Origin of the sequence: Mesorhizobium calcicola (genome assembly GCF_042682105.1) — a bacterium.
GTDB classification, from domain to species: domain Bacteria; phylum Pseudomonadota; class Alphaproteobacteria; order Rhizobiales; family Rhizobiaceae; genus Mesorhizobium; species Mesorhizobium calcicola.
In genome coordinates, this window is record NZ_JBHUGY010000015.1 from 55,721 (window position 1) to 111,828 (window position 56,108).

Annotated in this window: 54 protein-coding genes, 4 tRNA genes and 3 pseudogenes (2 of these 61 running past the window's edge); 42 read left to right on the forward strand and 19 right to left on the reverse strand. The window is 62.2% G+C overall.

Annotated features, from left to right (window positions below):
* The 3 genes from ACFSQT_RS07800 to ACFSQT_RS07810 form a co-directional block, all read right to left on the reverse strand.
* On the reverse strand, window positions 1-743 hold the beginning of the coding sequence (locus tag ACFSQT_RS07800; RefSeq protein ID WP_379017950.1) for a DEAD/DEAH box helicase. Its footprint begins 838 nt before the window's first position; the window shows 743 of its 1,581 coding nt (coding positions 1-743); it begins with the start codon at window positions 741-743; the stop codon falls past the left edge of the window.
* A gap of 192 nt (window positions 744-935) precedes the next feature.
* Entirely contained in the window at window positions 936-1,709 is a 774-nt protein-coding gene (locus ACFSQT_RS07805; RefSeq protein WP_379017951.1) for an NAD kinase, read from the reverse strand.
* A gap of 449 nt (window positions 1,710-2,158) precedes the next feature.
* A complete protein-coding gene (locus ACFSQT_RS07810; RefSeq protein ID WP_379017952.1) occupies window positions 2,159-2,395 on the reverse strand; it encodes a hypothetical protein in 237 nt (78 codons plus the stop codon).
* Window positions 2,396-2,442: 47 nt separating this feature from the next.
* Between ACFSQT_RS07810 and ACFSQT_RS07815 the strand changes: the two genes are divergently transcribed.
* The 7 genes from ACFSQT_RS07815 (at window position 2,443) to ACFSQT_RS07845 (ending at window position 9,782) form a co-directional block, all read left to right on the forward strand.
* Window positions 2,443-3,408 carry an NAD-dependent epimerase/dehydratase family protein gene (locus ACFSQT_RS07815; protein ID WP_379017953.1) on the forward strand — a complete coding sequence of 322 codons (966 nt, stop codon included), beginning with the start codon at window positions 2,443-2,445 and terminating at the stop codon, window positions 3,406-3,408.
* 155 nt (window positions 3,409-3,563) lie between these two features.
* Window positions 3,564-4,655, forward strand: coding sequence for an ABC transporter ATP-binding protein (locus ACFSQT_RS07820; protein WP_379017954.1), 1,092 nt, complete (start codon window positions 3,564-3,566; stop codon window positions 4,653-4,655).
* 4 nt (window positions 4,656-4,659) lie between these two features.
* Entirely contained in the window at window positions 4,660-5,580 is a 921-nt protein-coding gene (locus ACFSQT_RS07825) for an ABC transporter permease (protein ID WP_379017955.1), read from the forward strand.
* Complete coding sequence (locus ACFSQT_RS07830; RefSeq protein WP_379017956.1) at window positions 5,573-6,373, forward strand: ABC transporter permease; 801 nt, start codon at window positions 5,573-5,575, stop codon at window positions 6,371-6,373. Before ACFSQT_RS07825 ends, ACFSQT_RS07830 begins: the two co-directional genes overlap by 8 nt.
* Before the next feature lie 40 nt (window positions 6,374-6,413).
* Window positions 6,414-7,448, forward strand: coding sequence for an extracellular solute-binding protein (locus tag ACFSQT_RS07835; RefSeq protein WP_379017957.1), 1,035 nt, complete (start codon window positions 6,414-6,416; stop codon window positions 7,446-7,448).
* 89 nt (window positions 7,449-7,537) lie between these two features.
* The gene (locus tag ACFSQT_RS07840) at window positions 7,538-8,965 is read left to right on the forward strand and encodes an amidase (protein WP_379017958.1); all 1,428 of its coding nucleotides are present in this window, start codon (window positions 7,538-7,540) and stop codon (window positions 8,963-8,965) included.
* An 82-nt stretch (window positions 8,966-9,047) separates the two neighbouring features.
* The gene (locus ACFSQT_RS07845; RefSeq protein ID WP_379017959.1) at window positions 9,048-9,782 is read left to right on the forward strand and encodes a TetR/AcrR family transcriptional regulator; all 735 of its coding nucleotides are present in this window, start codon (window positions 9,048-9,050) and stop codon (window positions 9,780-9,782) included.
* A gap of 3 nt (window positions 9,783-9,785) precedes the next feature.
* On the opposite strand, the gene ACFSQT_RS07850 is transcribed toward ACFSQT_RS07845, so the two are convergent.
* From ACFSQT_RS07850 to ACFSQT_RS07870, 5 genes and pseudogenes are all read right to left on the reverse strand, one after another.
* A complete protein-coding gene (locus tag ACFSQT_RS07850) occupies window positions 9,786-10,547 on the reverse strand; it encodes an MBL fold metallo-hydrolase (RefSeq protein ID WP_379017960.1) in 762 nt (253 codons plus the stop codon).
* Window positions 10,548-10,564: 17 nt separating this feature from the next.
* Window positions 10,565-11,629 (reverse strand): ABC transporter ATP-binding protein, encoded by a 1,065-nt coding sequence (locus ACFSQT_RS07855; RefSeq protein ID WP_379017961.1) that lies wholly within the window; start codon window positions 11,627-11,629, stop codon window positions 10,565-10,567.
* A complete protein-coding gene (locus ACFSQT_RS07860) occupies window positions 11,626-12,408 on the reverse strand; it encodes an ABC transporter permease (protein WP_379017962.1) in 783 nt (260 codons plus the stop codon). The genes ACFSQT_RS07855 and ACFSQT_RS07860 overlap by 4 nt, the downstream gene beginning before the upstream one ends.
* 1 nt (window position 12,409) lies before the next feature.
* Window positions 12,410-13,276, reverse strand: a pseudogene (locus ACFSQT_RS07865) (ABC transporter permease).
* 13 nt (window positions 13,277-13,289) lie between these two features.
* Entirely contained in the window at window positions 13,290-14,381 is a 1,092-nt protein-coding gene (locus tag ACFSQT_RS07870) for a polyamine ABC transporter substrate-binding protein (protein ID WP_379017963.1), read from the reverse strand.
* Window positions 14,382-14,472: 91 nt separating this feature from the next.
* On the opposite strand from ACFSQT_RS07870, the gene ACFSQT_RS07875 reads away from it, so the two are divergent.
* Complete coding sequence (locus tag ACFSQT_RS07875) at window positions 14,473-15,087, forward strand: TetR/AcrR family transcriptional regulator (protein WP_379017964.1); 615 nt, start codon at window positions 14,473-14,475, stop codon at window positions 15,085-15,087.
* 586 nt (window positions 15,088-15,673) lie between these two features.
* Here the strand turns inward: ACFSQT_RS07875 and ACFSQT_RS07880 are convergent.
* Window positions 15,674-16,753, reverse strand: coding sequence for an acyltransferase family protein (locus ACFSQT_RS07880; RefSeq protein WP_379017965.1), 1,080 nt, complete (start codon window positions 16,751-16,753; stop codon window positions 15,674-15,676).
* Between the two features lie 80 nt (window positions 16,754-16,833).
* Between ACFSQT_RS07880 and ACFSQT_RS07885 the strand changes: the two genes are divergently transcribed.
* Both ACFSQT_RS07885 and ACFSQT_RS07890 read left to right on the forward strand, forming a co-directional pair.
* Entirely contained in the window at window positions 16,834-17,028 is a 195-nt protein-coding gene (locus ACFSQT_RS07885) for a glycosyl hydrolase 108 family protein (RefSeq protein WP_379017966.1), read from the forward strand.
* A gap of 53 nt (window positions 17,029-17,081) precedes the next feature.
* Entirely contained in the window at window positions 17,082-17,375 is a 294-nt protein-coding gene (locus tag ACFSQT_RS07890) for a hypothetical protein (RefSeq protein WP_379017967.1), read from the forward strand.
* 894 nt (window positions 17,376-18,269) lie between these two features.
* Here ACFSQT_RS07890 and ACFSQT_RS07895 read toward each other — a convergent pair.
* The 3 genes from ACFSQT_RS07895 to ACFSQT_RS07905 form a co-directional block, all read right to left on the reverse strand.
* Complete coding sequence (locus tag ACFSQT_RS07895) at window positions 18,270-18,593, reverse strand: helix-turn-helix domain-containing protein (RefSeq protein WP_379018016.1); 324 nt, start codon at window positions 18,591-18,593, stop codon at window positions 18,270-18,272.
* A gap of 437 nt (window positions 18,594-19,030) precedes the next feature.
* On the reverse strand, window positions 19,031-19,231 hold the full coding sequence (locus ACFSQT_RS07900) for a DUF1515 family protein (RefSeq protein ID WP_379018017.1): 201 nt from the start codon (window positions 19,229-19,231) through the stop codon (window positions 19,031-19,033).
* A gap of 155 nt (window positions 19,232-19,386) precedes the next feature.
* A tRNA-Thr gene (locus ACFSQT_RS07905) sits at window positions 19,387-19,462 on the reverse strand.
* 181 nt (window positions 19,463-19,643) lie between these two features.
* On the opposite strand from ACFSQT_RS07905, the gene ACFSQT_RS07910 reads away from it, so the two are divergent.
* From ACFSQT_RS07910 to ACFSQT_RS07920, 3 genes are all read left to right on the forward strand, one after another.
* The gene (locus tag ACFSQT_RS07910) at window positions 19,644-19,811 is read left to right on the forward strand and encodes a hypothetical protein (RefSeq protein WP_379017968.1); all 168 of its coding nucleotides are present in this window, start codon (window positions 19,644-19,646) and stop codon (window positions 19,809-19,811) included.
* Window positions 19,812-19,960: 149 nt separating this feature from the next.
* On the forward strand, window positions 19,961-20,146 hold the full coding sequence (locus ACFSQT_RS07915) for a hypothetical protein (RefSeq protein WP_379017969.1): 186 nt from the start codon (window positions 19,961-19,963) through the stop codon (window positions 20,144-20,146).
* A gap of 253 nt (window positions 20,147-20,399) precedes the next feature.
* Entirely contained in the window at window positions 20,400-20,702 is a 303-nt protein-coding gene (locus ACFSQT_RS07920; protein WP_379017970.1) for a BA14K family protein, read from the forward strand.
* Between the two features lie 117 nt (window positions 20,703-20,819).
* On the opposite strand, the gene bhcR is transcribed toward ACFSQT_RS07920, so the two are convergent.
* Window positions 20,820-21,641, reverse strand: a complete 822-nt coding sequence (gene bhcR / locus ACFSQT_RS07925; RefSeq protein ID WP_379017971.1) for an HTH-type transcriptional regulator BhcR — start codon at window positions 21,639-21,641, stop codon at window positions 20,820-20,822.
* A 212-nt stretch (window positions 21,642-21,853) separates the two neighbouring features.
* Between bhcR and gcl the strand changes: the two genes are divergently transcribed.
* From gcl to ACFSQT_RS07940, 3 genes are all read left to right on the forward strand, one after another.
* A complete protein-coding gene (gene gcl, locus ACFSQT_RS07930; RefSeq protein ID WP_379017972.1) occupies window positions 21,854-23,635 on the forward strand; it encodes a glyoxylate carboligase in 1,782 nt (593 codons plus the stop codon).
* Window positions 23,636-23,659: 24 nt separating this feature from the next.
* Window positions 23,660-24,457: a 2-oxo-tetronate isomerase gene (gene otnI, locus ACFSQT_RS07935; RefSeq protein WP_379017973.1), complete on the forward strand. Its 798-nt coding sequence runs from the start codon at window positions 23,660-23,662 to the stop codon at window positions 24,455-24,457.
* A gap of 90 nt (window positions 24,458-24,547) precedes the next feature.
* Window positions 24,548-25,453 carry a 2-hydroxy-3-oxopropionate reductase gene (locus ACFSQT_RS07940; protein WP_379018018.1) on the forward strand — a complete coding sequence of 302 codons (906 nt, stop codon included), beginning with the start codon at window positions 24,548-24,550 and terminating at the stop codon, window positions 25,451-25,453.
* Window positions 25,454-25,533: 80 nt separating this feature from the next.
* Here the strand turns inward: ACFSQT_RS07940 and ACFSQT_RS07945 are convergent, their stop codons facing one another.
* Window positions 25,534-26,385: a TrmH family RNA methyltransferase gene (locus ACFSQT_RS07945; RefSeq protein ID WP_379017974.1), complete on the reverse strand. Its 852-nt coding sequence runs from the start codon at window positions 26,383-26,385 to the stop codon at window positions 25,534-25,536.
* A gap of 202 nt (window positions 26,386-26,587) precedes the next feature.
* Between ACFSQT_RS07945 and ACFSQT_RS07950 the strand changes: the two genes are divergently transcribed.
* Window positions 26,588-26,672 (forward strand) — tRNA-Tyr (locus ACFSQT_RS07950).
* 90 nt (window positions 26,673-26,762) lie between these two features.
* Window positions 26,763-26,836, forward strand: a tRNA-Gly gene (locus ACFSQT_RS07955).
* 79 nt (window positions 26,837-26,915) lie between these two features.
* On the opposite strand, the gene ACFSQT_RS07960 is transcribed toward ACFSQT_RS07955, so the two are convergent.
* Window positions 26,916-27,404 carry a YidB family protein gene (locus ACFSQT_RS07960; RefSeq protein ID WP_379017975.1) on the reverse strand — a complete coding sequence of 163 codons (489 nt, stop codon included), beginning with the start codon at window positions 27,402-27,404 and terminating at the stop codon, window positions 26,916-26,918.
* Between the two features lie 130 nt (window positions 27,405-27,534).
* On the opposite strand from ACFSQT_RS07960, the gene ACFSQT_RS07965 reads away from it, so the two are divergent.
* Window positions 27,535-27,789, forward strand: a complete 255-nt coding sequence (locus ACFSQT_RS07965) for a GlsB/YeaQ/YmgE family stress response membrane protein (protein ID WP_379017976.1) — start codon at window positions 27,535-27,537, stop codon at window positions 27,787-27,789.
* A gap of 5 nt (window positions 27,790-27,794) precedes the next feature.
* Here the strand turns inward: ACFSQT_RS07965 and ACFSQT_RS07970 are convergent, their stop codons facing one another.
* Window positions 27,795-28,682 carry a DMT family transporter gene (locus tag ACFSQT_RS07970; protein WP_379017977.1) on the reverse strand — a complete coding sequence of 296 codons (888 nt, stop codon included), beginning with the start codon at window positions 28,680-28,682 and terminating at the stop codon, window positions 27,795-27,797.
* Window positions 28,683-28,975: 293 nt separating this feature from the next.
* Between ACFSQT_RS07970 and tuf (ACFSQT_RS07975) the strand changes: the two genes are divergently transcribed.
* The 14 genes and pseudogenes from tuf (ACFSQT_RS07975) (at window position 28,976) to ACFSQT_RS08040 (ending at window position 46,293) form a co-directional block, all read left to right on the forward strand.
* The gene (gene tuf / locus ACFSQT_RS07975; RefSeq protein ID WP_013531404.1) at window positions 28,976-30,151 is read left to right on the forward strand and encodes an elongation factor Tu; all 1,176 of its coding nucleotides are present in this window, start codon (window positions 28,976-28,978) and stop codon (window positions 30,149-30,151) included.
* A 159-nt stretch (window positions 30,152-30,310) separates the two neighbouring features.
* The gene (locus ACFSQT_RS07980) at window positions 30,311-31,978 is read left to right on the forward strand and encodes a COG3904 family protein (protein WP_379018019.1); all 1,668 of its coding nucleotides are present in this window, start codon (window positions 30,311-30,313) and stop codon (window positions 31,976-31,978) included.
* A gap of 112 nt (window positions 31,979-32,090) precedes the next feature.
* Window positions 32,091-32,573, forward strand: coding sequence for a group II truncated hemoglobin (locus ACFSQT_RS07985; protein ID WP_379017978.1), 483 nt, complete (start codon window positions 32,091-32,093; stop codon window positions 32,571-32,573).
* Window positions 32,574-32,666: 93 nt separating this feature from the next.
* Window positions 32,667-32,819, forward strand: a pseudogene (locus tag ACFSQT_RS07990) (putative glycolipid-binding domain-containing protein); the annotation flags it as partial.
* A gap of 81 nt (window positions 32,820-32,900) precedes the next feature.
* Window positions 32,901-32,976 (forward strand) — tRNA-Trp (locus ACFSQT_RS07995).
* A 363-nt stretch (window positions 32,977-33,339) separates the two neighbouring features.
* A complete protein-coding gene (gene secE, locus ACFSQT_RS08000; RefSeq protein ID WP_013531408.1) occupies window positions 33,340-33,543 on the forward strand; it encodes a preprotein translocase subunit SecE in 204 nt (67 codons plus the stop codon).
* A gap of 27 nt (window positions 33,544-33,570) precedes the next feature.
* Entirely contained in the window at window positions 33,571-34,098 is a 528-nt protein-coding gene (nusG, locus tag ACFSQT_RS08005; protein ID WP_013531409.1) for a transcription termination/antitermination protein NusG, read from the forward strand.
* Between the two features lie 174 nt (window positions 34,099-34,272).
* On the forward strand, window positions 34,273-34,701 hold the full coding sequence (rplK, locus tag ACFSQT_RS08010) for a 50S ribosomal protein L11 (protein ID WP_006333334.1): 429 nt from the start codon (window positions 34,273-34,275) through the stop codon (window positions 34,699-34,701).
* A 4-nt stretch (window positions 34,702-34,705) separates the two neighbouring features.
* Window positions 34,706-35,404, forward strand: a complete 699-nt coding sequence (gene rplA, locus ACFSQT_RS08015) for a 50S ribosomal protein L1 (protein ID WP_379017979.1) — start codon at window positions 34,706-34,708, stop codon at window positions 35,402-35,404.
* 413 nt (window positions 35,405-35,817) lie between these two features.
* Window positions 35,818-36,336 carry a 50S ribosomal protein L10 gene (rplJ, locus tag ACFSQT_RS08020; RefSeq protein ID WP_095089664.1) on the forward strand — a complete coding sequence of 173 codons (519 nt, stop codon included), beginning with the start codon at window positions 35,818-35,820 and terminating at the stop codon, window positions 36,334-36,336.
* 54 nt (window positions 36,337-36,390) lie between these two features.
* Window positions 36,391-36,768 (forward strand): 50S ribosomal protein L7/L12, encoded by a 378-nt coding sequence (gene rplL / locus ACFSQT_RS08025; RefSeq protein ID WP_023762907.1) that lies wholly within the window; start codon window positions 36,391-36,393, stop codon window positions 36,766-36,768.
* Window positions 36,769-37,018: 250 nt separating this feature from the next.
* Window positions 37,019-41,156, forward strand: a pseudogene (gene rpoB, locus ACFSQT_RS08030) (DNA-directed RNA polymerase subunit beta).
* Between the two features lie 131 nt (window positions 41,157-41,287).
* A complete protein-coding gene (gene rpoC, locus ACFSQT_RS08035; RefSeq protein ID WP_379017980.1) occupies window positions 41,288-45,484 on the forward strand; it encodes a DNA-directed RNA polymerase subunit beta' in 4,197 nt (1,398 codons plus the stop codon).
* A 143-nt stretch (window positions 45,485-45,627) separates the two neighbouring features.
* Entirely contained in the window at window positions 45,628-46,293 is a 666-nt protein-coding gene (locus tag ACFSQT_RS08040) for an O-methyltransferase (protein ID WP_379017981.1), read from the forward strand.
* Window positions 46,294-46,299: 6 nt separating this feature from the next.
* Here the strand turns inward: ACFSQT_RS08040 and ACFSQT_RS08045 are convergent, their stop codons facing one another.
* The 3 genes from ACFSQT_RS08045 to ACFSQT_RS08055 form a co-directional block, all read right to left on the reverse strand.
* Entirely contained in the window at window positions 46,300-47,226 is a 927-nt protein-coding gene (locus ACFSQT_RS08045) for a Gfo/Idh/MocA family protein (RefSeq protein ID WP_379017982.1), read from the reverse strand.
* A gap of 90 nt (window positions 47,227-47,316) precedes the next feature.
* Window positions 47,317-48,429 (reverse strand): PLP-dependent cysteine synthase family protein, encoded by a 1,113-nt coding sequence (locus ACFSQT_RS08050; RefSeq protein ID WP_379017983.1) that lies wholly within the window; start codon window positions 48,427-48,429, stop codon window positions 47,317-47,319.
* 48 nt (window positions 48,430-48,477) lie between these two features.
* The gene (locus ACFSQT_RS08055; RefSeq protein ID WP_379017984.1) at window positions 48,478-48,759 is read right to left on the reverse strand and encodes a transcriptional regulator; all 282 of its coding nucleotides are present in this window, start codon (window positions 48,757-48,759) and stop codon (window positions 48,478-48,480) included.
* 476 nt (window positions 48,760-49,235) lie between these two features.
* Here ACFSQT_RS08055 and rpsL point away from each other — a divergent pair, with 476 nt between their 5' ends.
* The 9 genes from rpsL to rplB form a co-directional block, all read left to right on the forward strand.
* Window positions 49,236-49,607, forward strand: coding sequence for a 30S ribosomal protein S12 (gene rpsL / locus ACFSQT_RS08060; RefSeq protein WP_006333356.1), 372 nt, complete (start codon window positions 49,236-49,238; stop codon window positions 49,605-49,607).
* Window positions 49,608-49,682: 75 nt separating this feature from the next.
* Window positions 49,683-50,153: a 30S ribosomal protein S7 gene (gene rpsG, locus ACFSQT_RS08065; protein WP_008875664.1), complete on the forward strand. Its 471-nt coding sequence runs from the start codon at window positions 49,683-49,685 to the stop codon at window positions 50,151-50,153.
* A 29-nt stretch (window positions 50,154-50,182) separates the two neighbouring features.
* Window positions 50,183-52,273, forward strand: a complete 2,091-nt coding sequence (gene fusA, locus ACFSQT_RS08070; RefSeq protein WP_379017985.1) for an elongation factor G — start codon at window positions 50,183-50,185, stop codon at window positions 52,271-52,273.
* A 66-nt stretch (window positions 52,274-52,339) separates the two neighbouring features.
* Entirely contained in the window at window positions 52,340-53,515 is a 1,176-nt protein-coding gene (gene tuf / locus ACFSQT_RS08075; protein ID WP_095090666.1) for an elongation factor Tu, read from the forward strand.
* 63 nt (window positions 53,516-53,578) lie between these two features.
* Window positions 53,579-53,887, forward strand: coding sequence for a 30S ribosomal protein S10 (gene rpsJ / locus ACFSQT_RS08080; protein WP_010909272.1), 309 nt, complete (start codon window positions 53,579-53,581; stop codon window positions 53,885-53,887).
* 61 nt (window positions 53,888-53,948) lie between these two features.
* Complete coding sequence (gene rplC, locus ACFSQT_RS08085) at window positions 53,949-54,662, forward strand: 50S ribosomal protein L3 (protein ID WP_379017986.1); 714 nt, start codon at window positions 53,949-53,951, stop codon at window positions 54,660-54,662.
* Entirely contained in the window at window positions 54,662-55,282 is a 621-nt protein-coding gene (gene rplD, locus ACFSQT_RS08090; RefSeq protein ID WP_006333366.1) for a 50S ribosomal protein L4, read from the forward strand. The genes rplC and rplD overlap by 1 nt, the downstream gene beginning before the upstream one ends.
* Window positions 55,279-55,572 (forward strand): 50S ribosomal protein L23, encoded by a 294-nt coding sequence (locus tag ACFSQT_RS08095; RefSeq protein ID WP_010909275.1) that lies wholly within the window; start codon window positions 55,279-55,281, stop codon window positions 55,570-55,572. Before rplD ends, ACFSQT_RS08095 begins: the two co-directional genes overlap by 4 nt.
* A 22-nt stretch (window positions 55,573-55,594) precedes the next feature.
* Window positions 55,595-56,108, forward strand: the 5' portion of a protein-coding gene (gene rplB, locus ACFSQT_RS08100; protein WP_095089679.1) for a 50S ribosomal protein L2. It continues 320 nt past the right edge of the window; the window shows 514 of its 834 coding nt (coding positions 1-514); the start codon lies at window positions 55,595-55,597; its stop codon lies off the right edge, out of view.

The following is a 56,108-nucleotide window of genomic DNA, read 5'->3' on the forward strand; positions in this document are numbered from 1 at the left end:
TTGCGAAGGGTTTCGCGCTTGTCCCAGGGCTTGGGGCCGGATTTTACCAGGCGCTGGATGATGTTGGTCGCCGCTGACGCGGCTTTCGAGACCTCGACGCGCACCGGCGCGTGCAGGAACTTTTCGGTGAGCTTGGTGATCTCCGGCGGCATCGTCGCCGAGAAGAACAGCGTCTGCCTGGTGAACGGGATCATCTCGCAGATGCGCTCGATGTCGGGGATGAAGCCCATGTCGAGCATACGGTCCGCTTCGTCGATGACGAGGATCTCGACGCCGTTGAGCAACAGCTTGCCGCGCTCGCGGTGGTCGAGCAGGCGGCCAGGCGTCGCGATCAGCACGTCGGCGCCGCGCTCCAGCTTCTTGTCCTGTTCGTCGAACGAAACACCGCCGATCAAAAGCGCGATGTTGAGCTTGTGATTCTTGCCGTATTTGACGAAGTTTTCCTCGACCTGCGCAGCGAGTTCGCGCGTCGGCTCGAGAATGAGGGTGCGCGGCATGCGGGCGCGGGCGCGGCCCTTTTCCAGCCTTGTGAGCATTGGCAGCACGAAGGATGCCGTCTTGCCGGTGCCGGTCTGGGCAATACCCAGCACGTCCTTGCCGAGAAGCGCGTGCGGGATGGCGCCGGCCTGGATCGGCGTCGGCTGGGTGTAGCCGGCATCGGTGACTGCGGAAAGGACCTTCGGCGACAGGCCGAGGTCTGAAAAGGTCAACGCTTCTGGAGCGATCGTGGTGTCTGAGGACAAGTGTTGTTGTCTTTGGCTGGTTCGGGGAAGCGCAACGGCATCTGTCGCGGCAAGCGCCACGCGCCTGCAAGATTGGTATTGCGATTAGGCGCAAGCCCACGATTTGTCAACAGAAACGGGCGGCAATGGCACGATTGTGAAGTTGTAAGCTTAATCGGGATGCTTAATCGAGGTGTCGGTCGCTGTGCCGGCTCAGTAACGGAACTGCTCCGCGAGAATGCGTTCGTTCCAGGAATGATTGGGATCGAACAGCAACGTTGCTGTCGCGGTCGGCGATTCCCTGACCGTGATCGAGGTCACTGCCTTGACTTCAGTATGGTCGGCGGCGGCATTCACCGGCCGCTTTTCCGGCTCGAGGATGTCGAAGCGCACGGTCGCCTTGTTGGAGAGCAGCGCGCCGCGCCAGCGGCGCGGGCGGAACGGGCTGACCGGGGTCAGCGCCAAGAGTGGGGCGTCGAGCGGCAGGATCGGTCCATGCGCGGAAAGATTGTAGGCGGTGGACCCGGCCGGCGTCGCGATCATCACGCCGTCGCAGCTCAGTTCCTCGAGCCGTACCTGCTCGTCGACGGTGATGCGGATCTTGGCCGTCTGATAAGATTGGCGCCAAAGCGCCACCTCGTTGATCGCCAGCGCCGAAACCGTTTCGCCACCCGAGGTCACGGCCAGCATCTCCAGCGGGCGGATCGTCTCGGCGACCGCGGCCGCGAGACGCTCGGTGAGGCCACCGGAACGATACTCGTTCATCAGGAAACCGATGGTGCCACGGTTCATGCCGTAGACCTTCTTGCCCGTGCCCATCGTGTCGCGCAGGGTCTGCAGCAGGAAGCCGTCACCGCCAAGGGCGACGACGATCCCGGCTTCCTCGATGGAGGACTGGCCATAGCGCGCCGACAGGCTTTCCAGCGCCGTCTTGGCGTCAGCGGTGTCGGACGAGACGAAGGCGATGCGGCTGGCGGCTTGGCTCATGGTTCCCCGATGACGACCGGTTGGCGGCGGCAGGTTACCGGGCCGCGCCAGCGTCGGGTAGCATGGGCGGGGCACGTCTGCAAAGAGAGCCGTTGTTCCGGACGGCGAGGCGATCGCAAAAACGGTGGCATGCGGATCTGGCGTTCGCACATCATGTCAAAGGCGATGCGAATGTGATGGTTAAGACCAACCTTAAAGTCTCGTAAAGCCGGATCGTTCATGTTAGCCGGCAGTGGATGGGTGGCGTGGGGCCTAGCCAATCGAGGCCGACATATTGCCGGTAACACGCCTGATCATTGTCTTTCTGATGCTGGGAAGTTTCGCTCTTGTCTTCGCCGAACTGGTGCGCCAGTCCGAAGAGACGAGTTTCCGGCCTCAGCCCACGGCGTCGCGCTGCGGTGATGCAGCCGGAACGCCATGCCCGCAAAGGGCGCTGTAATTCCCGATGATCAGCTGATCGTCTGCCCGATGGCCGACAGTGTCGGCGCGCCCGGCTTCGGTACGCGAGATCGCCGGCAGTTTTCTCCTTGAAAGCAGGGGCCGGTCGGCCGCCGCGCGTCCGTTGCGTGCGCCAAACCTTGCTCGTTGCGCTTGCGGCCCTTCGCGGCGTAGATGAGAGCATCGATTTGCGGAAAGGCTTTTGGGTCGGTGGCAGTGGCCACGTATCCGCTGTTCTTGGGAAACAAGCCCTGCGGCTCGTTGACTGGCCGGGTGTCTGGAGGGGGAATTTTCCATGTCGCGCAGCGTGTTGGTTTCCGGTGGCTGCGGTTTCCTGGGCTCGCACCTGATCGACTGCCTGCTGCGGCGAAGCGATCTGGAAAAGCTGGTCGTCGTCGACAATCTATGGACCGGGACGCGAGACAACATTGCGCATGTCACCGACCCGCGTTTCAGCCTGCGGATTGCCGACGCCGAAAGCTTTTCATCCAGTCAGCGCTTCGATGAGATCGTCCATCTCGCGTCGCCCGCTTCGCCGATATGGTACATGCGCGAGCCGGTGCGCACCATCAAGGCCAACATAGGCGGCGCGCTCAATCTTCTGATGCTGCTCAAGCCCGGCGGTCGTTTCTGCTTTGCCTCGACCTCGGAAGTCTACGGCGATCCCCTGATTTCCCCGCAACCCGAGAGCTACAGGGGGTCGGTGGACTGCACCGGTCCCAGGGCCTCTTATGATGAAAGCAAGCGCTGCACCGAGGCATTGCTGTTCGAGCAGCAGCGCGTCAGTGGGCTTGATGTTCGTGTCGTCAGGATTTTCAACACATATGGTCCGCGAACCCGCATGGACGACGGCCGTGCCATTTCGAACTTTGTCATCCAGGCCCTGACGACAGGGGTCCTGACGGTTTACGGCGACGGCTCCCAATCGCGCAGCTGGGGTTATGTCGACGACATCGTCGAGGGACTGGAACGTTTCTTCTGGCGCGACAGCATCTCGCACCGTGGTCCGCTGAACATCGGCAACGATCACGAGGTTTCGGTTCAGCACATCGCTGAATTCGTCAGCTCGCTTGTCCCCGGCAGCCGCATCGAGCACCACCCTCCGGCTCCCCAGGATCCAACCAACCGATGTCCGGACCTGACTTTGGCGAGGCATGTCCTTCCTGGCTGGCAAGCGAAAACCGGCTATCAGGAAGGTATTGAGCGCACCTTCGAGTGGTTTCGCCAACGGATCGCCGGGAGCAAGCGGTCGACGGCGTGACGCAAAAATCGGCCGCATCGCCACGGGTCGAAACCACGGCCGTGTTGGCAAAAAGATATTGACTGTATGTTTAGTCATGGTTATCCCTGATGGTGAGGACAAAGTTGGCCAGCCGGCTTCTGCAGGTGAATGGCCACGGAGGAGAGGGGAATATCTTGACAGCCATACGGCCCGCCGTTGAGGCGAAAGGTGTCACCAGGATCTTTCGGGGGACCGGTCAGGATCCGGTTAGAGCGCTCGACAACGTCTCCGTCGCGATCCGCGAAAATGAATTCTTCACGCTGCTCGGCCCATCCGGCTGTGGAAAGACGACGCTGCTGCGGCTGATCGCCGGCTTCGACTATCCGACTGACGGCGAGATCCTGCTTTATGGCGAGGACATCGCGCCGTTGCCGCCCTTCAAGCGGCCGGTCAACACCGTCTTCCAGTCCTATGCGCTGTTCCCGCACATGACGGTGGCCGACAACATCGGCTTTGGCCTGAAGATGCTGGGCAAGCCGAAGGCCGAGATCGAGGCGCGTGTCGACGCGATGCTGAAGCTGGTCCACATGCAGGAGCTCAAAAATCGGCGCACCAGCCAGATCTCCGGCGGCCAGCAGCAGCGCGTGGCGCTGGCCCGTGCACTGGCGCCGCAGCCGAAGGTGCTGCTGCTCGATGAGCCCTTGTCGGCGCTCGACTACAAACTGCGCAAGGAAATGCAGATCGAACTGAAGCGGCTGCAGCACGAGACCGGCATCACCTTTATCTTCGTCACCCACGACCAGGAAGAGGCGCTGACGATGTCGGACCGCATCGCGGTGATGTCGTCGGGAAACATCCTGCAGGTCGGTTCGCCCTGGGACGTCTATGACCATCCGGCGGAGCGCTTCGTCGCCGATTTCATCGGCGAGACGAACTTCCTGACCGGCATGGTCGAAAGTGCGGGCAATGGCCAGGCGCGGATCGCCTTGCGCTCGGGTGCGAAGATCTGCGCGACCGCCGCCGCGGGCTTCCGCGCGGGCAGCAACGCAACCCTGATGGTCCGGCCTGAGCATGCCAAGCTCGTCAAGGGCCGCGGCGACCTGAGCGGCATGATCGAGAACATCGTCTATTTCGGCACCGATACGCACATCCATGTCCGGCTGGACGAAGGCGAGGTCTTCATGGTGCGCCAGCAGAACTCGCGCAGCGCCAGCTGCGGCTTCGAAAACGGCGACAAGGTCGGCATTTCGATCGGCGACGATGCTGCCCAAGTGCTGAACGACTAGGGCCATGGCGACCGCGAAGGAGATCGCCGACAAGGCCGAACGTGACGACATCAGATGGCGCTGGCTGCTTTCCACCCCGGCACTGCTGATCGTCTTCCTCGCGGCCCTTGGGCCGCTGCTGATCGTGGTCGTCTATGCCTTCCTGACGCCAGGCAATTACGGCGATGTGAAATGGCAGTTCTCGACCGATGCCTGGGTGAGCGTGCTGTTCGAGCGAGACGTCTTCGACGACACGCTGTCGTTCGCCACTGCATATCTGTCGATCTTCTGGCGCTCGGTGTCGCTGTCGCTGGCAACCACCGTGCTGACCCTGATCTTGGGCTTTCCCACCGCCTATTTCATTGCCACCCGGCCGGATCACCGGCGCGACATCTGGCTGTTCCTGATCACCATCCCGTTCTGGACGAACCTCCTGATCCGCACCTTCGCCATGCAGGAGGTGCTGCGCAATGACGGCATCATCAATTCGGTGCTGCAGATGCTTGGGATCACCGACCATCCGGTCCAGCTCATGTACACCAATTTCGCCGTCCTGGCCGGCATGGTCTACGTCTTCCTGCCGCTGATGGTGCTGCCACTATACGCCAGCATGGAGAAGATCGATTTCCGCCTTGTCGAGGCGGGATACGACCTCTACGCGACGCGGTTCGAGGTGCTGAGGCGCGTCATCATCCCGCTGGTCACGCCGGGCATCGTCGCCGGCTCGATCCTCGTCTTCATCCCGTCACTTGGCGCCTATGTGACGCCGCGGGTGCTCGGCGGCGGCACCAATCTGATGATCGGCAACCTGATCGAGCTGCAATTCGGCCAGGGCAGGAACTGGCCGCTCGGTGCGGCGCTGTCGATCACCTTGATGGCGATCGTCATGGTGGCGCTGCTGTTCTATGTCCGCAACACGACAAGGTCGGATGGCGCCCATGGCTAACCGCTTCGACGTCCGGCGGCAGAATGGTTTCGTCAGCGTGGCGATGCTGTGTTTCTTCCTGCTCTACCTGCCGATCGCCACGCTCGTGGTCTACGCCTTCAACGACAATGATTCCGTTGTGATCTGGAAAGGCTTCTCGCTGCGCTGGTTCCACATCGCCTGGAACAATGGGCTGGTCATCGAAGCGTCGGTCCGCTCGTTCCGAATCGCCGCCATCGCCGCCGTGCTGGCGACGATCACCGCCACGATGGCGGCGCTAGCGACGACCAGGACCAAACCGTATCCGGGATTGACGCTCAAATACGCCTTCATCAACCAGCCGCTGATGGTGCCGGAGATCGTCACCGCGGTGGCGCTGCTGATCGTGTTCTCGCGCATCAAGATCTGGACCGGTTATTCCGGGCTTGGCTACCTCGTTGCCGCGCACACCGCCTTCTGCATCCCGTTCGCCTATCTGCCGATCCGGGCGCGACTTGAAAGCATGGACCTGGCGCTCGAGACGGCGGCGGCCGATCTCTATGCAACGAAGTGGAAGACCTTCCGGCACGTGACCTTGCCGCTGCTCTGGCCGGGCATTCTCGCCGGGTTGATGCTCGCCTTCGTCGTCTCGCTAGACGACGTCGTCATCACCGAATTCGTCAAATCGGGCGGCCAGGACACGCTGCCCACCTACATGCTCGGCCAGCTCCGGCGTACAGTGACGCCGGAAGTCAATGCGATCTCGACCGCCTTCCTCGTGCTGTCGATCGGCATCGTCACGGCCTTCTTTTTCATCAGCAGGAAACGGACCTGAGGCGGCGACGCCGGCGGTCCCAACAATGGGAGAATGGAGCATGAACTGGAAACTGACCGCGACGGCGATCGGATTGTCGCTGCTGGCCGTGACGGGCGTGGCCCGAGCCGAGGGTGAGCTCAACATCTACAATTGGGGCAATTACACCAGCCCCGACCTGATCAAGAAGTTCGAGGAGACCTACAAGGTCAAGGTCACCGTCACCGACTTCGATTCCAACGACACGGCACTCGCCAAGATCCGCCAGGGCGGCGCCGGTTTCGACATCGTCGTGCCTTCGGCGAGCGTCGTCCCGATCTGGATCAGCGAAGGGCTGCTGCTTGAATCGCGCCCGGACCAGATGGAGAATTTCAAGAATGTCGATCCCAAATGGGTCGATGTCCCCTTTGATCCGGGTCGCAAATACACCGTTCCGTGGCAGTGGGGTACGACAGGCCTATCGGTCAACAAGTCGGTCTATTCGGGCGACGTGAACACGTCCGCGATCTTCCTCGATCCGCCGCCCGAGCTGGTCGGGAAGATCAATGTCGTCCCAGAAATGGGTGACATCATGTTCCTCGCCATCGCCTACGAAGGCGGCCAGTACTGCACCGGCGACAAGGTGGTGTTGAAGAAGGTGCGCGACAAGCTGGTCGAGGCCAAGGCGAAATGGCTGTCCTTCGACTACGGCGCCGTCGACGGCCTGGGCAAGGGCGACATCGCCGCCGGCGTCAACTGGAATGGCATTTCGCTCCGTCAGCGATTGCAGAACGACAAGATCGTCTATGGCTACCCCAAGGAAGGCTATCCGATCTGGATGGACAATGTCGCCGTCCTCAAGGACGCCAGGAACGTCGACAACGCCAAGCTCTTCCAGAACTTCATCATGGACCCGAAGAACGCGGCCATGATCTCGGCCTTCGCGCGGTATTCGAACGGCATCAAGGGCTCGGAAGCCTTCATGCCCGACGACATGAAGAACGCGCCGGAAGTGAACGTTCCGGCCGAATTCGTTGCCAAGGGACAGTTCATGCCGGCCTGTCCGCCGGACGTGCAGGCGCTCTACACGAAAATCTGGACCGACCTCCAGAAATAGCCTGAGCCCGGCTCTTCCGCGCCGTGACACGCGGCGCGGCCACCTCCCGTCCATGCCAAGCGCGATCCGGCGATCGCAGGAGACTTCCCATGACCGATCTCGACCTTTGCTACATGCCGGCCAGCGAGGCGCTGCGGCTGTTCAAGGCGAAGAAACTTTCACCCGTCGAATTGATGCAGGCCACCATCCGCCGCGCCGAAGCCACTAGGTCGACGATCAACTGCCTGACCTTCACGCATTTCGACGAGGCGATGGATCGGGCCAGAAAGGCCGAGGCGAAATACGCGAGCGGCGCCAGGACTGGCGCGCTCGAGGGCCTGCCGATCGGCATCAAGGATGAAAGCTACATCAAGGACAAGCCGACGTCGCACGGCTCGCTGCTGTCGAAGGACGCCATTGGCGGCCACACTTCGACGATGAACGAGCGCATCATCAAGGCCGGCGGCATCGTCCATGCGCGCACAGCGACGCCCGAATTCAGCTGCGCCGGCTTTACCTGGTCGAGGCGCTGGGGCGTCACGCGCAATCCATGGAATCCGGACTTCACGCCGGGGGGGTCGTCCGGCGGTGCGGCGGCGGCGCTTGCCTCGGGCACATCGTCGATTGCCAGCGGTTCGGACATTGCCGGGTCGATCCGCATTCCTGCCTCGGCCTGCGGTGTTGTCGGCTTCAAGCCGCCTTATGGCCGCAACCCGGACGAGCCGCCGTTCAATCTCGACTTCTATTGCCACACCGGACCGCTGGCACGAAACGTCCGGGACGCGATCCTGCTGCAGAATGTCATGGCGGGACCGAGCCCGCTCGATATCGCCACGCTGCGCCCGAAATTGCGCCTGCCGCTTGACTACAAGCCGATCAAGGGCTGGAAGATCGCCTTCTCGATGGACCTCGGTTCTTTCGAAGTGGATGCGGAGGTGCGCAGGAACACGCTTGCCGCCTGCGACGTGTTCCGGTCGCTTGGCGCCACCGTCGAGGAAGTCGACCTCGGCTGGGGCGACGAAGTGCTCAAGGCCGGCATGGCTTATCTGGAGCACCTCTTCGGCGCCTCGCTGTCGCAACTGCTCAAGCAGCACGGCAACGACATGACCAGTTATGCACGGCAATTCGCCGAGGATGGGCAAAAATCCAAGGCCACGGACTTTGTCGCAACCCTGGAGGTGGCGGCCAGGATGTACCAGACGCTCGGCCCGCTGCTGGAGACATATGATGCGCTGATCTGCCCGACGAACGCGCTTCCCGCGGTGCCGGCGGAGTTCGATCACACCAGGGACTCCGTCGAGATCAACGGAAAGCAGGTGAACCCGTCGCTTGGCTGGGTGATGACGACGCCGTTCAACATGCTGAGCCGCTGCCCGGTTCTATCCATGCCGTCGGGGCGGGCGGCGAGCGGCGTGCCGACTGGCATCCAGATTGTCGGACGCACCTATTGCGACGCCGATGTCTTCCGGGCAGCGCTGGCCTATGAAACGGCCCAGGGCCAATGGTACAGAAACACCGAAACGCGACCGTCGCTTTGACCGGTCACGCGGCCTCTGCTGGCTGGTGCTTGCTCTCTCGCTTCGAGTATGGTGAGCCGGCGCGCAGGGCTGGAAATCGCCGTTGCAAGGTTTGAAAAAGGGCTGGACAGGAATGGCGCAACGCAAGGCTGCCGTGGCACAGAGGGCACCCACGGCAATGGCCGCCCAAGGTGGCGACAAGCGGCTCGAGCCGGCTCCCCGGGATCGCCGGCGCGAGCGCGGCGAAGCCAGCATTCAGCGTATCATCGACGCCACGATCGATCTGATCGCCGACGAAGGCTTGGCGAGCGTCACCATGCAGCGCATAGCCGAGCATGTCGGCTCCTCCAACGCATTGGTGGTCTTCCACTTCCGTAGCAAGGAGAACCTGTTTCGCGCCGTGCTGCAGTATCTCAGCGATCAGTACGATGAATTGTGGGCGACGCTGGTGCGCGCGCCCGGCCTGTCGCCGGTCGAGCGGCTGATGGGCGCGGTCGAATGCGCGCAGAGATTCGCGCGGCAGCATCCGAAATGGGTTTCAGTGTTTGTCGTGTTCTCCAGCGACCGCAAGAGCATGCAGATCTACAACGAGATCGGCCTGCCCAGCGATCTCAGCTACAATGCCGAGGCCCGCGACCTGCTCATCGAAATCAAGCGCGCCGGCGGCTACACCGATGTCGACCCGGAGACACTGGCTGAAAGCCTCAACTATCTCGTCCATGGCGCGTGGATCTGGGATCACCTCAACCCGCCGGCGGGCAATTCCGATGTGCTGAGAAAGACGATGCTGATGCTGCTGCACCAGTCGTTTCCTCGGCATTTCGAATTGGCGCGCTGACCTTCAAGGGCTCGGCCGCAGGTGGCAGCCGGCCTGCCGCTTCCGCGCCAGATATTCGTCGACTAGCTGGCGGTAGCGCACCTTGCCGAAGCTCGGGAAATGACCGCCATGCACGACCGCGACATCGAGCTCGCGCATGCCGAGCAGCGTCGCCATATAGTCGGAAATATCGGAGTGATAGACGTCGTCGATCAGCGGGCCGTCATAGATGATGTCGCCGGAAAGCAGGATACCGGTCTTCTTCTCGTGGAGCGCGATGCCGCCGGGCGAATGGCCAGGCGTGTGGATCACCTCGAAGGCAAGGTCGCCGAGATCGACGACATCGCCATGCGCGAGCAGACGGTCGGCCGGGGCAGGCAGGACGCGGTAGTTCACCGTGTCCCAGCCTTGCGGCATACCGTCGAACATCTCGTCGGTCGCATAAGTGCCGGCGACCGTCCATTCGTTGCGCGGATCGGCGAGGATTTCCGCCTCGGCCGCGTGCACGCAGCGGTCGGGAAATTCGTGGTGACAACCGATGTGATCGAAATGCGTGTGGCTGGCGACGCAAATGAGCTTTCGCTCCGTCACCAGCGGCACGTGACGCCTGAGGCTGAAATGGCCGAGGCCGGTGTCGAACAGGAGATCGCGGTCGCGGCCGCGCACATGCCACATGTTGCAGCGGAAAAACGGCTTGATCCACGGCTCGTGGATCAGCGTCACGCCGTCGGCCATGCGGATGGTCTCGTACCAGTCTGGTGCGTCGATGGCCGGAAGCGTGCCCATTTCAATCCGTCAAAAGTTCAGTCCGTCAGAAGGATGATCTGGTCGGTATCGCACGAAACTCCAACCGTGTCGCCCGGCTGGATGGTCGCTGAGGCCGGCAGCCTGGCGATGTACTGAAGGGAGGGGTCTTCGACGGAAATGGCCAGCACGCGCTTGAAGCTGCCCTGGAAGACGACGTCGCTGACCTCGGCCGTGCCGAGCCTGACACCGCCGCCGGCCGCGCCGAGGACAAGATGCTCCGGCCGTATGGCCAGCCCGACAGCCGACCCCAACGGCAAGGCGCTCGGCACTGAAACCGGCCCGACCGGCGTCGCGACAGTGCTGGCCCTGTCCCTGGCCTCCGTGACCGTGCCGGCAAGGATCGTGCTTTCGCCCATGAAGGTGGCGGAAAAGCGCGTCGCCGGCCTGGCATAGACGCGTTCGGGCGGGCCTTCATCCTCGATGCGCCCGTCATTCATCACCACGCAATGGTCGGCCAGCGCCATCGCCTCTTCCTGGTCGTGGGTGACATGGATGAAGGCGGTGCCGACACGCTTCTGGATCGCCTTCAACTCGTCCTGCATCTGCCGGCGCAATTTGAGGTCGAGCGCGCCGAGCGGCTCGTCGAGCAAAAGCACCGCCGGCTCAATCACCAGCGCGCGCGCCAGCGCGACACGCTGCCGCTGGCCGCCGGAGAGCTGGTGCGGCTTCTTGTCGAAGGAAGAGGCGAGGCCAACCAGCGCCAGCGCTTCGCGTGAGCGTGCCGCCCGTGTCGCGCCATCGACGCCCTGCATGCGCAAGCCGAAGCCGACATTGCTGCCGACGCTCATATGCGGGAACAGCGCGTAATCCTGGAACACCGTCGTCGTCGGCCGCCTGGCTGGCGGCACCGAGGTGCAGTCCTCGCCACGAATGAACACCTTGCCTTCGCTCGGGGTGACGAAGCCGCCGAGGATGGACAGCAGCGTCGTCTTGCCGGAACCCGAGGGGCCGAGCAGGATGGTGTAGCTGCCCGGTTCGATCTGCAGCGAGACGTCCTTCAGCACTGTCTGCTGGCCGAAGCGATGCGAGACGGCGCGGATGTCGACCAAAGGCGCGGTCATGCTCTTCTCCTGCGCAGCAATGTCAGTTCGAACAGTACGACCAGCACGATCGACACGGCGAAGACCAGCGAGCCGACGGCATTGGTTTTCGGATTGAGGCCGGAGCGCAGCAGGTTCCAGATTTCTACGGGCAAGGTCGTGTCGAAGCGGGTCAAGAGGAAGGAGATCACAAACTCGTCCCATGAGAAGGTCATCGACAGGAAGAAGCCAGCGAAGATGGCCGGCGCCATCACCGGCACGGTGATCAGGAGCAGCACCTTCCATTCCGGCGCGCCGAGATCGCGCGCGGCGCGTTCGATGTTGATCTGGTGGTCGCCCATCTGGCTGTAGATGATGGCAAAGCAGAGCGGAAGGTTGATCACGACATGGCCGATGCCGGCGGCAAGCAGCGATTTCGGCACGCCGACCCAGTTGAACAGCACCAGCAGCCCCATGCCGATGATGAGATAGCTGACCGTCAGGGGCAGGGTGATCAGCCCGCGCAGCAGGCCGGAGCCGGGCAGGACGAAGCGGGCAAAGCCCCAGGCGGAGAGGAAGCCGAGGGCAACGGCGGCGAGGGACGAGATCGAAGCAACCAGCAGCGAATTGACCAGCGCCGAGGTCAGCCGCGTGTCCGAGAGAACCGCGTCGTACCAGCGCAGCGAAGGGCCGGTGAAGGGCGGGATCGGAAACGACGTCGCCTGCAACGAAAACAGCACCAGCACGACCACCGGCAGGAAGATGAAGGCGTAGACGGCGAGCGCGTAGAGCGAGGAGGCGATGCGGACAATCCGATGCATCTCAGGCCCGCTCGATCTTCAGCCAGCGGGCGCAGGCGAGATAGGCTGATGTGACGACCGCCATCAGGATGATCGACAGCGCCGAAGCCAGCGGAAAGTCGCCGCGGCGACCGATCTGCATCATCACCAGCTGCGGCATCAGAAGCTCGTTGTTGCCGCCGAGGATCTGCGGCGTGATGTAGTCGCCGATGCACAGCACGAAGGTGAGGAAGGCGCCGACCATGATGCCGGGCAAGGTCAGCGGCAGCACGACATGCAGGAAGGTGCGCACCGGCCCGGCACCGAGATCGGCGGCGGCCTTGCGGTAGCTGGGGCTGAGCTGCTTCAGGTTGGCGAAGATCGTCAGCGTCAAGAGCATGACGAAGAAATGCACGAAGCCGGTGACGGTGGCGAAACGCGTGTTGGCGAGTTGCAAGGGTTCGGCGACCACGCCGATGCCCGTCAGCGCCTGGTTGATGACGCCGTTCTGCGCCAGCACCAGCAGCCAGGAATAGCAGCGCACGACATAGGAGGTCCAGAACGGCAGCACGGCCAGCATCAGCGCCAGCCGCTGCCAGCGTTCCGGCACCTGTTCGGCGAGGATCCAGGCGAAGGGATAGGCGAGCAGCACCGAGACGACGGTGACGATCACTGTTATCTCAAGCGAGTTCACCATTGCCTGCCAGTAGGAGGGATTGGTGAAGAACTGGCTGTAGTTGGACAGCGTAAAGCCGCCGCCCTAATGCGCCGTCAGGCTGGAAAACCCCATGGCGACGAAAGGCAGCACGAAGAACAAAAGCGTCCAGCCAAGCGCCGGCGTGACCAGCGCCCAGGGCAGGGCATTGCCCGCCCGGGGCAGGGCACCCCAGTTGTTTTCGGCTGAATTCATCAGCAGCGATCGCTCACTTCGCCTGCAGCATTTCGGTCCACATGTCCTGCATCTTCTTGTCGAGATCGGCGTTCGGCGCCGGATAGGCCTGGGCGCGGGCGAGGAAGCCCGGCTGCTCGTCGAAACGCAGGATCTTCTTCTGCTCGTCGGTCAAAGCCGCCTTGGTGTTCGCCGGCATGCCCCAGTAGCAGGACGAGGTGGCAAGCCGCGCCTGGCCTTCCGGGCTCATAATGTACTGGATGAACTTCAGCGCCATGTCCTTGTTCTTGGAATCCTTGAACATGGCCAGCGACTGCGACCACAGCACAGCACCTTCTTTCGGGATCGAGAAATCGAGAGCAGGGTTCTCCTTGGCCAGCCCGGCCGTCACCCATTCGCCGCCGCCGACCAGGATGTCGACCTCGCCGGTCGCCAGCGCCGTCTGGCTGGCGGTGACTTCGCCGACCAGCTTGGCATTGGCCTTCATCTTGAGCAGCTCTTCCTTGAGGGCGGGCAGGTCGGCTTCGGTGAGATCCGCCGTCTTCTTGCCGATGGCGAGCGCGGCCATGCCGATGACCGGCAGATAGTAGTCGTAGATGGCGACCTTGCCCTTGTATTTGTCGCCGGTCAGTGCGGCCATCGACTGCATGTCGGCCGGATCGACCTTTGTCTTGTTGTAGCCGATCGTGTTGTAGCCGAACTTTTCGGTGATGCCGTAGCGCTTGCCGCCGACGACGGTGGAGCCGTCCATCTTCACCTGGGGAAACATGTCGGCGAGCGGGAGCTTGTCGTCCGGCAGCGGCTCGAACAGGCCTTTTTCGACGCCGCGCGGCACGTCGATCGAGTCGATCACCATCACGTCCCAGTCGCCGGGCTGCGACTGTTCGACGATGGCGAGGCCGGCGCCGGTGCCCTCGAATTCCTTGACGTTGACCTTGACGTTGTTGGCCTCCTCGAACGGCTGCAGCAGCGCGGGGTCGGAGTGATCGCACCAGATCAGCGCGTTGAGATCGGCGCCTTGCGCGACGCTGCCGGCGCCGAGCAGAAGTGCCGTGGCGGCGCACGCCGCATGCAGATGGCTCTTCAGGACGGAAAGCGGATTCCCGGATTCGGATTTTGCGGACATCGAGTGTTCTCCCTTGCCTTTGTGGCTTCTTGCAAAAAATTGAACCAATTTTAAAATTGAGTCAATTCTGTTTTTGTGGCAAGAGGCTGAGATGAGCGGATTGCGGGCAAGGCAAAAGGCGGACCGGCACAGGCGCATCATCGAGGCGGCGGCCGAGCTTTTCCGCGAGGCCGGCTATGAGGGCGCCAAGATCGAGGCGATCGCCGCACAGGCCGAGGTCTCGGTCGGAACCATCTACAATTACTACCAGAACAAGGGCGACATCCTCGGCGCCATCGTCTCGCTGGAAGTCAACGAGGTGCTGAATGCTGGGCAAGGCGTCGTCGCCAGGCCGCCGGCCAATGTCGGCGACGCGCTGGACACGCTGATCGGCATCTATATCGAGCACTCGCTGCATTATCTCAGCAAGGAGATGTGGCGGCAGGCGATGGCGATCTCGACGCAATTGCCCGACAGCCCGTTCGGCCAGGCCTACACCGCGCTCGACCGCTCACTGACCGAACAGATCCGTGCCCTGATCGCCCGGCTGCAGGCACTCGGCTTGGTGCGGCAGGACATCGACAGCGCGGCACTCGGCGAACTGATCTTCAACAACATGAACATGATGTTCATCGAGTTCGTGAAGCGCGACGAGGCGAAGATCGCGGAACTGCGCGCGGAGATCCGCCGGCAGAACCGCATATTGGTGGCGGCGATTGCGGTCTGATTGTCAGGAACAGGCGGCAGAAGTCGATTTTTGGACTAGGCCGCTGCTCAACCCTCTTGAGTCGAATCTGAAATCTGCTACAACCCATGGGTGCATTTCTAGGGGAGGGGTGAATGCAGTTTTCCATCTGGCATTGGGCAATACTTCTGTTGTTGATCGGCGTCCCCGTCTTCTTTGCGGTTCGATCTGCCATCAAGCCCTCGCAGTCCTAACGGACACCCTTCCCGGAGCCATTCCACCTGACCGTTAGGCTATGGCCTAACGGTCAGATTGAATGCGGTGCTCCGCGTCATTGCGCTCGCCCAATATGCCAGGAGTTCGCGGTGCATGCCCCATATGGGATGATCTGGTAGTGTCCCAGTTCGAAATTTGACGCCGCAGTCACGATCTGGCTCAAACTCCTATCTTAGCGGAATGCACGGATAGGACCATGGCCGACCCCACATTTGGACAACGTGACTACATGCGGAAGCTTGTAAGCGAGCTAGGCTTGCGGCTCGCGGTCGTCTCGAAATCAGAAGGCGGACGGTCGGACTGACCCCAGAGGCGCCACGATGAAATAGGCGACGCCCCAAAGCTTCTGCCGCTATGAGAAGCCCCGCGCGACCATGGCTTCGTCCCGTGCCGGCTGGCCGGATCGAACGCCGCCATCGGCAACCGGTTGCTGCGGCACATCCGCCGGTGGCTTGGGCGCCAGGCGCGATATGCGTCTGCGCAGCGGCGTCTCGACGTAGCGGAATGAATAGTAACTGACGATCGTCACAGCGATCAATGTCAGCCCGAACCAGAGGGGTCTCGGCAAAAGCGAAATTGGCGTCCACATCTTGAGCGCAAAATAGATGGGCAAGTGGAGCAGATAGACAGAATAGGACATGTCGCCATGCCACCTCAGCACGCCCCGCCCCAACAGGCGCTGGGCCACCGGGGAGGCTGTCGAAACAAGTACCAGAGAAGGCAGATAGACAAGGTACAGCGTGCTGCCGAACAGGGATTTTGGCAATCCAAGGACATCAATCATTCCTGGCCACGACAAGACGTAGAGGATCAGAAGCGCAACGAACGGGACATCGTATGACTTGTCCGGCTCGAGGTTGACGCGCCCGGCGACGACCCCGGCGAGAAACAGAGGGGCGGCCTGCATGAGAACAGGAGTGCTGATGGCGGCCCCCTGGAGAATGGCCACTGCCGCGAGCAGCAGGAAGTTGGCACCATTGCCCAGGCGCTGGCAAATCCACCAGATCAAGGGGAAAACCAGATAGAACTGGATCTCTCTCGGGATCGTCCAAAACACTGATTGGCCGGCCCAGAAAACGTAATGTAGCCACCATCCATCCCACTGCAGCCCGTAAAAAGGCAGGCGACGACCTGTCAGCAACAGCCAGGCATAGGCTGCCGTCACGCAGATGAAAAATAGTGGAAGGACGCGCGCCGCGCGCTTGACCCAGAAGTCGATTACCGCCGATCCGGAAATCGGGGCAGTCGAATATTTCCTGCCCATCAGAAATCCGGACAGCACGAAAAACAGTTCAACGCCGATGATGCCGCACCAGGCAAATGTGAGGGGGTGCCACGGCGCATCGGTCGCGAAATGCTGAAGGAGCACTGACAGCGCCGCGATGCCGCGCAGTCCATCGAGAGCGAATATTCGCTCATTGTTATTCTGCAAGTCAAATCCCCCGGCCCCGGCCAACTATAGCCAAGATCCGAAACTTAACAACCTGCCCGCGAGGGCGGAAAGGAACTGCCATGGACCGCAACTTCGCGTGGGCGCTTGCGCTCGTCTTGAAATCGGAAGGTGGGTGGTCGGACAATCCGGCTGACCCCGGCGGCGCCACTATGAAGGGCGTGACGCTCGCCAACTCCAGCCGGTATGTGAAGGCGGACGCTACCAATCCCGATCCGAAGAAGATCGACGACAAGCATGTCCGATTGCGTTCTTAGACCACAACGAAATCGGCGTTGGTGAGCGCCAGGTTGGCGGCGAGTGTGGCGAAATGGGTCGAGCCGCCTGCTGCATTGCCGTTGCTGTCATAGGTGAGCCACCCGGTGTCGGTCTCGTAGATGATGTGCTGGCTGGCATTGGTGGCGGCAACGGCACGCTGACGGCGGACCAGTTCGTCAAGAACACCACCGGCCTTGCCGGTGACGGCAACGATCACATCATCTACGAGACCGACACCGGGTGGCTCACCTATGACAGCAATGGCAGTGCGGCGGGTGGTTCCACTCACTTCGCCACGCTGGCCGCCAACCTGGCACTGACCAACGCCGATTTCGTCGTGGTGTGACTCTAGCTGGCGGTTGAAAAGTCGTTTGTTCACGAAACGTCATTGAATCGTGCCATGAACGGTGTGGAGGCACTACCCACCCGCGATTAAATAAGATTGAGCTAAAATGGTTCCGGAACGCTACCTGCAAACAGTAGGACAGGGAATTTTGGTAGAATTAATGCCAGTAGGACCTAAAGGCCAGAAGCGCCCCGCCGCTTGAATTGGACGCCTGAAACGCAAAAGCCCGACCAAAGCAGCTTTTGTAGAGAGCCCGCGCCACAGAGGGGACCAGATGACGCGGGCCTGCTGATGTTTGCCCACCGGCCTTGCGACGCAGCCAAGCAGCGGCATTCGAAGCGTTAAATCAACAATTCGAGACGGCTAATGTTCCATCAGGCGGCTTCCGCTTGAACGTCGGCTTCCAGTCGCGGTTTCGCTCTCGCTGCTGGCCCTAGTAGTCTCCTTACGCGATCACGCCATGTCCTTTCTGTGCATATTAGCAGATTTGTATATGCGGCGAGCCCCACATCAAGGGACCCCAGGTCGGCGTCTGTTCAGGCAATTCTCCCACCAAGGAGAGGACGCCGGCCGCGGCACGCAGACAAACGGCGGCTTGGACTTGAAGCGGAAGTGAGAAAGCATGAGCAGCTTTGGCGTATGGCTCATACTCGCTACGGCGGCCGTGGCGATCCTTTACCTGCTGACATATGTCTCGATCACTATGTAGGAGCAGCGCGGCGGGCGTGAGCAACGCTTGGAAGTAATCCGCCATCGGGAAATGATTGAACGCGTTGCAGCGGCCCTGGTGAACTACAAGAGCCTATTCGGCGATCAGGTCGACGTTTGCGCCGTTCGCAAATTTGCGCATCCTCGCGCAATGGATCGGAAGGGATGCCGAGGCCGCTTTGGCGTCTATTCGGAGATCGTCGCCTTGCCCGAGGCGGAGCGTGAGGCCAGGTCAGGGCGCGCTAGTGATGGGCTCCCTTCGGCGGGAAAGACAATTCCCGCTCCTTCGAAAGCCCGGAGCATAGCGGCGACATTGCGGGGCTGTGGTTTCCTTACCCCGTTCTCAAAGTCGCTGATCGTCGCTTCGCTAAGATTGGACTTGGCGCCAAGCCGCACACGCGACCAGCTCAATAGCGCTCTTGCTGCTCGCGACTGCTCTGCCGTCAGGTTTCGCACTTCACGGACCTCCTGCCGACCAACAGCGGACTGTGCGGAAGGTTCCGGAAGCATTTCAGCGTGTGCTAACAGAACGGAAACGGCTCTGCGATATTGAATCAAATTCGAGTTGCTGGGAGTTTCGATGCGAAAGCGTGTCGGCGGTTTCCGCCGCTTATGCCGACCCTGGTGGACAAGCCACCCAGGGGCGATGGCTGCACGAAGTCAAGTCGTCATCGATGATGATGCCATGCGCGTCTTCAACCGGTACTGGACACCGAAGTACCGCGACCTAGGGTTCCGGAAATGCAAAAGCTCGCAGGCTTTCCGTCGGCGCGCTGTTTGTCGCCGGGATCGCGGGTACTGCGCTCGGCGGCGGTGGTCGTCGGCTACATCGACGCCATCATGCGCGTACTGCGTGCCTAAGCTGCAGCGCTGGTCTCGCCTGAGGGCTCCTTATTGCCGCGCTCTTAAATCACGTTGCCGATTTTAGGCGGTAGTCAGCGGCCGCGCTATTTCCACTCCTTCACCTCGTCGGTGATCTGCTTGCTGTCGTCGACATCAGCCTTCATCGTCTCGACATTGGTTTTGAGGTCGCCGACTTCGCCAACCAGGTCATCCACGCGCCTGTGGGTAGTGCCGCGATGTTTGTCGGCCCGCCGATTGCTCTCGACAGCTCGGTGTGCCGATGCCGCCTCTGCCCTGCCGGCCAGGTGAAGCCATTGGTGCGCTGCGCGCTGAGGTCAGCGGATTGCGACGCGCTCACACTCTCGGTTAGGAATCAGTTTCTGTTACCCAAAACGTTACCCAGGGCTGGAATGTAACCAAGCTGGCAATTTGCAAATATGAATTAAGGCATTGATTTAATTGGTGCCCCCGGACGGAATCGAACCGCCGACCTTCGGTTTACAAAACCGCTGCTCTACCAGCTGAGCTACAAGGGCACGGCGCTCCGGTTAGCATATTTGTTGCGCCAGTAAAGACAAAACTCCGTTTTCGGTTACCCCGGCATGTGGATGGGCCGCCGGGAGGGGCATCCTGAAAACCGCCAGATCGCTTCCTACATATGGGCCAGATCGCTTCCTACATATAGGAAGGTGCAATCGCTTCGAGCAGGGGTGTCGCATGATCAGACTTGTCATCATTCTCCCCATCATCTTCGTGGTCTGGATGCTGCTGGTGAAGATCATCAGCGATGTGAAGAAGGCCAATGTCGACTGGACCGGCGTCACAACCATCATCGGCTTCATCGCGCTCGCCTTCTGGCTTCGCCATATCACCGGTATGGGGTGAGAAAGCGAATAGGAATAGCGAATAGTCCAAGGCGGCGAATGGCACCTGCTGTTTTTGCCTTTCGCTACTCGCTACTCCTTTTCCCGCGCCGCGCTGACTGATGTCCAGAGGCGAATGGGTCGCCTCGATCAGGGATCCAGGAGATCATCATGTTCAAGCGCATTCTTACGTTAGGCCTCGTTGCCATTTTCGTGGCCACCGGCGCGCTCGCCGGCACCGTCGGCACGTCGTCAGCCCACGGCATGCATCACCATCACCACTTCATGAAGCATTGGTGGTGGTGGCACTACCACCATCATCACCACAATCATGGCAGGGTGATCATTTGCCTTTGATGGAGGGACCCAATTCCCCAAAAGGGCGGCTTCGGCCGCCCTTTTTTGCTTCAGGCGTCAGGAGCCCAGCTCGACATCAAGTCCAGATTTCCGCCAAACGCGGTGTCGATGCATCGCGCCGACAGGTCTTCCAACTGGCTGATTTCCCTCGGCCAGGAAAAACCAAAAAAGCTTCGAACCTTTCTCTTTGCCGCAACGACAGATGATCAAGAGGCGGACCGATCGCCTCGTTCAACGAAGCAAGGAGATCATCATGTTCACGCGCACACTCGTTTCCGGCCTCATCGCCACCACCGTCGCCGCCACCATGCTGGTCGGCACCGTCCAGCCTTCGGCTGCGCATTCGCATCACCACGACCTTGGCATCGGCATCGCCGCCGGCGTTGGCGGCTTTGTCCTGGGCACACTGCTCGCCCAGCAGCCCCGCACCGTCTATGTCGACGAAGACGGCGGTTCGTGGCACGTCCGCCGCTGCTTCGACCGCTATGCGAGCTACGATCCGGACTCCGACACCTATGTCGGCTACGACGGCTACCGTCACTACTGCCGGCTCTGAGAGGAGGTGGCGTCTCAATCAAACGCAAAGAGGGGCGCCCCCGCCGCCCCTCCTTTTGCCGTTCGCAAGATCTTCGGGAGAGGACGGGATTGGATCCGCCTGGCACTCCGCGCCGCATCAGGCTGAGATGGCGCCGCCAATCATCCTGGTCACCTCGGCCGCGGCATCGTGGACCAGCGGCCCGATCTCGGCCAGCCGCTCCGGCGTCACCCGCACGGTCGGCCCCGACACCGAGACCCCGCCGATCGGCTCGCCGAATTCGTTGAAGATGGCGGCCGCAACGCAGCGCATGCCGGGGTGGCGCTCCTCGTCGTCCACCGACCAGCCGCGCCGTTTGATCACTGCCAAATCGTGGGCAAGGGCGGAAATGTCGGAAACCGTCTTGTCAGTGAAGCGCTGCAGCCCGGCCTTGCGCAGGATTGTTCCGACGCGCTCCGGTTCGAGATGCGCCAGCACCGCCTTGCCGATGCCGGACGCATGGAACGGGCTGCGCGTGCCCGGCCGGAAGAAGGCACGGATCGCCTGGTGCGTCTCGACCTGGCTGACAAAGACCACGCAATCGTCCTCGGCGACGCCGAGATTGGCGGTCTCGCCGGTTCTCTCCATCAGCTCCTGCATGACGATGCGGGCGCGGTCGACCAGCTTGCGGCGGCGCAGGAACGCCGCGCCCATGCGGTAGGTCTCGACGCCGATCGACCACAGCTGGTCGCTGGTGTCGAATTCGACCATGCCGTGGTTTTCGAGCGTCGTCAGCATGCGGTAGGCGGTGGAGGCCGCAAGGCCGCTTTGCGCCGATATCTCGCTCAGCGACAGGCCGCTGCCTTCCGCGACAATGGCAAGGATCCGCAGTGCCCGGTCGAGCGACTGCACCGAAGTCGTCTCGGAGGGCCCGTTGAAGGCGCGCGGGCGACCGCGCTGGCGTTTTTCGGTAGTTTCCATGGCCGCATTGTCGGCAATTCAGCCAAATAGGCAATGAAAAAGTTTTTCATTGCTGGAAGTCGCCAGATCGGTGGAAAATGAAAAACCATTTAAATTCATTGGCTAATGGCCTTTTCTTAAAAATGAAAAAATATTCTGAAAAAATTGAAAAATAGCCTGCTTGCTGGCATTCTTGGCCATCCAACAATGACAAACCCGTGGAGGCTGGAAAAATGGCCAGGATGCGCGCTGTCGATGCCGCGGTTCTCGTTCTCGAAAAGGAAGGCATTTCCTGCGCTTTCGGCGTGCCGGGCGCGGCGATCAATCCGTTCTATTCGGCCCTGAAGGCGAGGGGCACCATCCGCCATGTGCTTGCCCGCCACGTCGAGGGCGCCTCGCACATGGCGGAAGGTTTTACCCGCGCCAGATCAGGCAATATCGGCCTGTGCATCGGCACCTCGGGTCCGGCCGGCACCGACATGATCACCGGGCTTTATTCGGCCGCCGCGGATTCCATTCCGATCCTGTGCATCACCGGCCAGGCGCCGCGTGCACGGCTGAACAAGGAGGATTTCCAGGCCGTCGATATCGCCGCCATCGCGTCGCCGGTCGCCAAATGGGCGGTCACCGTCATGGAGCCCTATCTGGTGCCGATGGCGCTGCAGAAGGCGTTCCACCTGATGCGCTCGTCACGGCCGGGGCCGGTGCTGATCGACCTGCCGGTCGACGTCCAGCTGGCCGAGATCGAGTTCGACATCGATGCCTATGAGCCGTTGACGCCGTTCAAGCCGGCGATGACGCGCGCCCAGGCCGAAAAGGCGCTGGCGATGCTCAACGCTGCCGAAAAGCCGCTGATTGTCGCCGGTGGCGGCATCATCAATGCCGATGCCTCGGATCTGCTGATCGAGTTCGCCGAAATTTCAGGTGTGCCGGTCATCCCGACCTTGATGGGCTGGGGCGCGATCCCCGACGACCACCGGCTGATGGCCGGCATGTGCGGACTGCAGACCTCGCATCTCTACGGCAATGCGACGATGCTTGCCGCCGACTTCGTCTTCGGCATCGGCAATCGCTGGGCCAATCGCCACACCGGCTCGGTCGACGTTTATACGAAGGGCAAGAAATTCATCCATGTCGACATCGAGCCGACGCAGATCGGCCGTGTCTTTGCGCCGGACCTTGGCGTCGTTTCGGATGCGGGCGCGGCGCTCAAGATGCTGCTCGACGTCGCCACCGAATGGAAGACGGCAGGCAAGCTGCGCGACTGGTCCGGCTGGGCGAAGGAATGCCATGGCCGCAAGAAGACGATGAAGCGCAAGACGCATTTCGACCAGGTGCCGCTGAAGCCGCAGCGTGTCTACGAGGAGATGAACAAGGCGTTCGGCCGCGACGTCACCTATGTCACCACGATCGGCCTGTCGCAGATCGCCGGCGCGCAGTTCCTGCATGTCTACAAGCCGCGCAACTGGATCAATTGCGGCCAAGCCGGCCCGCTCGGCTGGACCTTGCCGGCCGCGCTTGGCGTTCGCGCCGCCGATCCCGACCGCACCATCGTGGCGCTGTCGGGCGACTATGATTTCCAGTTCATGATCGAGGAACTGGCGGTCGGCGCGCAGCACAAGCTGCCCTATCTCCATGTCGTCGTGAACAACGCCTATCTCGGCCTGATCCGCCAGGCGCAGCGCGGCTTTTCGATGGATTTCGAGGTCAGTCTCGCCTTCGAGAACATCAACCGCTCAGGCGATCCCCAGGCCGGCTACGGTGTCGACCACGTTGCCGTCGCCGAGGCGATGGGCTGCAAGGCGGTCAGGGTGCGCAAGCCCGAGGAATTCGCCGCCGCTTTCAAGGAGGCCCAGCGGTTGATGAAAGAGCATCAGGTTCCGGTCGTGCTCGAATTCATCCTCGAACGCGTCACCAACATCTCCATGGGCACCGAGATCGACAAGGTCACCGAATTCGAGGACCTTGCCGAACATCAGGAAGACGCCCCGACGGCGATCGTGATGCTGGATTAGATCAGCGGAAAAGGAGAAAAAGAAATGCCGCGTTTTTCAGCCAATCTTTCGATGCTCTTTGGCGAGCATGATTTCCTCGACCGTTTCGATGCCGCCGCTCGCGCGGGCTTCAAGGGTGTCGAATATATCGGCCCCTACGATCACGCCCCCGAGGTGATCGCCGCCCGGCTGAAGAAAAACGGCCTGACGCAGGTGCTGTTCAATCTGCCGCTGGGCGACTGGGCCAAGGGCGAACGCGGCATCGCGGTGCTGCCGGACCGGGTGCCGGAATTCCGCAAGGGCATCGCCAAGGCAATCACCTACGCACAGGCGCTCGGCTGCCAGCAGGTCAATTGCCTGGCCGGCATCGCGCCCGCGGGCGCCGACCGCAAGGTGCTAGAGGATGTCTTTGCCGAAAACCTCGCCTTCGCGGCGGAGAAACTGGAACAGGCCGGCGTCCGGCTTCTGATCGAGCCGATCAACACCCGCGATATCCCGCGCTTCTTCCTCAACTATTCCGACCAGGCACTGGCGCTGATCGACCGCATCGGTTCGAAGAACCTGTTCCTGCAATACGACATCTATCACATGCAGATCATGGAGGGGGATCTCGCCCGTAAAATCGAGGCTAACCTTGGCCGCATCGCGCATATCCAGCTTGCGGACAATCCCGGCCGTCACGAGCCGGGGACGGGCGAGATCAACTATCCCTTCCTCTACGAGCATATCGACCGCATCGGCTATTCCGGCTGGATCGGCGCCGAATACAAGCCGAAGGCCGGCACCGAGGCCGGGCTGGGCTGGTTTCGGGATCTGGCCGGGCAGGGCAGCGCCGCGGCTTAGCTGCCGACGCTGACGCTGCCAATCTCCCACCCGTGGGGGAGATGGCCGGCAGGACAGGGGGGCGCGAAGGAACGCAGCCTCGACAAAGACATACGACGGAGAACCACTATGGAAACCATCGGCTTCATCGGCCTCGGCATCATGGGCGCGCCGATGGCGGGGCATCTGCTGGATGCTGGTTATACGGTCATCGCCAGCGACCACCGCTCGAAGCCGCCGGCCGATCTCGTCGCCAAGGGCCTGAAGTCGGTCTCGGGCCATGCCGCCGTGGCCAAGGCTGCGGACATCATCATCACCATGGTGCCCGATACGCCGCAGGTCGCCGATGTGCTTTTCGGCGACAACGGCGTCGCGTCCGGTCTGGCCGCGGGCAAGCTGGTCATCGACATGAGCTCGATCTCGCCGATCGAGACCAAGGTGTTCGCGAAGAAGATCAATGAGCTAGGCTGCGATTATCTCGACGCGCCGGTTTCGGGCGGCGAAGTCGGCGCCAAGGCGGCGTCGCTGACCATCATGGTCGGCGGCGAGGAACAAGCGTTCGAGCGCGCCAGGCCCGTGTTCGAGAAGATGGGCAAGAACATCACGCTGGTCGGGCCGAACGGCGTCGGTCAGACCACCAAGGTGGCCAACCAGATCGTCGTCGCGCTGACCATTGAAGCCGTCGCCGAAGCGCTTGTTTTTGCATCGAAAGCCGGTGCAGATCCGGCCAAGGTCAGGCAGGCGCTGATGGGCGGGCTGGCGGCGTCGCGCATTCTCGAAGTGCATGGCGAGCGCATGGTCAAGCGCACCTTCGCGCCGGGCTTCCGCATCGAACTGCACCAGAAGGATCTTAATCTCGCACTGGAAGGGGCAAGGGCGCTCGGCGTGGCGCTGCCCAACACCTCGACGACGCAGCAGCTGTTCAATTCCTGCGCCGCCAATGGCGGGGCCAAAGAGGATCACTCGGCGCTGGTTCGTGCGCTGGAGCGGATGGCCGCGCATGAGATAGGGCAGTAGGGCAGTAGGGCAGTAGGGCAGTAGGAATAGGTTTCGGCGCCGCTTTTTTGCTTTCCCTACGCCCCTACTGATTTACTGCCCTACTGCCTTAAGAATTTCCTCGCCGCATAAAGACTCACCGCCGCCGCGTTCGACACGTTGAGCGAGCGGATGGCACCGGGCATGTCGAGCCGCGCCAGCGTCGTCACCGTCTCGCGCGTCCTTTGACGCAGGCCCTTGCCCTCGGCGCCGAGAACCAGCGCGATCTTTTCTCCCGAAAAACTCGTTTCGAGTTCCGCCGGCCCGTCCGAATCAAGCCCGATGGTCTGGAAGCCGGCCTCGTGCAATTGGCCGAGCGCATCGGCGAGGTTCTTCACCTCGATCTGGTCGATATGCTCCAGCGCGCCGGAGGCCGACTTTGCCAGCACGCCCGATTCCTGCGGGCTGTGGCGGGCGGTCGTGATCAGCGCGCCGGCGCCGAAGGCGACCGCCGAGCGCAGGATGGCGCCGACATTGTGCGGATCGGTGACCTGATCGAGCACCAGCACCAGCCTCGCATCGCCAAGTGCATCAAGCCGCTTCGCTTTCAGCGGCTCGGCCTCGATCAGCACGCCCTGATGCACGGCGTCCGACCCGGTAAGCTTGTCGATATCCCTGGGTTCGACCAGTTCCGCCTTGAAGGGCAGGGCGCCGAGATCGGCTATTTCCAGGCGCTCGGTGGCATTGCGCGTCACCAGCATCTTTCTGATCTTGCGGCGCGGATTGTCGAGTGCCGCCCGCACCGTGTGCAGGCCATAGAGCCGCACCAGGCCATCCGCGGCATGTTCGCCCGGCGGAACCGGCTGTCGAGGCCTGAATGCCGGCGCGCCGCCGCTTTTCTCGTCGCGATAGGCGCGACGCAGCTTGGCGTAGTGGGTGTCTTTCGGCGTCTTGGAATTGTTGTCGTTGCTCATGGCCGGCTTCTATAACCGTGTCGCGCGGCAATGGATACCGCCGGTTCGAACGGCTTGCCGGATGGCAGACGAAATTCAGCGCGTTTTGCCGGGATCTTGCGGTTGACAGTTTTGGACGGTGCCGCCATAAGGCGCTTCGCGGAAGGCTGCTGAGGCGGTCGCGACGCGTCGATGCCTTGTTGCATGGCTCCGGCGGCAGACTGGAGAGGTGCCCGAGTGGTTAAAGGGGACGGACTGTAAATCCGTTGGCTATGCCTACGTTGGTTCAAATCCAACCCTCTCCACCACTGCCGGCCCGGAAGCCCTGAAACGCAAGGCATCGAACCGAAAAGTGTATAGCGGTTTTCGGGTGAATCCGATACTTCACTGAAAGGCGCGCGGGTATAGCTCAGTGGTAGAGCAGCAGCCTTCCAAGCTGAATATGCGGGTTCGATTCCCGCTACCCGCTCCAGATTTTCATCCCTACGATCTGCAAGCCGAAACACCGCGCGGCAACGTGCGCAGTGCTCCAACTGTGCAGATCCCTTGCGCTAGCTGTTGAACGCGGACGCAACCTGGTGTTGCTGCGGCACCTGGCCGTTCGGCGTCAGCTTGTCGATGACGCCGGGCAAGGCCGTTGACAGTTGCTTGAGCAATTGCTGCTCGTCCATTCCGGTCCGCTGCGCGATCTCGTGGATGACCTGCGGCCCGAGTGCGGCGCCGAGATCGTTGGCGTTGATCGACTGGTTCTGCCCGGTGCCGACCCACGAATCCGCGACGTTGCCGTGGCCTGCATCCCTAAGCTTGTCGAGCAGGCCGCCCAGTCCACCAAGCAGGCCGCCGTCGGCCGGGGCCGTTCCCGTGGAAGCAGGGCCCGTGGAAGCAGGGCCCGTGGAAGCAGGGCCGGTCGGGGTCTCGGTCTGATCCGGCTGTTCGGCACTTCTGCCGCTCAGCATTTTTCCGACCAGCAGCGCGCCGAGCGCGATCATCAGCGGTTTGGTGATGTTGCCGCTGGGAACGGCATTGTCAAAAAGTCCCATAGTGGATCCTCCATAACGGCCAAGCCCGACCCTCCTCAACAATGGGGCATTCGGGCGGAATTTCAAGTTGGCTTGAGGTTTTGACAATCCTGTGAAAATCTTTGGGCGGCGGGCGGATGGAGAGGAAAAAATGTCAGTCATCAGCTGGATCATACTCGGCGTCATCGCCGGCTTCCTGGGCAGCAAGATCGTCAACAAGAGCGGCCAGGGCATCTTGATGGACATCGTGCTCGGCATCGTCGGCGCCATTGTCGGCGGCCTGATCTTCAGCGCCTTCGGCGCGTCGGGCGTCACCGGCCTCAACATCTACAGCCTGATCGTTGCCGTGATCGGAGCGGTGGTCGTGCTGTGGGCCTACCACCAGTTCAGCGGAAAACGGGCGTAAAATGGTTAGGCGACCACGGTCAGCCGGCGCTTACGCTGATCCAGCGAGACGATAGCCAGTCCGCTGCCGACCACCAGCAGGATGCCGCAGACCGCCAGCGCGTTGGGGAATTGCCCGAACACCAGCAGGCCCGAAATGACCGCCCAGACGGTGAAGCAATAGTAGAACGGCGCAACCGCGCTGGTCGGCCCGACGCGATAGGCCATGAAGATGAAGAAGTGGCCGAAGATCAGGAAAAATCCGGCGCCGGCCATCAGCAGTAGATGGCGCGCCTCGGGCATGACCCAGCGCTCGGAAACCAGATGCGCGGCACCCGCGCCGATCAGCACCACCACGACAGCGGAAATCGCCACGATCATCCCCGGCACCTCGGCCGTGACCCGCCTGCCGGCAAGGTCGCGCGCCGCCGACAGCGCCGCGTTGCCGAGCGCCAGCAAGGCGTAGACCGAAATGCCTTGCATGGTCGGTTGCGCCACCATCAGCGCGCCGATGAAGCCGAGCCCGATCAGCGCCATGCGCTGGCCGCCGATCCGCTCGCCAAACAGGATCGAGGAGCCGACCAGCATCAACAGCGGCGTGATCTGTCCGAGTGCCGTCGAATCCGCGATCTGCATGTTGGCGAGCGCCACCACGTAGCAAAGGATCGCCGCCAGCTCGAGCAGGTTCCTGCGCAGCACGCGCCTGTCGAAGATCAGCGGAATATGCTTGCCGTAGCCCAGCGCGAACAACAGCGGGAAGCCCCAGAGCGTTGCCGCCGCGCCGCGCAGAAACAGCACTTCGTAGGACGGCAGGCCCGACGTCGCGAGTTTCATCATCGTATCGTTGACGAGATACGATCCGGTCGAGACGATCATGAACAGGGGGCCGCGGATGGCGGTTGGAATGAAATGCATCCGGCGAAGAAATCAGACCTCGATGACGACCGCAATGGGCCATGAACTGGCCATGAATCAGACAGGGCCGGGCAGGCAAGACAGCGCTCTCGTGGCTTCGATCGACCGGCCTGTCGCCCATTTCATTTCGTCTCGTGCCTTCCTATATCAGCGCCACACCCCGCAATCGGATCAATGGTTCGGACTGAGCGAGACGGCACCCGGCCAAAAGACGCTTGTGTTTTTGGGCCTTTGTCGCTAATCGCCCCGCATTCGACTGAACTGAAGGTCCAGGCCGTCCAAGGAAAGAGACTATGGCAAAAGGTAAATTCGAGCGTAACAAGCCTCATGTGAACATCGGCACGATTGGTCACGTTGACCATGGCAAGACGTCGCTGACGGCGGCGATCACGAAGTATTTTGGCGAATACAAGCGCTACGACCAGATCGACGCGGCCCCTGAGGAGAAGGCGCGCGGCATCACGATCTCGACGGCGCACGTCGAATACGAGACGGCCAACCGTCACTACGCTCACGTCGACTGCCCCGGCCACGCCGACTATGTGAAGAACATGATCACCGGTGCGGCGCAGATGGACGGCGCGATCCTGGTTGTGTCGGCCGCCGACGGCCCGATGCCGCAGACCCGCGAGCACATCCTGCTGGCCCGTCAGGTCGGCGTGCCGTCGATCGTGGTGTTCCTGAACAAGGTCGACCAGGTCGACGACGCCGAGCTGCTCGAACTGGTCGAGCTCGAGGTTCGCGAGCTTCTGACCAAGAACGAGTTCCCCGGCGACGATATTCCGATCGTCAAGGGCTCGGCGCTGGCTGCCTTGGAAGATTCGGACAAGAAGATCGGCGAGGACGCGATCCGCGAGCTGATGGCTGCGGTCGACGCCTACATCCCGACCCCGGTTCGTCCGCTCGACAAGCCGTTCCTGATGCCGATCGAGGACGTGTTCTCGATCTCGGGCCGTGGCACGGTTGTGACCGGCCGCGTCGAACGCGGCGTGGTCAAGGTCGGCGAGGAACTCGAGATCATCGGCATCCGTCCGACGACCAAGACGACCTGCACCGGCGTCGAGATGTTCCGCAAGCTGCTCGATCAGGGCCAGGCCGGCGACAACATCGGCGCGCTGCTGCGCGGCGTTGACCGTGAAGGTGTCGAGCGCGGCCAGGTTCTGGCCAAGCCCGGCACGGTGAAGCCGCACAAGAAGTTCGTGGCCGAAGCCTACATCCTGACCAAGGACGAAGGCGGCCGTCACACGCCGTTCTTCACCAACTACCGTCCGCAGTTCTATTTCCGCACGACAGACGTGACCGGCATCGTGTCACTGCCGGAAGGCACCGAGATGGTGATGCCGGGCGACAACATCACGGTCGATGTCGAGCTGATCGTGCCGATCGCCATGGAAGAGAAGCTGCGCTTCGCCATCCGTGAAGGCGGCCGCACCGTCGGTGCCGGCATCGTCGTCACCATCAAGGAATAACCGACGCCGGCATCTGCCGGGCCGGGTTCGAAACAGAAAGGGCGGTCCTTGGGCCGCCCTTTTCTTTTGCCTGGCGATCGGGCCCGTATTGCCGGGGCGAACCCTGTTGCAAGCCTTTGGACCTCGTCTAGTATAGGTTGCATCAAGGGGCTTTTCCCAATGCTTCCAGGGCGCCTTCCAGATCGTCAGGCTTTGTGGTCGCTGCGGCTGATCTGTCTGCTGGTGTTGCTTGTCATGGGGCATGCCGCCTTTGCGGCGGATCCGGCCGGGGATTTCGGTCCGACGATGCGCTTTGTCATTGTCCGCAGCAATGCACCGGGCTGCGAGCCGATCTGTCCGGAATGGATCTCGGCCGAAGGCTCGATAGAAGCCGGAACGCCGGCTCTGTTCAAACGCATGCTCAAAATGCTTGGCGGCCAAAATCTGCCGATTGTCGTCGATTCTCCCGGCGGCAATGTCGAGGCGGCGCTGACGCTTGGCCGGCTGATCCGCAAGAACAAGCTCGATATCGCCGTCGGCAAGACCCGGTTCGACGGCTGTCTGCCCGACGTGAAGGGCTGCACGGAAAACGACGGCAGGGGCGGCCGTTATTTCGGCGACGCCGACGCCAGCGGCGCCATGTGCAATTCCGCCTGTCCGCTGATGTTTGCCGGCGGCATCAGGCGGTTGGTCGGCGAAGCGGCCTATCTCGGGGTCCATCAGATCACCACGACCTACATCCGCACGAAACTGCAATATCGGACCACCTATCGCATCGTGGGCGGCAAGAAGAAGGTGCTCAGCACAAGAATCGTCAGCCGAAAGAGTGCCGGCAGCTACAAGACCTACCAAATGAGCAAGGCGGTGGAGAAAAGGCTGGCGGCCTATCTTGACGGGATGGGCGTCGGACAGGGCGTGCTCGAAACTATGAAGGACACCCCGGCCAGCGCAATCCACCAACTGGAAGTGCAAAACATGCTTCGCATGAAGCTGGTCACCAGCCTGGATTCCGTCGACTTGCTGACTGCGGGAACCATATGCCGCGCGACTCCGCTGCCCGCGAATTGCCGGGACGTGCCGGTTCCGGCAGGCAAGGCCACGCCGCCGGTTGGCAACAAAGTCGCGAAGCCCGCCGAAGTCGCGCCGGCCGAACCCGAAACCGTGCGGCAGGACACTGTCCCCGACATGCGCTTCGTTCTGGTGCGCGGCAAAAGTTTCCTCTGCGATCCCGATTGTCCGGAGTGGATCGCAGCGGAAGGCAAGATTAACGCGCAGACGCCGGAGAAGCTGCGCCAACTGATTGGCACCCTGGGGGATCGCCGGCTCCCGGTCGTGATCAGCTCGCCGGGAGGTGACCTGCCCAGCGCTCTCGCCACCGGGAGGCTGATCCGCGAACGCAGGCTCGACGTGGCGGTCGCACGCACGGAGTTCATGGAATGCGAGCCGGAGAAGCCGGGCTGCATCGCTCAAGACGGTGTCTATGCCGGGCTCACGAATGATGCGTTGGGCGAATGCGATGCAGCCTGTCTGATCATGCTTGCGGGCGGTGTCAGACGTCTTGTCGGTCCCCATGCACGGGTGAGCCTGCAGTCGCTGGAACTGAACCAGCAGGTCAAGACCTACCTCGAAGAGATGGCGGTCGGGCCTGACCTGTTTGCCGCGATAAAGCTCCATTCGAGCCAACGGCAGCTTGACGCCGGGACGCTGCTCAAAATCGGGTTGACGACAGGGCCTCAATCGGCGGATGAGCTCACGGGTGCTTCCATATGCAAATCGGCACCGAAGCCGGGCAACTGCCGCCTGGTGTCGGCGCCCGGGCTGCAGGTCAACGCACCCACCAAGTCATAGTTTCGGCAGCGCGGTTGGGCCGGACTGGCCATCGAGGCAGGTTGAGCGATCCCAGACATTTCAGCTATCGTCATCTCCGACATTGTCTGGGGCTGGTGGAGGAAAAACGAAAATGAGCCAGGACGTCCCGACATTGTACGACTGGGCCGGCGGCGCCGAGGCCCTCAATCGCCTGACGGAAACCTTTTACGACAAGGTGCTGCGCGACCCGATCGTCGGGCCGGTGTTCAAAAACATGTCGCCGGATCATCCCGCCCACGTGGCGGCGTTCATCGGCGAGGTTTTCGGCGGACCGAAAACCTACAGCGAAAAATTCGGCGGCCACCGCGAGATGGTCATGCATCATCTGGGCAAGCATCTGACCGAGGAGCAGCGCCGCCGCTGGATCAATCTCCTGGCTGATGCCGCCGACGCGGTTGGGCTGCCCGACGATCCTGAATTCCGCTCGGCCTTCATGGGCTATGTCGAATGGGGTTCGCGGCTGGCCAAGATGAACTCCCATCTCGGCGAGACCTGCGATCCCGAGACGGAACCGATGCCGGCCTGGGGCTGGGGCGTGCCGGGCGGGCCGTATCGGCCACCGGAAACGAAGTAGCGTCCAGCCGCCACGGGAGTGCCGGGCTGATGCCGGAAGATATGAAGATCGTGCGCTGGCACGAGTGGGACGGGCCAGGCCTCATTTCCCGGCCTTACCGTCGTCGCCAATCCGCAGCGCTGCACATGCCTCAAGGTGGGCAGGCGATATCTCTATGAATCGCGCGCCAGCGACTTCAAGCGCGAACTCGAGATCGACCGCGACGGGCTAGTGGTCAGCTATCCCGATTTCTGGCGCAGGGGTTAAGGCGCGTTTGCTTGCAAACCACTCTTTACAGAGCGTGCGGAAGCTTTTAGGAAGCGCCTGCTGCGCCGACACGCGCACGATACGGGCATAGCTCAGTTGGTAGAGCGGCGGTCTCCAAAACCGCAGGTCGTAGGTTCGAGCCCTGCTGCCCGTGCCATTTCTCGAAATGGCCGTCAAAACGATATTTCTCCGGTCTGGCCTTTGAAAACCGGCGACCCGCTTGCCATATTAGCCCGATTGAGGCATAAGGGCGCCATAGCCGGGACGGAACGACTGGATGGTTCCGAGGCGGTGTTTGGTCATAAAGCGGACACTTGCCACTTGCGTGGATCAAGAATCGGTTTTATGTAGACGAAACAGACACGCGACGCGTGGAGCTGGGAAGCCGGCTTTACGCGTCTGATTTGCATGGGCGAAATGATTGCGCTGATTCGGCGCGAAAATGAGCCCAGGCGGCACGTCCCGGCCAGCGGGATCATCCAGGAGACCCGGCCAACGGGTCTTGAAGACAGAGCGGCATATGGCTTCGAAAACCACAAATCCTTTCGTCTTTCTCCAGCAGGTTCGCGCGGAGACCGCCAAGGTGACTTGGCCGTCGCGGCGCGAAACGATGATCTCGACGGTGATGGTTCTGGCTTTTGCTGTGATCGCGATGATCTTTTTCTTCACCGCCGATCAGCTCATGGGCCTCGCGGTCGAGCAGATTCTGGGCATTGGACGCTAAGTCCGGCGATTACGGAGACGTCTTGAAATGACAGCGCGGTGGTACATCGTCCACGCCTATTCGAACTTTGAAAAAAAGGTCGCCGAGGACATCGAGAACAAGGCCAAGCAGAAGGGCCTGTCCGCCGATATCCACCAGATCGTGGTGCCGACCGAGAAGGTCGTCGAGGTTCGTCGCGGCCGCAAGGTCGATGCCGAGCGCAAGTTCTTCCCAGGCTATGTGCTGCTGAAGGCCAATCTGACCGACGCCGTGTTCTCGCTGGTCAAGAACACGCCCAAGGTCACCGGCTTCCTGGGTGACTCCAAGCCGGTGCCGATCACCGAGGCGGAAGCGCAGCGCATCCTGAACCAGGTGCAGGAAGGCGTCGAGCGGCCGAAGCCTTCGGTCACGTTCGAGATCGGCGAGGCGATCCGCGTTTCGGATGGTCCCTTCGCGTCGTTCAACGGTTTCGTCCAGGAAGTGGACGAGGAGCGGGCGCGGCTCAAGGTGGAAGTTTCGATCTTCGGGCGCGCCGTGCCTGTCGATCTGGAATTCGGACAGGTCGAAAAAGGCTGATCCGAAGTCCCTGCGCCAAGTGCGGCAGGGAAGGGCGGCGCGGAGATCGCGCGGCTTTCGAGAACGGTGGGAGACGAATGCGGCTTTAGCCGGCCGCATGGATCGCACCACCAGACTGCAACCGCCGGGTTTCCCAGATAGTGGGCGTCGGCATAGACAAAGGCAGGAAAAGAGATGGCTAAGAAAATTGCAGGCCAGCTCAAGCTCCAGGTGAAAGCGGGATCGGCCACGCCGTCTCCCCCGATCGGCCCGGCGCTTGGTCAGCGTGGCATCAACATCATGGAGTTCTGCAAGGCGTTCAACGCGCAGACCCAGGAAATGGAAAAGGGATCGCCGATTCCGGTCGTCATCACCTACTACCAGGACAAGTCCTTCACCTTCGTCATGAAGACGCCGCCGGTGAGCTACTTCCTGAAGAAGGCGGCGAACCTGACATCGGGTTCGAAGGAGCCGGGCAAGATCAAGGCCGGCACGATCGGCCGCGACAAGGTTCGCGCCATCGCCGAGCAGAAGATGAAGGATCTGAACGCAAACGACGTCGAGGCGGCCATGCGCATGGTCGAGGGCTCCGCCCGCTCGATGGGTCTGGAAGTGGTGGGCTGAGATCATGGCAAAGATTGCAAAGCGTGTATCGAAGACCCGCGAAGGCATCGATCCCAACAAGGCTTACGCCCTGGGTGAAGCGCTGAAGCTGCTCAAGGACCGCTCGTCGGTCAAGTTCGACGAGACCGTCGAAGTCGCCATGAACCTCGGCGTCGACCCGCGCCATGCCGACCAGATGGTCCGCGGCGTGGTCAACCTGCCGAACGGCACCGGCCGCTCGGTTCGCGTCGCGGTGTTCGCGCGTGGCGACAAGGCTGACGAAGCTCGCGCCGCCGGCGCCGACATCGTCGGTGCCGAGGATCTGGTCGACATCGTCCAGAAGGGCACGATCGACTTCGATCGCTGCATCGCCACGCCGGACATGATGCCGCTGGTCGGCCGTCTCGGCAAGGTGCTCGGCCCGCGCGGCATGATGCCGAACCCGAAGGTTGGCACCGTCACGTCAGACGTTGCCGCCGCCGTCAAGGCATCGAAGGGCGGCGCCGTCGAGTTCCGCGTCGAGAAGGCCGGCATCGTTCATGCCGGCGTCGGCAAGGTCTCGTTCGAGGTCAAGGCTCTGGAAGAGAACATCCGCGCCTTCGCCGACGCGGTGACCAAGGCAAAGCCGGCTGGCGCCAAGGGCAACTACGTCAAGAAGGTGTCGGTCACCTCGACGATGGGCCCGGGCCTCAAGCTCGACGTCTCGACGCTCGCGGCGTCCTGATAAGCTTTATTGGGATTGGCCGTTAAAGCGCTGATCCGCAAAAGAATTCCGGGCCTCCAACCCAGGTTGGCGGCCCGGTGCCGGAAGTCGGAAGGCTTCCGGACATCCTGTCCGAGATTGCAGGCGGCCCGAGCCTTAGGTTGAAAAGGGGGGCCTTAATTCATGTGGGCCTGCATGAGACGGGTGAAGACCGGACAAAGGAGCGACCGCTCCAATGAAAGGTTCGAACCGTGTTTGCCTTTTGTCTGCGCATCGCCGGCTTGGCCGTCGATGTGGCGAAAGGGGGCAGGATCCTCGAGCGTCGTTCGGGAGATCCGTTACTGGATGGCCCGGCCGACAAAAGGCAACCCGACGCCTGTCCTCGTGAATGGGATGTTCCCGTTAACAGGATTGGGGTCAACTGGAGATAGGCAGTGGACAGAGCGGAAAAACGCGAACTCGTCACGGGCCTGAACGGTGCGTTCTCGAACGCAGGTTCAGTGGTCGTGGCCCACTACGCCGGTATCACCGTCGCGCAAATGAACGACCTTCGGTCGAAAATGCGCGCCGCCGGTGGCACCGTCAAAGTCGCGAAGAACCGTCTCGCCAAAATCGCTCTTCAGGGCACGGACTCCGCATCGATCATCGATCTGTTCAAGGGACAGACGCTGATTGCTTATTCGGAGGATCCGATTGCGGCGCCGAAGGTCGCGTCCGATTTCGCCAAGGGAAATGACAAGCTCGTCATTCTCGGCGGCGCAATGGGCACCACCTCGCTCAACGCCGACGGTGTGAAGGCACTCGCCACACTTCCGTCGCTCGATGAGCTGCGCGCCAGGCTGGTTGGCATGATCGCCACGCCGGCAACCCGGATCGCCCAGATCGTCAATGCGCCAGCGGCCTCGGTCGCGCGCGTCATCGGCGCTTACGCCCGGAAGGACGAGGCGGCATGAGGCCGTTCCTCGCTATCACAAACACACGTTCGAACCTTATGAAGGAATACAACAATGGCTGATCTCGCAAAGATCGTAGACGACCTTTCGAAGCTGACCGTCCTCGAGGCGGCCGAGCTGTCGAAGCTTCTGGAAGAAAAGTGGGGCGTTTCCGCCGCTGCTCCGGTGGCTGTTGCCGCCGCTGGCGGTGGTGCGGCCGCTGCTGCTCCGGTCGAGGAAAAGACGGAATTCGACGTCGTCCTCACCGAGGCAGGCGCTCAGAAGATCAACGTCATCAAGGAAGTCCGCGCCATCACCGGTCTTGGCCTCAAGGAAGCCAAGGATCTGGTCGAAGCGGCTCCGAAGCCGGTCAAGGAAGGCGTTTCCAAGGCCGACGCTGACAAGTTCAAGGCCCAGCTGGAAGCAGCCGGCGCCAAGGTCGACCTGAAGTAAGCGTAAAAGCGGCGGACGGCCTCGCGCCGTCCGCCATTCCCTTCGCCTGGAGGGAGGACGCGTAGCGCGAGACGTACGAGAACCTCTTTCCTGAGGGCCGCAAACGGCCTTCAGGAAACGGGTTTTCTCCCGTTTTAGCCGGCCGCCGACAGGCGCCGGGAAAACAGACAGAGGATCGCCGCCAAGGTGGTCCAGAATGCAAGGCGAACCGCGGCGAGGTTCGTCCCGAGTTTAGAGCTAAGGAGCGACGATGGCCCAGACCCAGACTTTCAATGGCCGCAGACGCGTACGCAAGTTCTTCGGAAAGATCCCGGAAGTTGCGGAGATGCCGAACCTGATCGAGGTTCAGAAGGCATCCTATGACCAGTTCCTGATGGTGGCGGAGCCCAAGGGCGGGCGTCCGGACGAGGGACTGCAGGCCGTTTTCAAGTCGGTCTTCCCGATCTCCGATTTTTCCGGCTCCTCGATGCTGGAGTTCGTGAAGTACGAGTTCGAAGGACCGAAATTCGACGTTGACGAATGCCGTCAGCGCGACCTCACCTATGCCGCGCCGCTGAAGGTGACGCTGCGCCTCATCGTGTTCGATATCGACGAGGATACCGGCGCCAAGTCGATCAAGGACATCAAGGAGCAGGACGTCTATATGGGCGACATGCCGCTCATGACCCTGAACGGCACCTTCATCGTCAACGGCACCGAGCGCGTCATCGTCTCGCAGATGCACCGTTCGCCGGGCGTCTTCTTCGACCATGACAAGGGCAAGTCGCACTCGTCGGGCAAGCTTCTGTTTGCCGCGCGCGTCATCCCCTATCGCGGCTCGTGGCTCGACATCGAATTCGACTCCAAGGACGTCGTGCACGCCCGCATCGACCGTCGCCGCAAGATTCCGGTGTCGTCGCTGCTGATGGCGCTCGGCATGGACGGCGAAGAGATCCTGTCGACCTTCTACAACAAGATCATCTACAAGCGCGCCGGCGACCATTGGCGCATTCCGTTCAACGTCGAGCGTTTCCGCGGCCTCAAGGCCGTTGGCGACCTGGTCGATGCCGATACGGGCGAGGTCGTTGTCGAAACCGGCAAGAAGATCACCGCCCGCCAGGCGCGTCAGCTCGGCGAGAAGGGTCTCAAGGCGATCAAGGCGACCGACGAGGATCTGCTCGGCAACTACCTGGCCGAGGACATCGTCAACTACGCCACCGGCGAGATCTTCCTCGAAGCCGGCGACGAGATCGACGAAAAAAACGCTGAAGGTGCTGCTCGGCACCGGCGAGAACGAGATTAAGGTTCTCGACATCGACCACGTCAATGTCGGCGCCTATATCCGCAACACGCTCAACGTCGACAAGAACGAAAGCCGCCAGGACGCGCTGTTCGACATCTATCGTGTCATGCGCCCCGGCGAGCCGCCGACGCTCGAAACCGCCGAAGCCATGTTCAACTCGCTGTTCTTCGACAGCGAGCGCTACGATCTGTCGGCAGTTGGCCGCGTCAAGATGAACATGCGCCTCGAGCTCAAGGCCGAGGACACCGTGCGCGTGCTGCGCAAGGACGACATCCTCGCCGTGGTCAGGACGCTGGTCGAACTGCGCGACGGCAAGGGTGAGATCGACGACATCGACAATCTCGGCAACCGCCGCGTGCGTTCGGTCGGCGAACTGATGGAAAACCAGTACCGGGTCGGCCTGCTGCGCATGGAGCGCGCGATCAAGGAGCGTATGTCCTCGATCGAGATCGACACGGTGATGCCGCAGGACCTGATCAACGCCAAGCCGGCAGCCGCCGCCGTGCGCGAGTTCTTCGGTTCCTCGCAGCTGTCGCAGTTCATGGACCAGACCAACCCGCTGTCGGAGATCACCCACAAGCGCCGCCTGTCGGCGCTTGGACCGGGCGGTCTGACCCGCGAGCGTGCCGGCTTCGAGGTGCGCGACGTGCACCCGACACACTACGGCCGTATCTGCCCGATCGAGACGCCGGAAGGCCCGAATATCGGGCTGATCAACTCGCTGGCCACCTTCGCGCGCGTCAACAAGTACGGCTTCATCGAGAGCCCGTACCGCAAGATCGTCGACGGCAAGCTGACCAATGACGTCGTCTATCTCTCGGCGATGGAAGAAGCCAAGCACCATGTCGCGCAGGCCAACGCCGAGCTCGACAAGAATGGCGGCTTCGTCGACGAGTTCGTCATTTGCCGCAGCGCCGGCGAAGTGATGATGGCGCCGCGCGAAAACGTCGACCTGATGGACGTGTCGCCCAAGCAGATGGTGTCGGTGGCTGCGGCCCTGATCCCGTTCCTCGAGAACGACGACGCCAACCGCGCGCTGATGGGCTCGAACATGCAGCGTCAGGCCGTGCCGCTGGTGCGCGCCGAGGCGCCGTTCGTCGGCACCGGCATGGAGCCGATCGTCGCCCGTGACTCGGGCGCCGCCATTGGCGCCCGCCGCGGCGGCATCGTCGACCAGGTGGACGCGACGCGTATCGTTATCCGCGCCACCGAAGATCTCGATCCGGGCAAGTCCGGCGTCGACATCTACCGGCTGATGAAGTTCCAGCGTTCGAACCAGAACACCTGCATCAACCAGCGTCCGCTGGTGCGCATGGGCGACCGGGTCAACAAGGGCGACATCATCGCCGACGGTCCGTCGACCGAGCTCGGTGATCTGGCGCTCGGCCGCAACGTGCTGGTCGCGTTCATGCCGTGGAACGGCTACAACTACGAGGACTCGATCCTCTTGTCCGAGCGCATCGTCGCCGACGACGTCTTCACCTCGATCCATATCGAGGAGTTCGAGGTCATGGCGCGCGATACCAAACTCGGCCCGGAGGAAATCACGCGCGATATCCCGAACGTCTCGGAGGAAGCGCTGAAGAACCTCGACGAAGCCGGCATCGTCTATATCGGTGCGGAAGTTCAGCCGGGCGACATTCTGGTCGGCAAGATCACGCCGAAGGGCGAAAGCCCGATGACGCCGGAAGAGAAGCTTCTGCGCGCCATCTTCGGCGAAAAAGCATCCGATGTGCGCGACACCTCGATGCGCATGCCTCCGGGCACCTTCGGCACCGTCGTCGAGGTGCGCGTCTTCAATCGCCACGGTGTGGAGAAGGACGAGCGCGCCATGGCGATCGAGCGCGAGGAGATCGAACGCCTCGCCAAGGACCGCGACGACGAGCAGGCCATTCTGGACCGCAACGTCTACGCGCGTCTTTCCGACGTGCTCGTCGGCAAGGAAGCGATCGCCGGACCGAAGGGTTTCAAGAAGGGCTCGACGCTGTCCAGGGACACGCTCGACGAGTACCCGCGCTCGCAGTGGTGGCAGTTTGCGGTGGAGAACGAAAAGCTCCAGAGCGAACTGGAAGCCCTGCGTGGCCAGTACGACGACTCCAAGAAGGCGCTCGAGCAGCGCTTCATGGACAAGGTCGAGAAGGTCCAGCGCGGCGACGAGATGCCTCCGGGCGTCATGAAGATGGTCAAGGTCTTCGTGGCCGTGAAGCGCAAGATGCAGCCCGGCGACAAGATGGCCGGCCGTCACGGCAACAAGGGTGTCGTGTCGCGCATCGTTCCGGTCGAGGACATGCCTTTCCTCGAGGACGGCACGCATGCCGATATCGTGCTCAACCCGCTGGGTGTGCCGAGCCGCATGAATGTCGGCCAGATCCTGGAAACGCATCTGGGCTGGGCTTGCGCCGGCATGGGCAGGAAGATCGGCGAACTGATCGACACGTACAAGGCAGCCGGCGACATCAAGCCGCTGCGCAAGACGCTCGAGAGCTTCATGCCGGCCAACGACCGCAACGAGCCGGTCCGCGAATATGACGACGAGAGCATCGTTCGCCTCAGCGAGCAGATGCGCCGCGGCGTCTCGATCGCGACCCCGGTGTTCGACGGCGCGCACGAGGCTGACATCAACATCATGCTGGAGCAGGCGGGCCTGCACACCAGCGGTCAGTCGCAGCTCTATGACGGACGCACCGGCGAGCCGTTCGATCGCAAGGTGACGATGGGCTATATCTACATGCTCAAGCTTCACCATCTCGTGGACGACAAGATCCACGCGCGCTCGATCGGCCCGTACTCGCTCGTCACCCAGCAGCCGCTGGGCGGCAAGGCGCAGTTCGGTGGCCAGCGCTTCGGCGAAATGGAGGTCTGGGCGCTCGAGGCATACGGTGCCGCCTATACGCTGCAGGAAATGCTGACGGTGAAGTCGGACGACGTCGCCGGCCGCACCAAGGTCTACGAGGCGATCGTGCGCGGCGACGACACGTTCGAGGCAGGCATTCCGGAGAGCTTCAACGTGCTCGTCAAGGAAATGCGGTCCCTCGGCCTCAATGTCGAGCTGGAGAACACCAAGCTCGACGACGCCCCGGTTCGGCTGCCCGACGCGGCCGAGTAAAGGCTACAGCGCGCCGCACGAAGTTGCGGCGCGCCAAAGGAATTCGACGGCCGGTGGCCGACAAAGACGGCGGGCGTTTGGCCCGCGACTAGATGCAAGGGGTTTTCGAGGACCCCGAAAAGGAGAACGGCATGAACCAAGAGGTCATGAATCTCTTCAATCCGCAGGCGCCTGCGCAGGTGTTCGATTCCATCCGGATCTCACTGGCCAGCCCTGAGAAGATTCTGTCCTGGTCGTTCGGCGAGATCAAGAAGCCGGAGACCATCAACTACCGCACCTTCAAGCCGGAGCGTGACGGTCTGTTCTGCGCGCGCATTTTTGGCCCGATCAAGGACTACGAGTGCCTGTGCGGCAAGTACAAGCGCATGAAGTATAAGGGCGTCATCTGCGAGAAGTGCGGCGTCGAAGTCACGCTGTCGCGCGTCCGCCGCGAGCGCATGGGCCATATCGAGCTCGCCGCGCCCGTCGCCCATATCTGGTTCCTGAAGTCGCTGCCGTCGCGCATCGGCACGCTGCTCGACATGACCCTGAAGGACATCGAGCGCGTCCTCTACTTCGAGAACTACATCGTCACCGAACCTGGCCTCACCGCGCTGAAGGAGCACCAGCTGCTCAGCGAGGAAGAGTACATGATCGCCGTCGACGAATATGGCGAGGACAGCTTCACCGCCATGATCGGCGCCGAGGCCATTCATGACCTTCTGGCCGGCATGGATCTGGAGAAGATCGCCGGCGACCTGCGTTCGGAACTGGCTTCGACCACCTCCGAGCTCAAGCAGAAGAAGTATCTGAAGCGGCTCAAGGTCGTCGAGAACTTCATGGAATCCGGCAATCGTCCGGAATGGATGATTATGAAAGTGGTTCCGGTGATCCCGCCGGACCTGCGTCCGCTCGTCCCGCTGGACGGCGGCCGTTTCGCGACGTCCGATCTGAACGACCTCTATCGCCGCGTCATCAACCGCAACAACCGTCTGAAGCGGCTGATCGAGCTGCGCGCCCCCGGCATCATCGTGCGCAATGAAAAGCGCATGCTGCAGGAAGCCGTCGATGCGCTGTTCGACAACGGCCGTCGCGGCCGCGTCATCACCGGCGCCAACAAGCGTCCGCTGAAGTCGCTGTCCGACATGCTCAAGGGCAAGCAGGGCCGGTTCCGTCAGAACCTGCTCGGCAAGCGCGTCGACTATTCCGGCCGCTCGGTCATCGTCACCGGTCCGGAGCTCAAGCTGCACCAGTGCGGCCTGCCGAAGAAGATGGCGCTCGAACTGTTCAAGCCCTTCATCTACGCCCGTCTCGACGCCAAGGGTTACTCCTCGACCGTCAAGCAGGCAAAGAAGCTGGTCGAGAAGGAACGTCCGGAAGTCTGGGATATCCTCGACGAGGTCATCCGCGAGCATCCGGTGCTGTTGAACCGCGCGCCGACGCTGCACCGTCTCGGCATCCAGGCGTTCGAGCCGATCCTGATCGAAGGCAAGGCGATCCAGCTGCATCCGCTGGTCTGCACGGCCTTCAACGCCGACTTCGACGGCGACCAGATGGCCGTTCACGTGCCGCTGTCGCTGGAAGCTCAGCTTGAAGCCCGCGTGCTGATGATGTCGACCAACAACATCCTGCACCCGGCTTCCGGCGCGCCGATCATCGTGCCGTCGCAGGACATGGTTCTGGGTCTCTACTATCTCTCGATCGTCAACCAGAACGAGCCGGGCGAAGGCATGGTGTTTGCCGACATGGGCGAACTCCAGCATGCGCTTGAGACCAAGGCGGTGACGCTGCACGCCAAGATCAAGGGTCGCTTCCGCACGGTCGACGCCGACGGCAAAGTCGTGTCGAAGATCCATGACACCACGCCTGGCCGCATGATCATCGGCGAACTTCTGCCGAAGAACGTCAACGTGCCTTACGAGACCGCCAACCAGGAGATGACCAAGAAGAACATCTCCAAGATGATCGACACCGTCTACCGCCATTGCGGTCAGAAGGAGACGGTCATTTTCTGCGATCGCATCATGGCCCTCGGCTTCAGCCATGCCTGCCGCGCCGGCATTTCGTTCGGCAAGGACGACATGCTGATCCCGGACGCCAAGATCAAGCTGGTCTCCGACACCGAGGCTTTGGCCAAGGAATACGAGCAGCAGTACAATGACGGTCTGATCACGCAGGGCGAGAAGTACAACAAGGTCGTCGACGCCTGGGCCAAGTGCTCGGAAAAGGTCGCCGACGAAATGATGGCCCGCATCAAGGCGGTCGAGTTCGAGGACAATGGCCGTCAGAAGCCGATGAACTCGATCTACATGATGTCGCACTCCGGTGCGCGTGGCTCGCCCACCCAGATGCGTCAGCTCGCCGGCATGCGCGGCCTGATGGCCAAGCCGTCGGGTGAAATCATCGAGACGCCGATCATCTCGAACTTCAAGGAAGGCCTGACCGTGCTCGAGTACTTCAACTCGACCCACGGCGCCCGCAAGGGTCTGGCCGACACCGCCTTGAAGACGGCGAACTCGGGCTACCTCACCCGTCGACTGGTCGACGTGGCGCAGGACTGCATCGTCAACTCCGTCGACTGCGGCACCGACAAGGGCCTCACCATGCAGCCGATCGTCGATGCCGGCCAGGTCGTCGCTTCCGTTGGCCAGCGCGTGCTGGGCCGTACGTCGCTCGACGACATCACCCATCCGGTGTCGGGCGAGGTTCTGGTCAAGGCCGGAACGCTGATGGACGAGCGTGACGTGGAAAAGATCGAAAAGGCCGGCGTCCAGTCGGTCCGCATCCGCTCGGCTCTGACCTGCGAGGTCAGGGTTGGCGTCTGCGCGGTCTGCTACGGACGCGATCTGGCCCGCGGCACCCCGGTCAACCAGGGCGAAGCCGTCGGCGTCATCGCGGCGCAGTCGATCGGCGAGCCGGGCACCCAGCTCACCATGCGTACCTTCCACATGGGCGGTACGGCGCAGGTGGTGGATAGCTCGTTCCTTGAAGCCTCCTACGAGGGCAAGGTCGAGATCCGCAACCGCAACGTGGTGCGCAACTCGGACGGCCAGCAGATGGTCATGGGCCGCAACATGGCGGTGCTGATCCTCGACGAAACCGGCAAGGAGCGCGCCACGCACCGTCTCACCTATGGTTCGCGTATCTTCGTGGACGATGGCGACAAGGTGAAGCGCGGCCAGCGTATCGCCGAGTGGGATCCCTATACCCGCCCGGTCCTCACCGAAATCGAGGGCAGGGTGTCGTACGAGGACCTGGTCGACGGCATTTCCGTTCAGGAAACGGCCGACGAGTCGACCGGCATCACCAAGCGCGAGGTCATCGACTGGCGCTCGACGCCACGTGGCAACGACCTCAAGCCGGCGATTGCCATCCAGGACGCCAAGGGCAAGGTCGGCAAGCTGTCGAAGGGCGGCGACGCCCGCTTCCTGCTCTCGGTCGAGGCCATTCTTTCGGTCGAGCCGGGTGCACAGGTTCGCCCCGGCGACGTGCTGGCGCGTATCCCGATGGAAAGCGCCAAGACCAAGGACATCACCGGCGGTCTGCCGCGTGTTGCCGAACTGTTCGAGGCACGCCGTCCGAAGGATCACGCCATCATCGCCGAGATCGACGGCACGATCCGCTTCGGCCGCGACTACAAGAACAAGCGTCGCATCATCATCGAGCCGCATGACTCGACGCTTGAGCCGGTCGAATACCTGATCCCGAAGGGCAAGCCGTTCCATCTCCAGGACGGCGACGTCATCGAGAAGGGCGACTACATCCTCGACGGCAATCCCGCGCCGCACGACATCCTGGCGATCAAGGGCGTGGAGGCACTTGCTTCCTACCTCGTCAACGAGATCCAGGAAGTCTACCGCCTGCAGGGCGTGTCGATCAACGACAAGCACATCGAGGTGATCGTTCGCCAGATGCTGCAGAAGGTCGAGATCACCACGCAGGGCGACTCGACCTACATTCCGGGCGACCACGTCGACGTGATCGAGCTGGAAGAGGTCAACGAGCGTCTGATCGAGGACGGCAAGAAGCCGGCCGAAGGCCAGCCGGTGCTCCTGGGCATCACCAAGGCATCGCTGCAGACGCCGTCCTTCATCTCGGCCGCCTCCTTCCAGGAGACGACCAGGGTGCTGACGGAAGCCGCGGTTGCCGGCAAGACCGACATGCTGCAGGGGCTGAAGGAAAACGTCATCGTCGGCCGGCTTATCCCGGCCGGTACCGGCGGCACGATGAGCCAGATCCGGCGCATCGCCACCTCGCGCGACGAACTGATCATCGACGAGCGCCGCAAGGCCTCCGGTGCGGAAGTCGCCGAGCCGATGCTGACCGAAATGATAACCGCCGCGCAGTAAGCGCGGCGGCCAAAAAGATTGAGCGGTTCATTGTTTCGGTGAACGCTCAAGGAATCTCAGGCAACAGGGCCGTCGGGGCAACCCGGCGGCTTTTTTGTTTGTGCGAGCCTTTTGTGCTTTGAATTGGATCGGAGAAGAAAACGATGAGCAAAAAGACCTGGGCTTCTGTCGACGACTACATCGTCGACGCTCTGTTCGAGGCGGATCCGGCGCTCGATGCCGTTCTGGCAACCAACCACGACCAAGGCCTGCCTGCGATCGACGTGTCGCCGGCGCAAGGCAAGCTGCTTTCACTGCTGGTGCGCATTCAGGGCGCGAAGAAGATCCTCGAGATCGGCACGCTGGGCGGCTATTCGACGATCTGGATGGCACGCGCGCTGCCTGTAGGCGGCAAGGTCGTGACGCTGGAACTCGACCCGCATCACGCCAAGGTCGCCCGCTCGAATTTTGAGCGAGCAGGGGTGTCGGAACGGGTGGACCTGCGCGTCGGACCGGCCCTGGAATCACTTGCAGCGCTGAGCGCCGAGAACGCCGGTCCGTTCGATCTCATCTTCATCGACGCTGACAAGCCGAACAACCCGAACTACCTGTCCTTTGCCATGCGCCTGTCGCGGCCGGGAACGGTCATCGTCTGCGACAACGTCATTCGTGACGGCGCGGTGCTCGATGAGGATGGCCATGACGCCAATGTCGAAGGCGCACGCGCGGCGTTCTCCTTCATTGGCGGCAACAAACGGCTGGACGGCACCGCCATCCAGACCGTCGGCGCCAAGGGCTATGACGGGTTTGCGATTGCTATCGTGGATTGACGGCGTTTAATCGAAAAAAGCTTCCACCACATTGTGCTTGCCGAGCATGAAGGCGTCGGCGACATGCTGGAGCGGCGCCAGATCGACGTCGGAGCTGCCGGCGTGCACGATCTCGGCAAAGCGCTTGTAGAGCATCGGGTATTCCGCTTCCGGTTCGTCATGAACGATGCGGCGGTCGATGGCGAGCTTCGAGCCGCCGCCCGACAGCACCATCGCGCCCTTGTCGGTGTCGGCGACAATGTCCCAGCTTTGCGGGCCGGTCTGCAGCCAGTCGAGTTCCATCGTCACCGGTAAGCCGTTCGAGGTGCGGAAGGCGACATGTGCCGCGACTGGCGCGGCGCGGTTTTCGGGAAAATCGAGCACGGCCGAGGTGATGAACATCGGCGGCAGGATATGGGTCGCGATCGACAGCGCATTGATGCCGGGATCGAAGACGCCGAAGCCACCGGGAGCCCAGATCCATTCCTGGTTCGGATGCCAGCGGCGCACGTCTTCTTTCCAGTTGATGGCGGCGGACCTGATCTTGGCCGAATCCAGGAAGGCACGCGCGGCCTCGACCGCCGGCGCATAACGCGAATGCCAGCTGGCGAACAGCGAGACGCCGTTCTTCACCGCCAATGCCTTGAGGTTCTCGACCTCGCTGACGGTGGCGCCGGGCGGCTTCTCCAGGAAGACGTGTTTCCTCGCTTCCAGCGCTGTGCGCGCCGCGTCATAGCGAAACTGCGGCGGCATGCAGAGCGAGACGGCCTCGAGCTCCGGCACCGCGTCGAGCATGGCTTCGACATCAGGAAAATTCGGAATGCCGTCGACCTTGCCGTGCCGGCTGGCGGCCGCGATGAGGCGATAGCCCTGGTCTTTCGCCAGGGCCGGCAAGTGCTGGTCGCGGACGATCTTGCCGACACCGACAATGCCTATCTTGATGGGCTGGGACACGGCCGCTCCGTCTGTTGAATGATGGGTGGTGGTTTCTTAACAGAAGACTTGTCCCCGACAAGCCGAAGCTGGCGAGCCGAGGCCGAAAAGTCAGCCCCAGCTTTCCTCGAACGGCAGCGCCAGTTTTCCACCCGCCAGAAAGGCCTCGATCGCCGGCTCGAAAGGCGAGGGATCGAGGCTGTTGGCTGCAAGCCATTCGTCGGAATAATAGGTGTTGGCATAGCGATCGCCCGAATCGCAGATCAGCGTCACCAGCGAACCGGCCGTGCCTGCCTCGATCATGCGCGCGGCCTGAAAGCACATGGCGATGAAATTGGTACCAGTCGAGCCGCCGACGCGGCGGCCGAGCCGGCGCGACAGCACCCGCATCGCCGCCAGCGAGACCGCGTCCGGCACCCGCAGCATATGATCGATGACGCCTGGCACGAAGGACGGCTCCATGCGCGGCCGGCCGATGCCCTCGATGCGAGACGGCTGTTCGCAGCGGCAATTGCGATCATGCGTGGCAAAGCCGTCGAAGAAGGCCGAGCGCTCGACGTCGGCAACCGACAGCCGCGTCGCATGCTGCTTGTAGCGCAGGAAGCGCCCGATCGTTGCGGTCGTGCCACCCGTGCCGGCGCTCATCACGATCCACGCCGGAATCGGATGCCGTTCCTCGCGCATCTGCCCGAAGATCGATTCGGCGATGTTGTTGTTGCCGCGCCAGTCGGTGGCGCGCTCGGCATGGGTGAACTGGTCCATGAAATGGCCGCCAAGCCGCGCGGCAAGTTCGGCCGACTCGGCATAGATGCGCCTGGCGTCGTCGATAAAGTGGCAGTTGCCGCCATAGTGCTCGATCGCGGCGATCTTTTCGCGCGACGTCGATCGCGGCATCACCGCATAGAACGGCACACCGATCATGCGGGCGAAATAGGCTTCCGAGACTGCGGTCGAACCCGACGACGCTTCGATCACCGGCGCGCCTTCGCGGATCAGGCCATTGCACAGCGCGTAGAGAAACAGCGAACGCGCCAGCCGGTGCTTCAGGCTGCCGGTCGGATGGGTGGATTCGTCCTTGAGGTAGAAGTCGATGCCGGCCAGCGCCCGCAGGTCGAGCTTCCATAGATGCGTGTCGGCCGAGCGGCGCTGATCGGCCTCGATTGCCGCGACCGCCCGGTCGGCCCAGGCTCGGGACGCAGGTCCATTCGCTTTTGGTCCGGCCATCATCGGCGCCCTGGTTTCAGATATGCTCGGCTTCAGATCGGCCCGGCTTCAGATTGGCACGTCGAAAGTGACGATCGACACTTCGCCTTCGAGCGCGCCCTGGAAGGCGGAAAGATGCGGCTCATCGTCCGGCACGCCTTCCATGTCGCCGATCTGGTCGAGCTCTGCCTCGGCATAACCTTCCGCCGCGAGCGATTCGAGTGCCCGGCGCACCGCCGAATCGTCATCGGGCGCGACCAGCATGACGTGCACGCCTTCCGGCTTGCCGTCCTTTTTCTTCCACACCCGGCCGGTGATGATGGTGACCGGGCGCTCTTCATTGTCGTTCACGGGCCGATTCCTTTTGGCAGACTGCGGGCGGGTGAGGGGGTTTTGACTGCTCATGCGGCCTTTTCGCATGAAGCCGAGCCACACAACAGCCGAAAGCCGGTCACTTTCTTCCTCGCCCTTGCAAAATTGCGAAAGAAAATTACATGCGTTTTTCGCATGGCTGCCGAGCCTTCGTTGATGCGCAATATTTGGCGCTCCGGGCTTGACGGTCCGCGGTCTTACGAGTAGAAGCCGCCCAGTCAGAACCGATGTGAGGCTCTCCCTTCCGAAGCGACACGCTTTGGAGTTTGCCTCAAACAGGGTTCGTTTTACGAGCGAAAAGACATTTCCGGCGTGCACGAAGCGGTTCCGCTTCCTCTGCCATTTGTTCGGGCAAGACCGCGAGGCGCGGTTTGTGGCCCGAATTTGCGTATGGAAATGACGCTTTGAGCGGCCCTGACCGGGCGAGACACGGAATTGAGAGACAAGAGGGTTTAATGCCTACCGTCAACCAGCTGATCCGCAAGCCGCGCATAGCGCCGGTGAAGCGCAACAAGGTCCCGGCCATGCAGCAGAACCCGCAGAAGCGGGGCGTCTGCACGCGCGTCTATACGACGACGCCGAAGAAGCCGAACTCGGCGCTGCGCAAGGTGGCCAAGATCCGCCTGACCAATGGTTTTGAAGTGATCGGGTACATCCCCGGCGAAGGCCACAACCTTCAGGAGCACTCCGTGGTCATGATCCGCGGCGGCCGCGTCAAGGATCTTCCGGGCGTTCGCTACCACATCATCCGTGGCGTGCTCGACACGCAGGGTGTGAAGAACCGCAAGCAGCGCCGTTCGAAGTACGGCGCCAAGCGTCCGAAGTGACCGAAGCGTAGCGAAGGTCATCCCGGACGGATGTTCGGGATCAAGGCCACCACGCATAATTGAGGCAGAGAAAAAATGTCGCGTCGTCACAGTGCAGAAAAGCGTGAGATCAATCCGGACCCGAAGTTCGGCGATCTGATCGTCACCAAGTTCATGAACGCCGTCATGTATGACGGCAAGAAGTCGGTTGCCGAGACCATCGTCTACGGCGCGCTCGACCAGGTTCAGTCGAAGACCAAGCAGGAGCCGGTCACCGTCTTCCATCAGGCGCTCGACAATGTCGCGCCGCATGTGGAAGTGCGTTCGCGTCGTGTCGGCGGCGCCACCTACCAGGTTCCGGTCGACGTGCGCCCCGAGCGCCGTCAGGCGCTGGCCATTCGCTGGCTGATCGCCGCGGCCCGCAACCGCAACGAGACGACCATGGTCGACCGCCTCTCCGGCGAGCTGATGGACGCGGCCAACAACCGCGGCACCGCCGTCAAGAAGCGTGAAGACACCCACAAGATGGCTGAAGCCAACCGCGCTTTCGCGCACTACCGCTGGTAAAGCGCGTACGAGACTGAGAGGCAGCTACGATGGCCCGCGAATACAAAATCGAAGACTACCGCAATTTCGGTATCATGGCGCATATTGACGCCGGCAAGACGACGACCACCGAGCGCGTCCTCTATTACACGGGCAAGTCGCACAAGATCGGCGAAGTGCACGATGGCGCTGCCACCATGGACTGGATGGAGCAGGAGCAGGAGCGCGGCATCACCATCACGTCCGCCGCGACCACGACCTTCTGGAAGGGCCGTGACGGCAAGATGCACCGCTTCAACATCATCGACACTCCCGGACACGTCGACTTCACCATCGAGGTTGAGCGTTCGCTGCGCGTGCTCGACGGCGCCATCGCGCTGCTCGACGCCAATGCCGGTGTCGAGCCGCAGACCGAAACCGTCTGGCGCCAGGCTGACAAGTACCGCGTCCCGCGCATGATCTTCTGCAACAAGATGGACAAGATCGGCGCCGACTTCTACCGCTCGGTCGAGATGATCGGTTCGCGCCTCGGGGCGCATGCCGTTGTCATGCAGCTGCCGATCGGTGCCGAGACCGAGTTCAAGGGCGTTGTCGATCTCGTCGAGATGAACGCGCTGGTCTGGCGCGACGAGACGCTGGGCGCTGCCTGGGACGTCGTCGAGATCCCGGCCGACCTCAAGGCTCGTGCCGAGGAATACCGCGAGAAGATGATCGAAGCCGCCGTCGAAATGGACGAGACGGCACTCGAGAACTACCTCGAAGGCAAGATGCCGTCGAATGACGAGATCCGCGCGCTGATCCGCAAGGGCACCATCGCGGTGAAGTTCTACCCGATGTTCTGCGGCTCGGCCTTCAAGAACAAGGGCGTGCAGCCACTGCTCGACGCCGTCGTCGAATATCTGCCGTCGCCGGCCGATGTCCCGGCCATCAAGGGCGTCGATGCCAAGACCGACGCCGAGATCGAGCGTCACGCCGACGACAACGAGCCGCTGTCGATGCTCGCCTTCAAGATCATGAACGACCCGTTCGTCGGTTCGCTCACCTTTGCCCGCATCTATTCGGGCAAGCTCACCAAGGGCATCTCGGTCGACAACACCGTGAAGGGCAAGAAAGAGCGTATCGGCCGCATGCTGCAGATGCATGCCAACTCGCGCGCCGACGTCGAAGAGGCTTTTGCCGGCGACATCGTCGCCCTGGCTGGCCTCAAGGACACGACCACCGGCGACACCCTCAGCGATCCGCTGCATCCGGTCATCCTCGAGCGCATGGAATTCCCCGATCCGGTCATCCAGATCGCGATCGAGCCGAAGACCAAGAACGACCAGGAAAAGATGGGCCTCGCGCTTCACCGCCTGGCCGCCGAGGATCCGTCCTTCCGCGTCAAGACCGACGAGGAAAGCGGCCAGACCATCATCTCCGGCATGGGCGAGCTTCACCTCGACATCATCGTCGACCGCATGCGTCGCGAGTTCAAGGTCGAGGCCAATGTCGGCGCGCCGCAGGTGGCCTATCGCGAGACGATCACCCGCAGGCACGAGCAGGACTACACGCACAAGAAGCAGACCGGCGGTACCGGTCAGTTCGCTCGCGTCAAGATCGTCTTCGAGCCGAACCCGGACAGCAGCGAGTTTCAGTTCGAAACCAAGATCGTCGGCGGTGCGGTTCCGAAGGAATACATCCCCGGTGTCGAGAAGGGCATCAACAGCGTCATGACCTCGGGTCCGTTCGCGGGCTTCCCGATGATCGGCGTCAAGGCGACACTGATCGACGGCGCCTACCACGATGTCGACTCCAGCGTTCTGGCCTTCGAAATCGCCGGCCGCGCCTGCTTCCGTGAAGCCGCACCCAAGCTTGGCGTGCAGCTGCTCGAGCCGATCATGAAGGTCGAAGTGGTGACGCCGGAAGACTACGTCGGCAGCGTCATCGGCGATCTGAACGGTCGTCGCGGCCAGATCCAGGGCCAGGAAGCACGCGGCGTGGCAGTGGTCATCAACGCGATGGTGCCGCTCGCCAACATGTTCAAGTACGTCGACAACCTGCGCTCGATGAGCCAGGGCCGCGCGGCCTACACGATGCAGTTCGATCACTATGAGCCTGTGCCGACCGCGGTCGCCCAGGAAGTCCAGAAGAAATACGCGTAATCCGAACGGGTTGCAGCAGTAACTTAATTCAAGGCCCGCACGGGCGAGCAGGATTGGAGACATCACATGGCAAAAGGTAAATTCGAGCGTAACAAGCCTCATGTGAACATCGGCACGATTGGTCACGTTGACCATGGCAAGACGTCGCTGACGGCGGCGATCACGAAGTATTTTGGCGAATACAAGCGCTACGACCAGATCGACGCGGCGCCTGAGGAGAAGGCGCGCGGCATCACGATCTCGACGGCGCATGTCGAATACGAGACGGCGGCCCGCCACTACGCTCACGTCGACTGCCCCGGCCACGCCGACTATGTGAAGAACATGATCACCGGTGCGGCGCAGATGGACGGCGCGATCCTGGTTGTTTCGGCCGCCGACGGCCCGATGCCGCAGACCCGCGAGCACATCCTGCTGGCCCGTCAGGTCGGCGTGCCGTCGATCGTGGTGTTCCTGAACAAGGTCGACCAGGTCGATGACGCCGAGCTGCTCGAACTGGTCGAGCTCGAGGTTCGCGAGCTTCTGACCAAGAACGAGTTCCCCGGCGATGACATTCCGATCGTCAAGGGCTCGGCGCTGGCTGCCTTGGAAGATTCGGACAAGAAGATCGGCGAGGACGCGATCCGCGAACTGATGGCTGCGGTCGATGCCTACATCCCGACCCCGGTTCGTCCGCTCGACAAGCCGTTCCTGATGCCGATCGAGGACGTGTTCTCGATCTCTGGCCGTGGCACGGTCGTGACCGGTCGCGTCGAGCGCGGCGTGGTCAAGGTCGGCGAGGAACTCGAGATCATCGGCATCCGTCCGACGACCAAGACGACCTGCACGGGCGTCGAGATGTTCCGCAAGCTGCTCGATCAGGGCCAGGCTGGCGACAACATCGGCGCGCTGCTGCGCGGCGTTGACCGTGAAGGTGTCGAGCGCGGCCAGGTTCTGGCCAAGCCCGGCACGGTGAAGCCGCACAAGAAGTTCGTGGCTGAAGCCTACATCCTGACCAAGGACGAAGGTGGCCGTCACACGCCGTTCTTCACCAACTACCGTCCGCAGTTCTATTTCCGCACGACGGACGTGACCGGCATCGTGTCGCTGCCGGAAGGCACCGAGATGGTGATGCCTGGCGACAACATCACGGTCGATGTCGAGCTGATCGTGCCGATCGCCATGGAAGAGAAGCTGCGCTTCGCCATCCGTGAAGGCGGCCGCACCGTCGGTGCCGGCATCGTCGTCACCATCAAAGAGTAATTTGGACTTAAACCGATCTGTCGCGGGCGCTGCCCGCGCCGCGCCAGAACAAGGAAGTGACGCATGAACGGACAGAATATCCGCATCCGCCTGAAGGCGTTTGATCACCGCGTGCTCGACGCCTCGACGAAGGAAATCGTGTCGACGGCCAAGCGCACCGGTGCCAACGTCCGCGGCCCCATTCCGCTGCCGACGCGGATCGAGAAGTTTACGGTCAACCGGTCGCCTCACGTCGACAAGAAGAGCCGCGAGCAGTTCGAGATGCGCACGCACAAGCGTCTGCTCGACATCGTCGATCCGACCCCGCAGACGGTCGATGCTTTGATGAAGCTCGATCTGGCCGCCGGCGTCGACGTCGAGATCAAGCTCTAAGGGAATGAGAGCGCGGTAAGGGGCGGTGCCCCTGGCCCGGAACTCTAAAGGAATTGAACCGATGCGTTCAGGTGTGATTGCAAAGAAGGTGGGAATGACCCGCATCTACAACGATGCCGGGGAACATGTTCCCGTCACCGTTCTCCTGATGGAGAACTGCCAGGTCGTGGCCCAGCGTACGCAGGAAAAGAATGGCTACACCGCCGTTCAGCTCGGCGTTGGCCTTGCCAAGGTGAAGAACACGTCGAAGGCGCTGCGCGGCCATTTCGCGACCGCTTCCGTCGAGCCGAAGGCGAAGGTCGCCGAGTTCCGCGTCTCCGCCGACAACATGATCGATGTTGGTGCCGAGATCACCGTCGAGCATTTCGTCGCCGGCCAGAAGGTCGATGTGACGGGCACGACGATCGGCAAGGGTTTTCAGGGCGTCATCAAGCGCCACCACATGGGCGGTGGCCGTGCAACGCACGGTAACTCGGTCTCGCACCGTTCGCACGGTTCGACCGGCCAGCGCCAGGACCCGGGCAAGGTGTTCAAGGGCAAGCATATGGCTGGCCACATGGGCGACACCCGCGTCACCACGCAGAATGTCGAGATCGTTTCGACCGACGCCGACCGCGGCCTGATCCTGATCCGCGGTGCGGTTCCCGGATCGAAGGGCGCCTGGATCCTGGTCCGCGACGCGGCCAAGGTGGCACTGCCGGCCAACGCGCCGAAGCCCGCCGCGATCCGCGCCGTTGTCAAGAACGAGGCTCCGGCCACAGAGGGAGCGGAATAATGGATCTCAAGATCACAACGCTTGGCGGCAAGGACGCCGGCAAGGTGGAGCTCTCCGAGGAGATTTTCGGCCTTGATCCGCGCGAAGACATCCTGCAGCGCGTCGTGCGCTGGCAGCTCGCCAAGAAGCAGCAGGGCACGCACAAGGCCAAGGGCCGCGCCGAAATCGCGCGCACCGGCGCCAAGATGTACAAGCAGAAGGGTACGGGCCGCGCCCGTCACCATTCGGCACGCGCTCCGCAGTTCCGCGGCGGCGGCAAGGCGCACGGCCCGGTCGTTCGCAGCCACGAGCACGAACTGCCGAAGAAGGTTCGTGCGCTCGGCCTCAAGCATGCTCTCTCGGCCAAGGCCAAGAGCGCGTCGATCATCATCATCGACGAGCTGAAGCTGACCGAGGCCAAGACAAAGGCGCTGATCGCGAATTTCGCGACGCTGGGCCTGACCAACGCTTTGGTGATCGGCGGTGCCGAGCTTGACAAGAACTTCAAGCTGGCGGCGACGAACATCCCCAACATCGACGTGCTGCCTATCCAGGGCATCAACGTCTACGACATTCTGCGCCGCGGCACGCTGGTCCTTTCGAAGGCCGCCGTCGAGGCTCTCGAGGAGCGCTTTAAATGACCGACCTTCGTCACTACGACGTGATCGTCTCGCCGGCGATCACCGAAAAGTCGACCATGGCCTCCGAGCAGAACCAGGTCGTCTTCAACGTCGCCAAGAAGGCGTCGAAGCCGGAAATCAAGGCCGCCGTCGAAGCGCTGTTCGGCGTCAAGGTGATGGCCGTGAACACGCTTGTCCGCAAGGGCAAGATCAAGCGCTTCCGCGGCACGATCGGCCGCCAGAGCGACGTCAAGAAGGCGATCGTGACGCTGGCCGACGGCCAGTCGATCGACGTCGCGACGGGTCTCTGAGCAAGGCCGCGAGGACAGAACAATGGCACTGAAAAAATTCAACCCGGTAACGCCGAGCACCCGCCAGCTGGTCATCGTCGACCGCTCGGGCCTCTACAAGGGCAAGCCCGTCAAGGGCCTGACCGAAGGCCTGACCAAGTCGGGCGGCCGCAACAATTACGGTCGCATCACCGCCCGCTTCATCGGTGGTGGCCACAAGCGTTCGTACCGCATCATCGACTTCAAGCGCCGCAAGTTCGACGTTGTCGGCACGGTCGAGCGCATCGAATACGATCCGAACCGCACCGCCTTCATCGCGCTGATCAAGTATGACGATGGCGAGCTGTCCTACATCATCGCTCCGCAGCGTCTGGCTCCCGGCGACAAGATCGTGTCCGGTGAAGCCGTCGACGTGAAGCCGGGCAATGCGATGCCGCTGGCCTCGATGCCGGTCGGCACCATCGTCCACAACATCGAGCTGAAGCCGGGCAAGGGCGCTCAGGTTGCCCGTTCGGCCGGCGGCTATGGCCAGCTGGTCGGTCGCGACCAGGGCATGG

Bases quoted from the DNA above. Each gene is read 5' to 3' on its own strand.
- ACFSQT_RS07960 (WP_379017975.1), bottom strand. From the start codon at position 27,404: ATGGGACTTTTTGACAATGCCGTTCCCAGCGGCAACATCACCAAACCG.
- ACFSQT_RS07910 (WP_379017968.1), top strand. From the start codon at position 19,644: ATGATCAGACTTGTCATCATTCTCCCCATCATCTTCGTGGTCTGGATG.
- rplA (WP_379017979.1), top strand. From the start codon at position 34,706: ATGGCAAAGATTGCAAAGCGTGTATCGAAGACCCGCGAAGGCATCGAT.
- rpsG (WP_008875664.1), top strand. From the start codon at position 49,683: ATGTCGCGTCGTCACAGTGCAGAAAAGCGTGAGATCAATCCGGACCCG.
- rplC (WP_379017986.1), top strand. From the start codon at position 53,949: ATGCGTTCAGGTGTGATTGCAAAGAAGGTGGGAATGACCCGCATCTAC.
- gcl (WP_379017972.1), top strand. From the start codon at position 21,854: ATGGCCAGGATGCGCGCTGTCGATGCCGCGGTTCTCGTTCTCGAAAAG.
- ACFSQT_RS07885 (WP_379017966.1), top strand. From the start codon at position 16,834: ATGGACCGCAACTTCGCGTGGGCGCTTGCGCTCGTCTTGAAATCGGAA.
- ACFSQT_RS07875 (WP_379017964.1), top strand. From the start codon at position 14,473: ATGAGCGGATTGCGGGCAAGGCAAAAGGCGGACCGGCACAGGCGCATC.
- ACFSQT_RS07890 (WP_379017967.1), top strand. From the start codon at position 17,082: ATGGGTCGAGCCGCCTGCTGCATTGCCGTTGCTGTCATAGGTGAGCCA.
- ACFSQT_RS08050 (WP_379017983.1), bottom strand. From the start codon at position 48,429: ATGGCCGGACCAAAAGCGAATGGACCTGCGTCCCGAGCCTGGGCCGAC.
- ACFSQT_RS08040 (WP_379017981.1), top strand. From the start codon at position 45,628: ATGAGCAAAAAGACCTGGGCTTCTGTCGACGACTACATCGTCGACGCT.
- fusA (WP_379017985.1), top strand. From the start codon at position 50,183: ATGGCCCGCGAATACAAAATCGAAGACTACCGCAATTTCGGTATCATG.
- ACFSQT_RS07815 (WP_379017953.1), top strand. From the start codon at position 2,443: ATGTCGCGCAGCGTGTTGGTTTCCGGTGGCTGCGGTTTCCTGGGCTCG.
- ACFSQT_RS07985 (WP_379017978.1), top strand. From the start codon at position 32,091: ATGAGCCAGGACGTCCCGACATTGTACGACTGGGCCGGCGGCGCCGAG.
- ACFSQT_RS07980 (WP_379018019.1), top strand. From the start codon at position 30,311: ATGCTTCCAGGGCGCCTTCCAGATCGTCAGGCTTTGTGGTCGCTGCGG.
- bhcR (WP_379017971.1), bottom strand. From the start codon at position 21,641: ATGGAAACTACCGAAAAACGCCAGCGCGGTCGCCCGCGCGCCTTCAAC.
- ACFSQT_RS07970 (WP_379017977.1), bottom strand. From the start codon at position 28,682: ATGCATTTCATTCCAACCGCCATCCGCGGCCCCCTGTTCATGATCGTC.
- ACFSQT_RS07830 (WP_379017956.1), top strand. From the start codon at position 5,573: ATGGCTAACCGCTTCGACGTCCGGCGGCAGAATGGTTTCGTCAGCGTG.
- tuf (WP_095090666.1), top strand. From the start codon at position 52,340: ATGGCAAAAGGTAAATTCGAGCGTAACAAGCCTCATGTGAACATCGGC.
- ACFSQT_RS07945 (WP_379017974.1), bottom strand. From the start codon at position 26,385: ATGAGCAACGACAACAATTCCAAGACGCCGAAAGACACCCACTACGCC.
- ACFSQT_RS08095 (WP_010909275.1), top strand. From the start codon at position 55,279: ATGACCGACCTTCGTCACTACGACGTGATCGTCTCGCCGGCGATCACC.
- rpsL (WP_006333356.1), top strand. From the start codon at position 49,236: ATGCCTACCGTCAACCAGCTGATCCGCAAGCCGCGCATAGCGCCGGTG.
- ACFSQT_RS07895 (WP_379018016.1), bottom strand. From the start codon at position 18,593: ATGCTTCCGGAACCTTCCGCACAGTCCGCTGTTGGTCGGCAGGAGGTC.
- nusG (WP_013531409.1), top strand. From the start codon at position 33,571: ATGACAGCGCGGTGGTACATCGTCCACGCCTATTCGAACTTTGAAAAA.
- ACFSQT_RS07825 (WP_379017955.1), top strand. From the start codon at position 4,660: ATGGCGACCGCGAAGGAGATCGCCGACAAGGCCGAACGTGACGACATC.
- tuf (WP_013531404.1), top strand. From the start codon at position 28,976: ATGGCAAAAGGTAAATTCGAGCGTAACAAGCCTCATGTGAACATCGGC.
- ACFSQT_RS07920 (WP_379017970.1), top strand. From the start codon at position 20,400: ATGTTCACGCGCACACTCGTTTCCGGCCTCATCGCCACCACCGTCGCC.
- rplD (WP_006333366.1), top strand. From the start codon at position 54,662: ATGGATCTCAAGATCACAACGCTTGGCGGCAAGGACGCCGGCAAGGTG.
- otnI (WP_379017973.1), top strand. From the start codon at position 23,660: ATGCCGCGTTTTTCAGCCAATCTTTCGATGCTCTTTGGCGAGCATGAT.
- rplL (WP_023762907.1), top strand. From the start codon at position 36,391: ATGGCTGATCTCGCAAAGATCGTAGACGACCTTTCGAAGCTGACCGTC.
- rpoC (WP_379017980.1), top strand. From the start codon at position 41,288: ATGAACCAAGAGGTCATGAATCTCTTCAATCCGCAGGCGCCTGCGCAG.
- ACFSQT_RS07855 (WP_379017961.1), bottom strand. From the start codon at position 11,629: ATGACCGCGCCTTTGGTCGACATCCGCGCCGTCTCGCATCGCTTCGGC.
- ACFSQT_RS07870 (WP_379017963.1), bottom strand. From the start codon at position 14,381: ATGTCCGCAAAATCCGAATCCGGGAATCCGCTTTCCGTCCTGAAGAGC.
- rplK (WP_006333334.1), top strand. From the start codon at position 34,273: ATGGCTAAGAAAATTGCAGGCCAGCTCAAGCTCCAGGTGAAAGCGGGA.
- ACFSQT_RS07850 (WP_379017960.1), bottom strand. From the start codon at position 10,547: ATGGGCACGCTTCCGGCCATCGACGCACCAGACTGGTACGAGACCATC.
- rpsJ (WP_010909272.1), top strand. From the start codon at position 53,579: ATGAACGGACAGAATATCCGCATCCGCCTGAAGGCGTTTGATCACCGC.
- ACFSQT_RS07915 (WP_379017969.1), top strand. From the start codon at position 19,961: ATGTTCAAGCGCATTCTTACGTTAGGCCTCGTTGCCATTTTCGTGGCC.
- ACFSQT_RS07840 (WP_379017958.1), top strand. From the start codon at position 7,538: ATGACCGATCTCGACCTTTGCTACATGCCGGCCAGCGAGGCGCTGCGG.
- ACFSQT_RS07860 (WP_379017962.1), bottom strand. From the start codon at position 12,408: ATGCATCGGATTGTCCGCATCGCCTCCTCGCTCTACGCGCTCGCCGTC.
- secE (WP_013531408.1), top strand. From the start codon at position 33,340: ATGGCTTCGAAAACCACAAATCCTTTCGTCTTTCTCCAGCAGGTTCGC.
- ACFSQT_RS07835 (WP_379017957.1), top strand. From the start codon at position 6,414: ATGAACTGGAAACTGACCGCGACGGCGATCGGATTGTCGCTGCTGGCC.
- ACFSQT_RS07805 (WP_379017951.1), bottom strand. From the start codon at position 1,709: ATGAGCCAAGCCGCCAGCCGCATCGCCTTCGTCTCGTCCGACACCGCT.
- ACFSQT_RS07965 (WP_379017976.1), top strand. From the start codon at position 27,535: ATGTCAGTCATCAGCTGGATCATACTCGGCGTCATCGCCGGCTTCCTG.